This is a genomic window from Calyptranema fuscum S582 (assembly GCF_055793305.1).
The window spans coordinates 1-57,671 of record NZ_JBSLYH010000039.1; the positions used below are offsets into that span (position 1 = coordinate 1).

Below are 57,671 nucleotides of genomic sequence, written 5' to 3' on the forward strand. Positions count from 1 at the left end.
TTGCTGCGCGATCACCCCTGCCATGTTATTGAGCGTGGTGGCGGTGCCTTTGACATCGCCAATGCGCTCTTTCATGTCCAGCGATTGCTGCCACAGCGTCAGGGCGCGATCGATGTCGCCTTGCTGCGCGATCACCCTTGCCATGTTATGGAGCGTGGCGGCGGTGCCTTGGACATCGCCAATGCGCTCTAGAATGTCCAGCGATTGCTGCCACAGAGTCAGGGCGCGATCGATGTCGCCTTGCTGCGCGATCACCCCTGCCATGTTATGGAGCGTGGCGGCGGTGCCTTGGACATCGCCAATACGCTCTAGAATGTCCAGCGATTGCTGCCACAGCGTCAGGGCGCGATCGATGTCGCCTTGCTGCGCGATCACCCCTGCCATGTTATTGAGCGTGGCGGCTTTTACGAGCAGATCATCATCTGGACAGCGATCGAGGGCGTGTTGACAGTGTTGGATTGCCTCCGAGACGAAGCCTAAAACTGACTCGGCACGGGCGATCGTGCCGCAGATGCGATAGTCGTCAAATGTTTCTAAGATCGTCCGGCATAGATTCAGGGCCTCCAGATAGCGGGACTGGTTTACCCAATGATTTGCCAGAGCATCGCCGACGGTGACGGTGATCTCTGAGTCTTTTGCCAATAACCCCAGGCGTACCAGTTCCAGGTGTTGGTCTTCGGTTGGGCTTTCTGCCGCTTGCCACCAACGGCGATAGAGGGTCTGGGCAGCGTTTTGGTAGGTGGTTTGCCACTCCGGTTCGCTCAGCACGGGAGTAAGCAGAGGTGTGAGCAGGGTAGTAACGCGATAGTCGGTGGCGTGGGGGTCGGCGGTCGTAGCGGCTTCGACCAGGCTGAGGGCAAGGAGGCGGGCGAGGGTAGGTGCTGCGTCACCGATCACCTCGTCTACAAGCGATCGCGTCACGGGCAAGCCAAATACACTCAGTTTCGCTAAAATCTGTTGCTCTGCCGTCGTCAGGGCATGAAGCAAGCGTTCTGCCAAGACGTTTTCGCGGAATTTTACCTGGGTTTGTTCGAGTTGCTGAAGTAGGGTGTCGGTATCCAGGTCGGGTTGTTGCAGCAGCTTCAGGAGCCATTCCAGCAAGCGGGGGTTGCCATCGGCAATGGTCAGCACCCGGCGATAGTGGGGATGGTGTTTTAGCTGGGCATAGTCGGGCAGCAAGCGACATTTTTTGTTGATGTCGGCAGCGTTCATCCGGTCGAGCGACTCGATATGCAAGCGATGGGCAGGCAAGGGGCAGTGATAGCGACAGGTGATAATGACGCGGCTAATGGTGAGGGTTGACTGCATGGCAGCAAATAGCGCGGTCAGTAGCTCGTAGGCAGGGGTGATGGGACGCAACGAGCCATCGTCGATGGCAGCCAGAGGAATGTTTTGCTCGAAGTCATCCAACACCAGCAACAAGGGGCAATCGAGCTGATCGATGGCATCAAAAAAGTTTTCCAGTCGTCCTTTGAGCGACAGCGGCTGGTTCAACAATTCTGGAATTTGGGGAAAGCGTTCGTATTGACTAGAAAGCTTGTGCAAGAGCGTGGTTTCGTTCAATACCCCCACCAGCACCACTCGTTGCAGCTGAGGACGCTGTGCCTGCGCCCGACAAAGGTAAACTGGCTGGCAACTTTAACCTGATCGCTGGCATCAAGGAAATCGGCTTCTGCCAGAATCGGCTTGAGTTTTTCTCGCCCCGGTGTGCGCAAGGGGGTGACTAAGTGGGTGAGCGATCGCCCATCGCGATAGACCCGCAGCAAGTGCCAGTCGGGGCAATTTGCCTGAATCATGGCGAATACTGCCGTTTTGATCGCTTGTTCTACTGAATCGCCTGCTGCCAATGCTTTGTAAAGCGCCTGTGCAGCTACAATCGCTGTTTGATCGAGCACCGGACGCGCCCAACCCAACACCATCTGTGCCCCTGCTTTAACCAATGCCTGCGCCATCGAGGGCACACTGCCGCGATCGGGTACCTCGCCCGTATGGCAACCCGACAGAAAAATTAGACGAGGAAAGCGATCGCCAAAGGCACGCGCCAGATCGGGCACGGTGGTCAATTGGATTTGCCCAATATCCGTTTCGGTGAGAAAACAAGGCGTATGGTCGGCGATCGATCGGGGGGGCTGCATCGTAGCTGCCAGCTTGCCATGATCTGTTTGGGTAAAAATCAAACCATGCCCTGTCAGATGAAACACATCAAAATAGCGATCGGGGTAAAACTTGACCAAATTTTCCAATTCTGCCACCGAGCCGCTTTCTTCTACGACCAGCAATAACGGTTGATCTTGGGTCGCTGTAACGATATTGGCTTCTTCTTGCTCATAACTCAGCACGGTTGTCCCTTCTGGTGCGGTCGCCATTAACAACAAATGCAGCGGTCGATTGGCAACTGGGATCACAGGTTCAGACCGCTGTTGCACCACTCGCACCGGGGGCATGGTCAACACCTGCTTGAGTAACAAAAAATTGCCGCCATCATGCAACAATTCCCATGGCAAATGCGCCAACCCCAGAGCAATGCGATCGGTGTTGGCATTCAACCCCTGAAGTTCACTCGCCTGAATCAGATCAAACGTCAGGGTTTGCGGATTGCCCGGATTTAATGCTCGACGTAACCAGCCTTCCGCTCCATCTAACCAGCCATAAAGCTGACGTCCTAAGGCGATCAATGCGTCTGGGATATCTTGCTGCCGTCCGTATACATCAGTCGGTCGCCCAGAATAATAGTGCTGCTCACATTGCTCGATCAGATCGATCAAATTGGCTGGATCCAGGCGACGAGTTTGCTCGCCACAACGCAATTCAAAATGCTGTTGACTCAGGTCAAAGGTAAAGTTTAGGGGCATGGGAATGTGGCGCGCGGGCGGAATGACATAACTTGCAGCCACCCTAACTGATCCGTTTTGTTTCGGCAACTGAAAAATTTCCAACGCTACTCAGGCATGGGAATTTAATAACTCCGATGATGTGTTGTACGGGCGAACGGTCGTTCGCCCCTCCAAACGATTCAATATTCGATCTTATTTAATCCATGATCCTCACTGATGCGGCGAGCGGCGATGATCAATCCTCGCTTAACGCCATCCAACACGGCAATATCGGTGAGATGTCCTGCTGCTTCAAACCCCAATTGCTCAAACATGTTTTTACTGGCGGTGTTGTGGTCAAAATACAGGGCTAACAGGGTGGTAATGCCCAAGCTGGGGCAATGGTGTATCAGCCGCTGAATCAGATACGTGCCATAGCCTCGACGTTGATGAGCTGGGGCAATGTAAATACTGACTTCGGCGGTGGCATCGTAGGCAGGGCGTCCACCATAGAAAGAAGACAGCCCCACCCAGGCAACTATCTCATCGGCAATTTCTAAAACCCACAAGGGGCGAGATTGTGGGTTGTGTTTGGCAAACCATTCCTGCCGACTTTCAACGGTAATCGGTTCGGTATCAGCCGTGGCAGTGCGAGAGGGGATGGAGGCATTGTAAATGGCAACGATAGCAGGTAGATCAGCGGCGATCGCATCTCGAATGTTCATCTTTTTTGGGGGGTGTTGATTGCATTTACAAGTAGTGGTGCAACAGGTCACAGGTCAGTTGTCCTGTTTTTTCCCAGCTAAACTGCTGCGCTCTGGCTAATCCAGCATCGCGGAGCTGCGATCGCAGGTCTGCATTGCTGCCGACTTCTTGCATAGCAGCGGCTAATTCATCGGTGTTATACGGATCGACCAAAATGGCAGCGTCTCCGGCAACTTCGGGCAACGAAGACAGGTTAGAGGTAATTACCGGAGTACCGCACGCCATGGCTTCTAGAACGGGGAAGCCAAAACCTTCCCAGAGGCTAGGAAACACCAGAGCGATCGCCTGGTTGATCAGTCGGGGTAAATCTTCGTAAGGCACATATTCTAAAAACTTCAGCCGCTGAGCAATTCCCAGGTGTTCTGCTTCTGCAATCAAATCTGGGGTGTAGCGTGGATCGGTTGCCCCGGCGATATAAAATTCGTAGTCTAGTTCGCGTGGTAGTTGGGCAAATGCGGCTAACATCCGACGAACATTTTTATGCGGGTCGCTACGTCCGATATATAGAAAATAGTTGTGTGTCGGCAGGTCTAAATATTGGAAATGAGTGCGATCGTAGGCAAGCAGAATTGGCGTAATTTTATGGGCATCGATCTGAAAAAAATCGCTAATATCTCGCGCAGTGGCAGTCGAATTGCAAATGATATGAGCGGATTGGTTTAGAACAGCGGGAATGTAATGACGGAAATAAGGAGTGAGGGGAGAAGTCTTTTTGGGAAAGCGCAGGGGAATCAGATCGTGAACGGTGACGATCGAGCGACAGGACGAAAACAACGGCGCTTCTGGAACCGGAGAAAACAGCAACGTTGCCCCTGCTTTTTTGTAAAGGCTGGGTAGTTGAAACTGTGTCCACAGCAGACGCCTGAGATGTCCGCGAAAGCCACTATTGGCAGCTAGTTTTGCAGAAACCCGTTGATAGTGAAAAGAATCGATTTTTTCGGGGCTGAGTAAGAGGGGAGAGAGCGATCGCAAATGCGGATAAATATTCATCGCATAGGTGGTTAAACCTGTCGCCTGTGCTATTACAAACGAGAGGTTAACCAATAGTGAATGTTTATCGGTCTGCATCGGATCACTCTCATTAGGCTCATTGGGAGTTGCGACTGAGCTTCTTAAAATACTTCACATAAAAGGGTTTGACATTGATGACATAGGCGGGCCATACTTTCCGCTTAGCAAACACTCTCATATGCCCGATGAATCTTCGTAAGAAACTCGTCTTCTGGGCAACAAAATACTTGATATAGCCCGAATACAACGACTTCACATGCAGTGATGTGTAGCTCAGGGTGGGGAGATTGGCATCTTTGGAAAAGATGACGAAAACTTCGTTAGCAAAGACGGGAGAGAAGCCTTGTAGGGTTAACTTCTGCAAAATTCCTCCCAGTTCTTGCTTCATCCCTTTGTGAATGATTGCCCATTGAAACTGAGCATCTTTTAAGACTAAGGGATTGTAGTTTTGAGTTTTCTTTGCAGTTCTGGGGTCTTGACTGGGAACGTTATCGGGAAACTTGAGGCTGAAGATCGTGGGCGCTAGAATTTGTTGATCGGGCAAGAGATTTTTTTGGACAAAATCGACGGTTTCTTGCCAAGCTCGACAATCAAATAAGAAGGAAAACGCAGAAATTTGCTCAACTGAATCCGGCGGGAACACTTGCACTAAATTAAACGCCAACCCGACTGGACGATTATCGGGATTGTTGGGGTCAATCGATTGAGGTGAAATAGTGCGGTTGACCTGAAATACAAGTCTGGCAAATGGTTTGGCAGTGGTCAACGCCGTTTGAGGAATAAATCCCTGGAAAATTGTCGTGGATTCGTCACTATGAAGCGTGATGAATTCAATCGGATAGTCATTAATATGGAGCGTTAGGCTGTCCAAAATGTCTGGGGCAACCGAGTTGATCACCCGAAACTGAACAATCAAATCTTCATCGGATGCGATCGGGAAATCTAAAAATGATAGGGTGCCGGGCCCTGTCCAGCGAAAGGCATCGCCCCGTTCCATACCTTCTTGTAAATGCCACCCACCCCCAGACATCGCTTCTCTAAAGCTAAAAATTAGAGATTTAGTAGGCGCAGAATGTTGTTCAGCGTATCGATGTTCGTAGTGCTTTTCGAGTAGATCGTACACATCCTTGGGACCGGGGTTGGTCATCTTGGGATTGCCATAACGCGCCACTAAATCTTGAATCATCTGGTTATAGCGGGTATCGAAGAGGTCTTCGACAAATTTGTAGAGTCCGATATCCAGCTGGTTCCGTTCGGCGATCGCCTCAATCACATCGGGTTCTAAATCTTCCTGACGCAACTTCTTGGGTGCGACCATAAGATTTTGGTACTCAATCAGCGGGTTCCAGCCAAAGGTATAAGCCAGCAATGCCATTGAATCTTGAAAGCGTTCCGTCAGACCGACAAATGCAAACCGCTCTAGATTTTCTTGTGCCGATTCTTGCCAATCGGGGTGCATAAAATCGGGCAGTTCTCTCTGCAAATTCAGAGAAAGATGACGGGTTTGCGCATTAATAATTCCGGGAACCGTTGGGTCGCAAACGTATTCCTTGAGCGTCATCAATAAGGCTTTTTCGTGAGTCGGGATGCCCTCAGGGCGAGAGGGGCGACACCGCCGCATAAACTCATAACCCGACACAACCCGCTCAATCGGGTTACGCAACATGGTGATGTAGATCGGCTTGCGTGGCAGAAATTTATAGACGTAGTAATAAAAATGACCCCGCAGCAGCTTATATTTGGCTAACTCTTCTCTGGGAATTTGAGTTAATTCGCCCCAAACACGCGCCGGACAAATGTCTTGCTCACTAAACTTACCGTCGATGATAGAAGTGAAGGTTGTTCCAGCGGTTTTCGGAATATGAATAAAACATAGCTGATCGTCTTCCTTCAGTCTGCACTCGATAGACTTACGCTTTACCATTCCCGACAGAACCTCACCCATCTCCTAAAAACGAACCCATTTGACTTAAATCTTGCGTGTCGTGCCTCAGACTATCAGACGCACATGAGACAAGAGACAAGTTCAATAAACTTAATAATCATATCAAATAACGTTAGTTATCTAGACTACAGGTTTAGTACAGATCCAGGCGATCGCTAGTACACCAACTTAAAAGTTTTAGAGGGGGTGGAGGGGGTAAAACCCTCTCTTGGGGTTGTAGCCCCCAAACCCCCATGTTGCAAAATTTTGTGTTTGCAACACTAGATATATCGCTAGATCATGGAAGCACTGGTTTCAATATCGACATTGTTCAAGTCTAATAAATTGCTGCCGCCATCATCAGCCTGGTCATAGACTAAATCTACTCCAGATGCTTTGGAATAGCTGGTGGCAATTTCCCTGGATGAACCAATCATTTTGATCGTGTGATTTTCGATCCACATGGCGCGATCGCAAATTTTGATCACACTGGGAACTGAGTGTGTAACCAAAATCATGGTCACTCCTCTATTTCTAAACTCCATCATCTTATCGAAACACTTTCTTTGGAACTTCATATCTCCGACTCCCAAAATTTCATCAATTAACAAAATTTCAGGATCAAGATGTGCCACAACAGAGAACCCAAGCCTGGCTAACATGCCGCTGGAATAAATCCGAATTGGGCGATCGATGAAGTGACCTAACTCAGAAAACTCAATAATTTCCTCTAACTTTTTCAGGACTTCTCGTTTGGTCAGCCCCATCAAGACACCATTCAAAAGAATGTTTTCTCGCCCTGATAACTCAGCATGAAACCCAGCACCCAATGCCAACAAGGGTGAAATTCTACCCCGAACAAGAACTCTACCTCGACTGGGTCTTAAAACCCCAGCAATTAGACCCAACGTTGTACTTTTACCAGCCCCGTTGCGACCAATAATGCCAAAGCTTTCGCCGCGATACACATCGAAGGAAATATCTCGAAGAACTTCAATAAATTCTTTTGATTTATTTTTTTTACGATTGGGAAGATTGAGAATTACACTCTTTAACCCAATGACGTGTCGCCCTATGGAATACGACTTGCTAACTTGATCAAAACTAACAACGGGCTCTCTCATAAAACCTCAGCAAAGTCTGAAGAAAGCTTGTTATAAACAACGTATCCAATGGATAGGAAAATCAGGGCATAAAGCAGGCTCAGTAGCACAAACGGGATATCTAAAGTCCCATTCATAAATAACTCTCGCCAACTAATCGTTAATGTGCCCGCTGGGTTAAAAGCAACAAAGTTGCGGTATCGATCGGGAATCAATTCTAAGGGGTAGACGATAGGGGTAAGGTAAAACACGAAGCGCATGACAATGTGCGTTAAGCGTTCAAAGTCTCGGACAAAAAGATTGATCGTTCCTAAAAACAGGGATATACCGTAGATCATCACGAGTTGGATGATGAGCAAAATAGGAATGCCATAAATCCATGAGAGAGACGGATAGTGATGATAAAACAGCAAAAACCCAACAATGACGGGAATCGAGAAGACGAAGTGAATCATATGATTCAACGCGATCGCCAGAGATAAAATATTTTTGGGAAAGTTAATCTTTTTAAGAATTGAGGCGTTTCCCAGGAATAGTTTGGGTGAAGAATTGACGGAGTTTGTGAACCACTGCCAGGGAAAAAGACCCGTCATCAAAATTAACGGATAATCTTCTGCCTTAACCTGCATGATCACGCTGAAGACAAAAAAGTAAACCAGCCCAAAGGAAAGGGGATTGGCGATCGACCACAGGTATCCTAAGAACTTATCTTTGTACCTGACTTTAATTTCCTTTTGCAGCAGAACAACGAGTAAGTCTCTATAGTTCTCAAAGTTTCTATGATGTCCAGTGCTTTCAGCCTTTAGCATGTCCAAACTATGTGCTTAAAATCCGTTCCCATCTATCGATATAGCGATACGCATTAGGGTCAGGACGGAGTGCAGGGGTGGAACCCTTGCGTGGGGGCGGTGCCCCCACCCCCCTAATGTCCTAACTGGATTGCGTAGACCCATAGTCTCGCAGAGCGCAAACTGGCAGTTTTGCCACGGGGTGCAAAGGTAGAGACCCTCTGACTGGGGGCACACCCCCCACTCCTTGTCTTAAGCTTTACGGCTAGCGCTATGTCTATCAAAGCATGATGATACTCTACTCCACGAATATGTCAAAATACCTAGTGAGATCTCTGGCAAGGCGATCGCCTTGCCAGGACTGCTTTCTGGCTCTACTCTAGTTGTTCGCGGCTAGAGATCCCCTCTCCGGACGAGTCTGACTCCAGGAGATTTTGCAAACAGGTGGGAATGAAAACAGCAATCATCCATGAGTGGCTTGTGACATATGCTGGCTCAGAGCGGGTTTTTGAGCAGATCTTGAGGCTGTATCCTGCCGCAGACCTATTTAGTCTGGTCGAATTTTTATCTCCAGATCTGCAACCCTTTATCCAGCACCGTTCGGTCACCACCTCATTTATTCAACGTCTGCCGTTTGCCAATCCCCACTTTCGCCAATATTTACCTTTAATGCCGTTGGCAGTCGAGCAATTTGATTTTTCTGACTATGATTTGGTCATTTCCAGTAATCATGCGGTTGCCAAGGGCATTTTGACCCGTGCCGACCAACTCCATATCAGCTATGTTCATACCCCGGTTCGCTATGCCTGGGATTTGCAACAGCAATATTTACAGGGGGCAAAACTAAACTATGGAATCAAAGCCATCGTGGTACAACTGATCTTGCATTATCTGCGGTTGTGGGATGTAGCAACGGCAAATCGGGTTGATCATTTCATTGCCAACTCTCGGTATGTGGCGCAGCGAATTTGGAAAACCTATCGGCGGCACGCCGAGGTAATTTATCCGCCTGTCGATGTCGATCGCTTTCAGGTCAAGACCCAACGCGATGATTTTTACTTTACCCTCTCCCGATTTGTCCCCTATAAACGGGTAGATCTGATTGTGGCAGCTTTTACGCGATTGGGGTTGCCGCTGGTGGTTATGGGCGATGGAGCAGATCGCAAACGAATTCAAGCGATCGCAGGTTCCAATATTCAGTTCTTAGACCCCCAACCCGAAGCCGTTGTAGTGGACTATATGCAACGCTGCAAAGCCTTTGTCTATGCGGCAGCAGAAGATTTCGGCATTTCTATGGTGGAGGCACAAGCCGCAGGCGCACCCGTCATTACCTATGGCAAAGGCGGAGCCACAGAAACCGTTATTTCTGAAAAAACGGGGCTGTTTTTTCCGGAGCAAACGGTGGATAGCCTAGTCGAAACCATACAGAGATTTGCATCTGGGCGGTATGAGTTTGATGCTGAATTATTGAGACTCCATGCTGAAAAGTTTGCAACTAAAACGTTTTGCAGCGAGTTCAGCCAATTTGTCGATCAAAAGTGGACAGATTTTAGGCAAGGCAATGGCATACATTAGATAGCGTGAGGAGTAAAACCTGAGTAATGCAGCTAAACCGCACGTTACACCCTGCCGTTTCGGCTTTGACTATATCTACCCGTTCCTTCCCAACCTTCGTTTTGATGGTCTCCGCAGACCTCTTAGGGCTAACACTTGCCTGTGCCACGAGCATTTATGGCAGACTATTTTTTGATGGTAAGTTTTATCCCAGCCTATATTTACAGCTTTGGCCCGTTTTAGGGCTGTTTATTTTGGCGTATGCCACGGTGGGGTTATATCCGGGTGTTGCCATCAGTCCGGTTGATGAGTTGCGCTGGGTCAGCCTTTCGACCACCCTGATTTATCTGGTGCTGGGTTCCGCTATTTTTTTACGCCGAGAAGGTGAAGTGTATTCCAGGGGCATTTTGGTGGCTGCCTGGATCTTGTCGGTCTTGCTGGTGCTGTTGGCGCGATGGTTTGTCCGACAGATGTTTGCCTCACAAAAGTGGTGGGGCTATCCGGTGATGGTGTTGGGGGCAGGAAGAACAGGTGAAATGGTCATCCGTACGCTCACACGTCGGCCCACGATTGGCTTAAAGCCCGTCATGGTGCTGGATGATGATGACGAGAAATGGGGGTTTCTGCATGATGTGCCTGTGGTGGGAAGTCTGGAACTGGCTCCAGCTCTGGCAAAAACGCGCCATATTCCCTATGCCATTGTGGCAATGCCCGGAGTGCCACGCGATCGCCTGCTCAAGCTATTAGAAACCTATGCTCAAACGTTTGCCCATTTGTTGATTATTCCTGACTTGTTTGGGTTTTCTAGCCTCTGGGTCGAAGCCAAGGATATGGGGGGAGTGCTGGGGCTGGAAGTGCGGCAACAGTTATTGTTGCCCGGTCCCCGCTTGGCAAAATTGCTGATCGATCTGGCATTTACTCTCATCGGGGGATTATTCCTGCTGCCGATCATTCTGGTCATTGCCGTTTTAATTAAATTTGACTCACCGGGTCCTATTTTTTATGGACAAATTCGCATTGGGCATGGGGGCAGATCCTTTAAAGCCTGGAAATTTCGCTCGATGATGCAAGATGCTGACCGGGCACTTAATGACTATCTGACCCGGCATCCAGAGCTCAAAGACGACTGGGAAAAGGATCATAAATTGCGGCGTGACCCGCGTGTAACCCGAGTTGGCAGTTTTTTGCGGCGCACCAGCCTGGATGAGTTGCCACAGTTGTGGAATATTCTGCGGGGGGAAATGAGTCTGGTGGGACCCCGACCGATCATTGACGAAGAAATCTGGCGCTATGGCGATAAGTTCGACTTATACACAAAGGTGACACCGGGCTTGACGGGCTTGTGGCAGGTTTCCGGTCGAAATGACTTACCCTATGACGAACGGGTGAATTTGGATGCCTATTACGTCAGAAATTGGTCAGTCTGGCTGGATGTTTATATTCTGGTGCGGACGGTTTGGGTAGTGGTATCGGGTGAAGGAGCGTACTAAGCAGGCATGGGAACCATGACCCAACCCTTTCGGCTGTTTTGGTGGATCTTACGAGGCAGCCTGGTTGCTTTACCCTATGTGTCTTATGTGGGTGCAGCAGGGGTTGTTAGTGTGATGGTCTTTTTGCTGGCTACCTTTAAAAAAACGGCACTTGATCCATTAACGCGGCGGGGTGTCGTGCTGATCAGTGGGTTGTTGATGGCAAGCGTCGTGTCGGCAGTGGATCGGGGCGAAGCATTTTTGCAATTGGCAAATTTTTTGCCTTTTTTGCTCTGTTTTGCAGTGCTGCCTTTGATGCTGCGTGGTGTGGAGCAGTTAGAACAGGTGGCGTTGGGTCTGGTGTTTGCCGCACTCCCAATCAACCTCATCAGCATTTTTGAGTACATGCTCAAAGTGCCCTGGATGCCGCGTACGATTCGCCGTATCCCGTTTATTGCCTGGGTGCGATCGGCACCGCATAAGGGTCGGGCGATGGTGATGTTTGATCATCCTAATGCCCTTGCCAGTTACCTGGTATTAATGTTGGGCTTGGGTTTGGGGTTGTTGCTGTATCATGCCAACCGTCCATCAGAGAACCCGTCTCCAGCGATCGCCCGTCGGGGGTTAGAACTGCCCCTAACGTCCTCCTCTAAAGATTTCACAGGCACTTCCTCTCGGGTAAAGGCATCCAGTCAGGGCAGAGCTAACTTTATCAGGACTACACTGGCGGACGTCTGGAAACGCTGGCATACGGTGCTGTTGGCAATAGCAACCTTTTCTAACCTGATCGGGATTTTTTGTTCGGGTTCGCGCAATGGTTTAGTTATTGCGATCGCCCAGGTGCTGGTCTTCAGTCTTCTGGTACGAGGCAACCGATTGATTTTGTGGGCAGGCATTTTAAGCCTGATCGCGTTTGTCGGCGGAGCTGTTGTGTTGGGAATTGGCGGACGTTCTCTGGCGATCGCCAACTGGACGGATGACCCCAGGGTGAGGATCTGGCAAATTGCCCTGGAACTGATTCGCCAACGTCCCTGGCTGGGCTGGGGTTTGGGCAATTACAAAATTATCTACCCTGCTTTTCCCCACGACCCCATCTACGATGTGGTATTTCATGCCCACAATTTCTGGCTGTTAATGGCATCAGAAGCCGGAATTCCAGTGGCGATCGCGTTTACTCTGCTGGTCGGTTATACCTGCTATCGGGCAGTGCGGTTGCTGGTGTTCAACAAACTGGCAGTATGGGATCGCAGCGTACTGTTAGCCTATCTTCTGGGGTTTTCGGGGTGTATTGCCTTTGCCTTTTTTGACGTGACTTTTTATGATGCCCGCACCAATATTGTCAATTGGGTCTTGTTGACCGGGATTTACACGTTTACTCAGATCCGGTTTGAAGATTCCACCCGACCTAATTTTGTTTGAGAGAGCGATGGCTCTGCCATCGCTCTCTCAAACAATCCTTATATGTCTGGATTAGTCGTGGGTGTCTGTCATGGCTTCTTCGATCGCCTGCTGGATTACCAGACGTTGCTCGGCGTCATATCCCCAACGAGTGAGAAAGGTTTGATAGTCGCCGATGCCAGTGGTGGCACTTTCGTGTAATTTTTGAGATTTTTCGGCGATCGCAGGTAGCTGCAAACGCTGAATCAGTTGGGTTGTGCGCGATCGCACGCGGTCTGAGCCTTGCGCCATGTCTTCGTGCTCGTTGCGGCGATGGGTAATTGCCATCGCTGACGACATTGCCAGGTTCTTGACCAGCAACTCTGCCACAATATCCGGTGAGGTTTTTAGGGCAGCCAGGACAGTTTCCGTTGGATGGTCGGCAGGCGATTCTTCTTCCGTCAGATAGGTGACAAAAAATCCGCGTGCGCCGTTTTCAGTTGAAACCAGGGTGGCGATCGCCTCTTCAATCTCTGTGTCTGATAAATGACCCTGCTGCATCTGGGTAAGTAGCGATTGACTAATGGCGATCGCCTCTTCAAACGTGATGGATTCAGAATCAAGGGATGTAGGGTCTGTCATGCGTCATCTGTTCCTCATGCACTTTTGTTGGGCTGTTCGGTATCTCCACCCAGTTTTATCGAACCCATAACTCAGGGAATACCTGATTGGGCTGAATAACCTTAGCTTACTTTTGTTCCAGAGTAACTGTTTGTTGGGGTTAAGGATCTGCGGTTTTGTAAGGTTAGATTTTTGGTTGTGTGCCGCGCTCCGCGCGGCACACAACCAAAAATCTGCGGCTGAAGCGATTGAAAATTGCTGTAAAGAGTGTAGATGTAATCAAACCAAAGGTTTATTTGATGGTTGAACAGGGAGTCAGATGACGGATTGGGATCGGAAATCCCCGCATCTCATACAACCCTCTTAATTTGTCTATGAATTAATAAAGCTGAGATAAAAAAGTGAGTTGACGCCTGAATTTCTCATCCTTTATCTATGAAGTTAGTGCTATTTTGTAAAGAAGCCAATTTTCGTATCAAGATTAACAAATACCTGGACTGGATTAAGTACAGGTTAACAATTGGGTGAGCAAAGATAGGCAGGGTGATCTGAGGTTTAATCCGTTCGTAGCCGATCTAAAACTCATATGAGTTTGAGGCATTTCTAAGTAGGTGGTCATAATTAAACAAAAATCTTAAAACTCTGCGCTGTTTGCTAAGGATCGTGGATTTAGTGAAACCGAAAATTTATGTTTGGAAGCGCGGCGGAGCCGCGCTTCCAAACATAAACGTCCGGGTTTTAATTAATTTGTGATCCTAAGCAGATAGCACGAGACTTTAGCTCTGGGTTTAATTATGGCGAGTTCCTGACCCGTTCAAACCGTTTATTGAATTGACACCTTGGGTTTTGTGGTTAGTATTCTTAGACCAACGGCTTCACCGTCTTCAAGCACATGTTCTCCGCCCATGCCATTTCAGAATTTGAATCTAGAGTCGGTTCTGAAGGAACTTCCGTTACAAGATTATCAAGTGGAATTGCATCACTTAGGGAAGGAAGTCGCCAGGGCGTTAGATCAAAATCCTTTATTACCGGGCGTTATTCTGACGAAAGCAGGTGAACTGGTCGGCATGATTTCTCGTCGCCGTTTTTTGCAGCAGATGAGTCGTCCTTACAGTTTAGAACTGTTTATGAAGCGATCGCTGGAGGTTTTGTACCCCTTTGTTCGCACTGAGATCGTGATTTATTCAGGCAATGCATCGATTGTCTCGATTGCTCATGAAGCCTTACAGCGATCGCCCGAATTGTTGTATGAACCGATTGTGGTTGAAATAGAACCGCAGGTGTATCGCTTGCTCGATTTTCATCAATTGCTCGTTGCCCATGCCCAAATTCATCAATTGGCACAACAAGTCATTCGAGAGAAAACTGAGGCACAGGTGATTCAAACGGAAAAGATGGCAAGTTTAGGACGGATTATTGCCAGTGTTGCCCACGAAATTCTGAACCCGGTTAATTTTATTTCAGGAAACCTCAATTATTTAGGGAGTTACAGTCAAGATTTAATTGATTTATTGATGGCTTACGAACAAGAAAATCCTCATCCATCTGACACCATTGCAAAACTTAGAGACAAAATTGGGTTAGAGTTTGTCCTTCAAGATTTGCCTCGAATTATTGACAGTGTGAAAATGGGGTCTGAACGATTAAAAACGATTGTGAATGGGTTGCGCAATTTTTCTCATATGAATGAGAGCGATCGCAAATTAATTGATATTCACCAATGCATCGATAACACACTGCTTATTTTAAATAGCCGGATCAAAGGGCAGATCGAAATTGTTAAAAATTATGGAACTTTGCCTCTGATTCATTGTTATTCTGGGCAACTGAACCAGGTTTTTATGAATATCATTAGCAATGCTATTGATGCCTTAGTAGATAAGCTGGAACAGCAAAAACTTTCTCCAGCAGAATTACTGGTCGCGCTGAAAGATACCGATCACCATTCCCGCTGGCAACCGCAGATTACGATTACGACTGCCGTAACAATGGCGATCGCAAATACGCCTGATCAGGTCAGCATCCGCATTGCCGACAATGGTTCTGGGATTCCGGCGGATATTCGCACCCAAATCTTTGAAACTTTTTTTACAACCAAGCCTGTGGGTAAAGGGACTGGCTTGGGCTTAGCCATCAGTCGGCAAATTGTTGTCGATAAGCACGGAGGAACGCTCCATCTAGAAACGGAGATGGGCAAAGGAACCGAATTTGAGATTTGTATTCCTTTTTAAGTGCCTATCAGCTTTTATATAGCGATCCTGAGTCAGTTGTGAGAGCGCCCGCCCTTCGGGCGGGCGCTCTCACAACCGATCATTTTTACAAATCAAATAGGATTGCTATAGCAATCGAGTGTTGATTAAGGATAAAAGTTGTGTGGGAACCCGCGCGGAGCGCGGGTTCCCACACAACCTCCTAAATTCATTCCCGTGAAGCCGGAAGATAAGCATCGGGTTTGGGATGAAACCGTGGATGCAAAAGTCTTTCAACGGGTTGATCGCCTTTTAAATGCTGTTCAACAATGTCGGGCACGTCAGCTGGTTTAACGTGACAATACCAGGTGCTATCGGGCATCACCTGCACCGTTGGTCCAGAGGCACATTGCCCCAAGCAATCACTCCCCGTAGCAAACACACCCGGTACCTGGATGGCTTGAAATGAGGCTAACACTTCCTCAGAACCGCTACGAACGCACGAGCGATTTTGGCAGATCAGGACACAACGCCGCTTTGCAGCTGGAGTTTTAGGGTGAGAATTTATATTCACAAGTCAGTTTTATCAAAAACGAAGCGGCTATTTGTCCTAAAAAGAGGCTTATTTTGCCCCAACCCAACGATTTAGAAAAGAGTTGACGGATTGTTTGAGCCAACGCCGCCGTTGCCATTTCTGAAAAGAGTCTTCATAGTCTTCTCCTTTCAACCGGAAGGTTTTCCAGGCATTGAGCGACAGGATTAATCCGCAAATCAAAAAGATAAACCGTGACCAGGAGATAGCACCACTCGTTGCAATATCTAAAACCAAAACAAACGCATTGAAGATTAAAAGTTTGGTGGCACTTTGCCAAAATTTATCGCGACGGTACAGATCAAAGGCACGTTGTTCTTTGGCTGTGCCTTGCAGGGTCAACCATTCTTGCTCAGCCAGGTTTAAGTCGGCGCGCGAAATCCCCATTTCGTCAGCGATTTCTAAAAGTTGGACGCGGGTTAGTTCTTCAGCATCAGCCTGACGAGCGATCGCCAATTGGAGAATTTGCTGTACTTCTTCCTGACGATAAAACTCAGCCATGATCCAATTTGCCTCCCGATTAAGCGGTGCCCTCTTCTCTATTATGCGAAACTTGGCAAAAAATGGCGGGTACTTCAGTCTCATTTAAGCGGATGAGCATTTGCCTGATGGATCAGTACAACATTAAACCCCACACTTTTTATGGGAGCGTGCGGCGGAGCCGCACGCTCCCATGAAAAATATTCAAGTTATTTTTATGACGATTCCATCGATCTCTTGCCCCAAAATTGACACTTTTCAGGATCAAAATGGGAAATACTAATGGCTCATCATCGATTGGGATGCAATGCGCTCCTGATGTCTCACCCCACGTCAGGGAAATTGCATGTCAAAGCAATGTCAATGGCAACCGTTCCGATGGCATTGCTGCTAAATCTTGCATGAATTTGCCAGTGCATCTGAAAAGCTCATTGGCAAATTTATAGCCAAAACCGGCAATGCTTAACTGGTAATCCTTCGTTGCTGGGCACAATTAATTGGGAGGTATTACACATTTTGAGATGCCCCCATCTGAATGTCATACGTTCAGATTCGCTGTTGATAGCAGGTTGTTATCAGTTGGGACGGGGTGCAGACGTTTTACTCCTGCGTAGGGGCACTTTCCCCAGACCCCAAGGTGGCAAAATTTAGTATCTACAACCCTAGAACTAGTGTTGCAAACACAAAATTTTGCAACATGGGGGGTTGGGGGCTGCGCCCCCAAGAGGGGGTTTTACCCCCTCCACCCCCTCTAAAACTTTTAAGTTGGTGTACTAGACCATGTCAAAATTCATAGACTTATTCATACTGCGTCTGTAGTATTCTTTTTTCAGTTGTCCCAGTCGTTATCAAAGCTAGGCTCAGTTAGAAACAGAAGGCATAACCCCCATATTGCCTCTATTGTTGATCGTATGGCGATCGCTATACAGCACAGCTAACCCCCCTTAGCTAGCTGACTGACCCACCAGCATGACCCATGGATTGATGCGCTATTCATTAGTCTGTAACCAATTGCTGCCATCTGTAGGAACCTAATCACGTATTTTCAATTCATGGCAAAAATTCTGGTGATTGAAGATGAACGTCTAGTTCGCACCAATATTATCGACTTACTGAAAGCTGAGGGATTTGATGTCATTAGCGCTGGCAATGGTCAGACTGGGCTACAGTTAGCGCAAGAGCATATCCCCGATCTAATTATCTGCGATGTCATGATGCCTAAGTTAGATGGGTTTGAGGTACTGAAGATTCTCAGTCAAAACCATCAAACCGTCGCCATTCCTTTTATCTTTTTAACCGCCAGAGCCGAGCGGGATAATTATCGGATGGGAATGGAGCTAGGCGCTTGTGATTATTTGACCAAACCCTTTACTCGTGGCGAGTTGTTAGGGGCGGTGAATGCCCAGCTAAAGCGCCGAGAGTTATTTATGCAACTCTACCAAACAGAGCGTCAGCAAGCGACGTCGTTAGAATGCCAACTGAAAGACATCAGGCAATTTTCAGATGCTAAAGATTTACTATTAAACAATCTCATTAGCGAATTACGAGAACCGCTATCCAATATTAATATCGCCATTCAAATGCTGAAGGAGGCAGCGTCTGAAGAACAACGCGATCGCTATCTTAAAGTTTTGCAAGAAGAATTTGTGCGTGAGATTAACTTGCTCAATCAAGTGTCAGAACTTCAAGAGCTGTTAACGCCTGGGAATGTTCGGCTGTTACGTCAATTTAACTTGTTGCAAAATAATAAAAGCCCTTCATCCTCGGACATTTAGGAGTATCTAAATTATGCCGAAGATTTTGGTCATCGAAGATGAACACTCTCTTCGCGTTAATATTACTGCCTTACTCAATGTAGAAGGTTTTCAAACCATTGAGGCAGAAAATGGTCGAATTGGGTTGCAACTGGCTCAAGAGCATCAACCTGATTTGATTATTTGCGATGTCATGATGCCGGAGATGGACGGGTTTACCGTACTGCAATTGCTGCGTCAGAAATTTTCCACCGTTATGGCACCCTTTATTTTTCTGACTGCCAAAACGGATAAGGCAGATTTTCGGCAGGGGATGGAGATGGGAGCCGATGACTATGTGACCAAACCGTTTACCCGAAGTGAATTGCTAGGTGCGATTAGAACCCGATTAGAACGACATGCAGGCATTCAAACGTTAAGCCAAAAGGTTCAAGAGCTAGAAGCGTCTAACCTGATCAAAGATGATTGGCTAAACATCGTGACGCACGAATTACGCAATCCGTTAACCAACATTCTCATGATTGCTGAAATTTTGCAGGGAGGCTCTGACCCCAGTAAACAGCAGACTTATCTTGACCTACTGCATGGCGAATGCACGCGGGAAATTGAGTTAATTAATGATTTATTAGATTTACAACGCTTAGATGCGGGGATCAATCAAGACATCCTGGAAGTATTAGACCCTCGACACTGGATTCCGGCGATCGCAGAACCCTTTCAAGCCCGTGCCCAGAGCCGAGAACAAACGTTTCGGATGGCAGTAGATGATAATTTGCCGATTTTGCTAACTGACAGTGCCATCTTGCAACGCATCTTATCTGAATTGCTCAACAATGCTTGCAAATATACTCCGCCGGGAGGTCTGATTGCCTTAGAAGCCTATGGCAAGGTGCTGCCGATGGCACATCATTCAGATGCGCCTGACGGCGTGACCATTGCCGTCGGTAATAAAGCAGAAATTCCCGATACAGCCTTATCACGGGTGTTTGATCGGTTTTATCGGGTGCCTGGAGGCGATCGCTGGCAACAGGGCGGCACAGGTCTGGGGTTGACGTTGGTCAAGAAAATGACTGAAAAACTGAACGGGCGTATTGATGTCAGCAGCCAACAAGGATGGACGCAATTTACAATCAAACTACCATCTCAATGTCTAACGCAAATTGGCGTGATTTAATCAGGTGGGGTTCAAAAAAATCACTCATCCATCGCCACATCAATAATGGCAGCCCTGGAAATGTAATGATTTTTTGTGGCGCGGGCGACGCCCGCGCCACAAAAAATCATTACAGGAACACCACTACCCATCAATGAGCCAGATGTTGCTTTTCTCCACTCGTTATGGCAACGTTTCTAGCACACCGATCTACATGCAGGTGCCGTAATTGTGAATTTCCCACCGCCTCAGCCTACGCCTCAATCGTCAGATATTCAAGTTCTTGAACGGACGTTGGGGATCCGTATTTTGCTGATTGAAGATAACCACAATAACCGTATGTTGTTGGGAGATTATCTCAGTTTGTGTGGTTATCAGGTACGCGCATTAGCCGATGGTATGGGCTTGGGTGAAGTGCTATCGTGTTTTCAGCCCCATCTGATCTTGCTAGATCTAAAATTACCGAAGATTGATGGATATACCATATTACAAATGCTACAAGACCAGGCAGAGTGGTCGCAAATCCCTGTCATTGTGGTATCTGCTATGGCGTTCCGCGAAGATCAGCAACGAGCGTTTGAGCTAGGCGCACGTCAATATCTGGTCAAACCCATCAAGCTGGCTAATTTGCGCAAAGCGATCCACGAGGAATTTCATCGGTCGGTCACGTCTGAAGATTTAACGCCCTAAGCGCAGCTCGGGAGCATTGGGTTTTCGTGCTTGATGATCCCGAAATTTTGCGCCGCTGTAGATCCCTGATGTTTGAAGAGCAACACCTTATTAAGCTCTATTGCTGTTCTGAAATAAAGCTTTCAATCGTAAAGCTAAGAGTTTGAGTAGAGGTGCCAATTTCTAAGACTCTAGTTTCTACTTCAAGGGCTAATTGGGCGATCGCATCGACAACGTCATTGGATGGATCGAGCGATCGCACCCGAATTTGGATCTGAGATGCTAATAAATTAACGGTTTGCAGTTGATTTAAAATCTCGTCGATCGCATTTCGATACTGTGTTTCAAACTCTTCTAAATCCATTCGTCTACCTATTTAAAACCTGAATATGGCAATGGCAATTTCCCTCAACTTCTGAATCGAAGCGAGTTTGAGGAATATAGCTTTACGTAGTCACGTTAGGACGTTGGGATGTGAGGTGGTGCCCCACGCAGGGGTTTTACCCCTGCACCCCGTTCTAACCTAAGTGCGTAGCACTATACGACAACTGAAAAATCTGGGGGTATGTCAGAGAGGGTGGATCAAGTGGATGTTCTAAAGCCACTGGGGCACTACACTACAACTCTCAACACAATTTGAAATCGAACCTCAATTCCTGGCATTAATTTCTAATATGCCGGCACATCCGTATAAAACCAAATTGCTGTGTATTTTTATACATTAATAATAACGCAACTATTTAGGCTGCAATATACGGGAAATCATGGAATTAAGTAGATTTATCATAAGAATTTCACGTATAAAAACGTAGGCGAAAAATGAATAGATGATTTTTTATACTCACTTTTTATCGGGTAGTGATATTCATGGAATGATTTTTTAGGATTACCTTCTATCGCGCTGTGCGGGTTGATGAGAAGCAGTGTTGTGGGGCGCGGAGCGCCCCACAACACTGTTTCTGTGCTTATTAACCAACTTGCACACTGCTAATCGCTGTGGCTCATCCTATTCAATTGGTTTTAATGCTCTGATTTGAGTTGCCAATTGGCAGATCATTTTTGAGAGCCTTACTCCGCGCGGCTCTCAAAAAAGTGATAGTCCCAGAAATGTAATGATTTTTTGTGGCGCGGGCGACGCCCGCGCCACAAAAAATCACTGCATAAATACCATTACTCAAAACGTCATGGTTTCTAATGGTGTAAGGCTTCTAAAGGGTGAACGGTGTGAGTTCGATGTTGTTCCATTGATGTTGGAATCGTTCTGTAATAAAGGGACGAATTACAAATTTTGGGGGTGTCCCTGGACACACGTCAATTCGCAAAAAGGAATAGGGGCGTCGTGCTTGAAATGCGTGTCCACTCTTGCCAATAAAAAACTGCGATCGCGCCACTGGGCGAACTGATTTATCTGATGCTAACGGGAATAATTCCTTCAGTTCTTCGCCTTCTTTACGCTGGCGACGGAGACTAAAGCCACCACCACCGCAGATTAACCAGTTCATATGGGCATCGCCATGTCCGGTGGCTAAAGTTCGAATGGATTCTAAACAATGAGCGTGACCGCAGAGCACTAAATCAGCGACAGGGCGATCGCCTTTGACCGCTTTTATGACAGCGTTGACTTTATCAAATACCTGACGCAGTTGATGACGAACGGCGAGCGTTTGTGATTGATCCCATTTGGTCGCTTCCGTAACGTAGGGGGGGTGATGCAGATATAAGATTCGCCCTCGAACATCAGGGTCGTGCCAGGACTCGATCAAACGCTGTTCCAGCCATTCCAACTGCTCGACATCAACATCGGGATCAACCTTAGCCATCAATTGCTTATTGATATCTAATTTCTGCTCATCAATTTGCTCTATCTTGGCTCGCAAATCACTCAGCTGGTCTGCTTCATCGGGTCGATTGGGATTCAGTTTCTGAGCCGCATCGAGAATACTTTGTTTTTGTTGCTCTAACTCGATCTGCTGAGTTTCTAACGCCTGCCGAAACTTGACGCCTTCAGAATCTTGAGGGATGGCTTGGGGTGCATTAAACGTGTTGGAATCGAGGGCAAAAAAGTCGATGCCCCCATAGCGAAAGGTGTAATATCGATTGGGTAAACGGGTGAAGTGCCCTGGTTGGTAGCGCAAAGCATATCCCGTCGATGTTTTAGCCGTATAGTGCTGATTCAAATGCTGATTCAGGGCATCAGGCGTTTTAAAGTGGTTCAAACAATCAAGAAATGCCTGGGCATAGGCTTCTCCTTGATAAGACCCATGCCAACCAATGTCAAAGTCGAGCCGAAAACGAGCTAAACGCCTCAGGGGCAACGTTGCACCCGTAAGTAATCCTTGAAAGGGGGGTAAGTCGTAGTAGTCGTGGTTGCCCAACACCGGCAAAATGGGTTTTTGAAACACCATTTGGCTATGGATAATGCGCTCTGGGTGTTCACCGCCTACCAACCATTCTTTGTAGGGCTTGATGAAGTTATCGAGATAGTATTCGCTAGAACCCACGAGATATACTACATCTCCGGTATGCAGGGTGAAGCGACAATCGTCCAGATGGGAGAGCATGTGCTGCGCCACTTGCCGCTGGGGATTGTGATGGTGTTCGGGACCCGCCCCTGTATCTCCGATCACCAAAAAAGAAAATTCGGGTTGGTCGTTTTGATCGTCATCAATGACGAGTTGGGTTTGGTCAATTCCACGCTCTAGAATAGGAGCGCTGCGCCACTTTATCCGTTGCTGCATTTTACGGATTTTGACCGGAATCAAGGGGTCAGAGACAAACTGCACAGCCGATCACCTGTGTATAAATGAATAAATCTTATCGGAAATATTGCGTGGTGTGACTCTGCCATACCACGTAATATTTCCAATTCCACAAACTTTAAATTTAAGGGTCAGAACTGACGGATTTGGATGATTTGGGGGGCGCTCCGCGCCCCCCAAATCATCCAGTGGTGTGGCTTTTTATAAACCGTGCGTTCGTCCTAATGTTCAAATATATTTTGATATTGCAGCAGGTCAAGTGAAACTATCGTAGGTAAGCATTTAAAGCAGTGTTCCGCCAGTTCAAACCGTTCTTCGCGTTTTAGCATATCAATCAGTTTGAGGCGAGCTTGGAGCAGATAACGGACATCGTTAGCCGCATAGCGAAGTTGCTCGGTTGATAGTGCGGCAACGTTCCCCCAATCGGAGCTTTGAGCCGTTTTATCTAACTCGACTTGGGCAAGCTCTTGCACCAGGTCTTTAAGCCCATGACGAGAGGTGTAGGTGCGTGCCAGCTTGCTGGCAATTTTGGTGCAAAAGACAGGACTCACGGCAATGCCTAAATAATGCTGTAGGGCTGCCAGATCGAAGCGGGCAAAGTGAAACACTTTGAGGATTTGAGGCGATTCAAACAGCGTTTTGAGGTTGGGTGCCGTGGTTTGCCCTTTGATAATGCGAATTGCGGTCACCTGGTTATCGGGATCACAAATCTGCACGAGGCACAGGCGATCGCGTTGGGGCAATAAACCCATGGTTTCGGTATCCACGGCGATCGCATCTGCTTTTAGGTATTGGGCAAGACGATCATCCGATAGATCGCGATCGCAGACTTGAAAATCCTCAAACTCCATTTTGAATGGCTCCCTAGCGACGGCGGACAAAAATTTGGGTAAAGAAATATTCTCCTCGATTTGAAACCGTTACACCAATGCCGGTTAAATCAAAGCGATCTTCAATATTGGCGCGATGGCTGGGGCTATTTAGCCAACCTTGCACGGCTCGGCTTGCCGGATCGATGTACCCCTGATTAAACGCCACATTTTCCCCAATGCGGCGATAACGCATCTCTCGACCAATCCGTCGTACGCGTTGGTCAAAGCCACTATGTCCCACCCGAACTCGTCGATCTGCCATGTCCTGACTATGGGCACGGGCTTGCTGACTCAGCCAGTCATCCAGCTCAAGGGGTGGTAGATCTAAGGTGGCGCGATATTGATTGATCTGTTGGTGAATCGAGTTTTCTAAATCCGCCGTTGTCCGAGGGGCTGGACGGGGCGGGAGTTCAGTAGAAGGTCGCAGGTGTGGATCGGACGGGGAAGGAGTGGCAGGAGTTTGAGCAAGCACGGGAACCGGCAGAAGGATAGAGATGGCGATCGCCATCCCCATCCCCCACCGAGTAAAGAGACTCAGCATTACTGCAAATCAAGAACTTTCGCGACAGTTTGCACGTCTTTATCACCCCGCCCAGAACAGTTGATCACAATCCGAGGGCTGCCAGAAAGGTGTGGGCAAAGCGTCTCTAGATAAGCGATCGCATGGGCAGTTTCTAAGGCTGGAATAATGCCTTCTAATCGTGATAGGCGCTGAAACGCATCCAATGCTTCTTGATCGGTGACGCTGTAGTACTCTGCCCGACCGGAATCTTTCAAAAAGCTATGTTCGGGGCCCACTCCCGGATAATCAAGTCCAGCGCTGATGGAATGGGCTTCGATCACCTGTCCGTCGTCATCTTGCAGCAAGTAACTCATTGCACCGTGCAATACCCCAATTTTGCCTTCAGTCAGGGTGGCTGCGTGTTTGCCCGTACTGACGCCTTCACCAGCGGCTTCTACCCCAATCATACGGACGGTGGATTCGCCAAAAAACTCGTGGAATAAGCCCATCGCGTTCGAGCCACCCCCCACACAAGCCATCAGAATATCTGGCAATCCACCCCACTTTTCTTGACATTGGGCACGAGTTTCTTGACCAATGACTGTATGGAAATCTCGCACCAACATGGGATAGGGATGAGGACCGGCGACCGAACCGAGGATGTAATGGGTCGTTTCTACATTGGTCACCCAGTCGCGAATTGCTTCTGAGGTGGCATCTTTGAGGGTTCCTGTACCCGCCTCAACGGGATGCACAGTTGCACCCATCAGCCGCATCCGGAAGACATTCAGCGCCTGCCGTTCCATGTCATGAACGCCCATATAAATCACGCATTGCAAGCCAAAGCGAGCGCAAACGGTTGCCGTAGCGACACCGTGCTGCCCTGCCCCGGTTTCTGCAATGATGCGCTGTTTGCCCATACGCTTTGCTAACAGCACTTGCCCCAGGGCATTGTTAATTTTGTGGGCTCCGGTATGGTTCAAATCTTCCCGTTTCAGGTAAATCTGAGCGCCTGTGCCATCGGGGCGAGCATAGTGCGCGGTTAACCGTTCGGCAAAATAGAGGGGGCTGGGTCTACCGACATAGTCGCGCATCAACCCTTGCAGTTCTTGCTGAAATTCTGGCTCATCTCGATATTGGTAAAATGCCTGTTCTAACTCGCTTAACGCTGGCATCAGCGTTTCGGGCACATATTTACCACCAAAGCGCCCAAACCGTCCGAGTGCATCAGGGCGTTGAGCAGAGGTGTTTGCGGTCGTAGAGGGGTTGATGGGAAATGGCGTTAGAGTCACGGTGCGGATGCAGATAGCAGAACAGCATTCATTATACGAGGTATATCGGGTGACTGGTTTTCACTCTGCTAAAAGCATCCGGCTTGGCGTCGAACGCGCTATTCTTGATCCAGATTCATGGATCCTTACAAAATTAAAACCCATCACTTTTTGGGAGAGTGCGGCAGAGCCGCACTCTCCCAAAAAGTGGCTTATGTTAAATCGTTTGGGATTTTATGGCAGCGTCTAAATCCAAATCATCCTCTGGCAACTCTGGGAACGATCGCATGGTCTATTCCGAATTTGGCAATGCTGCCAATCCCAATGCGTTCGAACGACCTGTGCAAGAATTGCCGCCGAATCAGCAAAATGTCAGAATTCAGGCATCTCGCAAAGGACGCAAGGGGAAAACGGTAACGGTGGTGACGGGCTTTCAGGCGAAGCCAGAAACGTTGAATGGCTTAATGAAGCAACTTAAAGCATTGTGTGGTGCGGGTGGCACGGTCAAGGAAATGGAAATCGAGATCCAGGGCGACCACACCGAAAAAATTCTGCAAGCATTAGTAAAGCTGGGTTACAAGGCGAAAATTAGCGGCGGCTAAGTTAGAGATTTTTGTGACGCAGCTTCGCTACGTCACAAAAATCAGCCATGCTTAATCACGGTATGAATTTGAACGTGAAACCAAAGGTTTCACGTTCAAATTCATGCCCAAAATTAGCAAGGCTTAAAAATCTCCTGATGGATAGGGCTAGAGTTTTCCGAGGAAATCGACCAGAGGTTTGAATTGGGGAACCAGATCGGCGCGGCTAGTAACCAGAGTGGGGTAAGCGCGATCGCCATAATGTTGCCCAATCTGAAGTGGAAAAATCGGGTCGGCTTCCAGAGGAGTCCAGGTAGCTCCAGCGGCTTGAGTAATTGCCCAAACGGCAGCAATATCCCAAATTTTGGGAGTGGCTTCTACCCCACCCACGGTGGCACCCACGGCGATCGTCAGCAAGTTATAACTGGCGACGCCCAACATTCGGATTTTGCACGGAAATGGCTGCTGCAAGACGGCAATACTGCGGGCACACAGGTTAAAAAAGTGATTGCCGGTGGGGTCGTCGGTAGTAGCGTGGATCGGTTCGTGGTTGAGAAATGCGCCCGTTGGTCCTGTTAAGCCAGAATCGCCATACCAAAACCCATGAAATGCCTGATGCAGCGGCGGCAGATACACATACCCAAATACAGGGGTGCCGCGATAGAGCAACCCGATCGAAATTGCCCAAATCGGTAGCCCTCTGGCAAAGTTGGTGGTGCCATCTAGCGGGTCAATAATCCAGCACCAGTCCGTGTTGGGAAAGGTATGTTCGCCTTCCTCACTCAGAAGCCCGTGATCTGGGAACGTGTGGGCGATCGCCTTGCGAATTTCATCATCTGCCCATTGATCGGAACGCGTCACCAGGCTCCCGTCTAATTTTTGTGACGCTTGCACATGCCCAAAATCTTGCAGCAGTTGCGCACCGACTCTGGTAGCTGTGGCTTCGGCGAAATTGAGAATCTCAGTCCAAAAATCAGGCATTGGGTGTGGAAGATAGGATGGAAGTAATTTGACTGGTTTAGGAATAGTGGAGGGCTGAAGCCCTCCACTACTCCCAAGGCTCTAGTCTTTGAGTTGGATGAAAATGGCTCCTCGGCGCAGGTTCGTTTCACTGCCATAGCTCGTCAGCGTCAGCGATCGCACATGGTCTAACAACGGTTGAGCCGCGACATTGAACAAGCGCAGAACGGGTAGTTTTTGCTGCACCAGACCGTTGACCGTTTCCCAGTCGATATAGAGATAGCCATCATTTTTATCCGCCAGAGCGGCGATCGCCTGTCGCATGTTGGGCGTTTCGACAAGCGGGGGCGGGGTTGTCTGAAGCGCCTGGTTCATGGCATCAACCGAGGTGGCAAAAATTTCATAGTCGTCGATCGTGGTATGAACTCCCCGGACATCGGCTTCTAAGGCAACGGTTTGCGGCTGTTTTGAGCGAGATCTGGCAGCCTTCATTGCCAGCTTCGTCCAGGCCGTGACCTCCTGGTCGCCTAAGGTCAGCGTTCCGGCACTTAAGCCCTGCTTTTGGGCGATCGCATCGAGATTTTCAATCCCGGCGGGACTGGTTGGCGATCGCCTGGCAGCAAACACCCAATCCGGTGGGTCATTCCCGGAACGGGGCAATAACCCCAGAGCATAGTCGTCGTGTACCCACTTAAACACATCGCTGGTCGGATCAATCTGCCAACGGTTTTTTAATACCGCCAGAGGTTGATTGACCAGAGCATTCAGCGTGTCATACCCGATCAACCCTGTAGAAACTTGATTCCACAACGTTTCCAGATCATCACCCGCTGCCATCACCGCACTACTGGCTGGAATAAATTGGGTTGCCCCAACCGGACCAGACAGGGCTGGTTTGGTTGGACTGAGATGTTGTCCGTAGGCAGTCAACAGAGCCGTGTCTGCCAGCAATCCTTGTCGATCCAATTCCAGCGCCACGACCAGGCTGTCATATAAGCGAGAAACCTCATCCGGGGCAGTGTCACCGGCAGTCTCCGGGGTACCCACGGTTTCCCCCAACCATGCGCCCAACTCCGGTAGATTGGCAAAGACTAAGCCCACTTGCTGATCAGGCAAACTGGTCAAAGCATTTTGGTAGGTCGTGCTGCTATTGAGGCTGAGGTCAGCTGCCTGAACGTTGGTAATGGCATCACGCAACACTTTGGGATAGTTGGCAAACAAAACAAAGCGATCGCCCACAACTGCACTCGCCAGGGTTGGTGTCAGAGAGGGGGATGCAGCTGTCGGAGGTTTGGTTTTAGTATTGGATTTGCTACTCGGTTCCTGGGGTTGAACGGGCTTGCCGTAGATAATCTTGACCCCAGACGATTGCTCAAACACCAGATCGACTCCGGCAACGGCTCGCTTTTGCCAAAAGAGTTGCAAAAATTCGCGCGATCGCTCTGGATTTTTAGTGGCAAGTGCCAGCAAATACCCTGGCTGCTGACCATTCTCGCGATCGCGATCGACATCAGCCGTTGTCACTGCCAGCGTCAGTTCATCTCCCAGCCAGGGTTGAATATCGTCTTCATAGGTCAACCCCGTTTTTGCCAATATATTGCGTTTGAGTTGATCTAACTCGGCTTCTGCCTGTTTGCGTTCCCCCAGCGGGGCGATCGCCAAGCGAAACAATTCTAATTTATCGGGATTGACCAACAGAGACACCATGGCTGGAGCCTGTTTGGGAATAAAAATCGCGGCAGCAGGGCTAGCTTTGCCCGCTCCCTGCAACACACTCAAGGGATTGTTGGACGTTAACCAAAAGAAAATACCGACGCTTACCGAAAATAGCGCAACGACGACGGCAGTAAGGATATAGAGAAACGACCGAAACTTCATTGAAAGCCTACGAACATAACCCAACTAAGAGTTTATTACTGGGAGACCCCTGTCGCGCCAGACGCAAGAAATATTGAGATGTTTTTTATTGCCTTACGCGACAAAAACGGGATTCTTCCGTTATCTCACTGTGACGAGTATCCCTTGAAATGCGTTACGGTCTAAGACAGTGGCTCTACTAACCTGAAATCGTTCCCACCCTCTCATCCCACTATCCTATGCAGACTGTTCCTACCCCTCCGTCTATTGTGTCGGCTTGGCGGCGTCTCAGAAGTCAGGAAATCAACTGCGAGCAGGCACTTAAATTGCTGGTCAATGACCAGGGAATCGTTAATCTTTATTTATTAGACCGAGAAGTGAGCTATCGCTTCTTGAGAGAATTTCCCGATGCCCAAACGTTACCGCCCGTGGTGCCGCTATTGTTATGGCGTAACTGCTATTACCTGGGCAGCCCGGTCGAGCTTTCTCCGATCGAAATTAAAAAATTGAGCGATCGCACGTTTACTGAGATCAAAATTGTGGCGATCGCCGAGCGCAGCTACCGCGCCTGGTTTCATACCCATAACTTAGACCACGACCGGATCAGCTCCGATCCACTGGTTAACCCATTGACGGGTGAAGTTGAGTCCGAAAATATTGTCGAAGTCACGGAACTTTACCTGTCTAAAGCGGTTGACCAAATTAGCCGGATCAAAACAATTATCTCTGGCGCACTGAGAAATCGAGCCAGCGACATTCACCTGGAACCTACTACCGAAGGCTTACGAGTTCGCTATCGGATCGACGGCATTCTGCGCGATATCACCACCTTGCCGATGGAAATTAGTCGCAAATGCATTGTGGCGCTCAAAGTCATGTCCGATATGGATATTGGCGAAAGCCGTCGCCCTCAAGATGGGCGGATTGGCGAACGCTATGCGGCTGGGCAAGAACTCGATCTGGGGTTAGATATGCGGGTCAGTACCCTCCCCTGTGTGGGTGGAGAAAAAGCTGTGATCCGACTGCTGCCCCGGCAAAATCCGTTTAGTTCGATGGACGAACTCGGCTTTACGGCTAAAACTCTGGAGGTTTACAAACATTGGCTAAAGCAACCCCAGGGCATGATCATTTTCACTGGTCCCACCGGATCGGGGAAGACCAGTACGCTCTATACCAGTCTGCAAGAAGTCTCTACTGAATTTGTCAATGTTGTTACGGTTGAAGATCCGGTGGAATATGTGTTACCCCGCATCACCCAGACTCAGGTTCATGAACCCGCCGGAATGACCTTTGCGGCTGGACTCAGAGCCATTCTGCGGCAAGACCCGGACATCATCATGGTGGGTGAAATTCGGGATGGAGAAACGGCAGAAACGGCTGTTCGAGCTGCCTTAACAGGGCATCTGGTGCTGACAACCCTACATACCAACGATGCCCCCAGTGCTATTCCTCGGCTGAAGGACATTGGTCCTGACCCCGGATTGATTAGCGATGCATTATTAGGAATTGTGGCACAGCGTTTGGTGCGCCAGGTCTGCCCTCATTGTGCCGAACCGTATACGCCCAGCGATCGCGATTTAAGGGTTTTGCAAATCGACCTGAGCCATGCTAATCCTAAGTCCTGGCGTAAAGGACGAGGGTGTTCTAAGTGTTTTCGATCAGGGTATATGGGGCGTGAAGCCATTATTGAGTTATTAAATGTAGACGATATGATTCGTCAGATCATTTATGAGGGCACAATGACTCAACTACACCGCTATCTGCGAGAAATCGAATTTGATTCGTTTAGAGTTGCTGCGATTGAAAAAGTCACTAGCGGGATCACGACTGTCGAAGAAGTGTTAAGAGTCCTGCCGCACAGTGCTTTACATCGGCGTATCCATGCTGGAACTGCCCAGATCAAACCATTGAATACCGCAACGGGCAGTTAGGATCGTGAAGTTCTCAAGTTGAACGAAATATAGATCTAAACCATGGCTTCTCAGCCCAGCCTTGCTCGCCGTCGTTTTGCTCAAAAGCTACCACTCCGACTGATTTTGGTAGTTCCGTTTGTGTTACAAATCTCGCTGGCGGTTGGTTTAACGGGATATCTCTCGATACAAAATGGGCGACGAGCAGTTAACCAGGTGACGGTTCAACTGCGGACTGAAGTTGTGGCGCGCATCCAGGAGCGGTTGGATAAATTCCTAGAAAGACCCCATTTAATCAATCAATTCTGCGATGATGCGATTCGTCGCTTTCAACTGTGGAACCCAAACGACATGAGCGCTTTACGCAGCTACATGCTCTGGCAGCTGCAACAATTTCCTACGGTCAGCTACATCAGTTTTGGGGGTGAACAAACTGAATATGCAGGGGCAGGTCGCAAGGCGGATGGCACGCATGTTGTAGAAACCATGGATCGTTCCAATGGGTTTGTCGATACGATTGTCAGTGTTGACCAGGATGGCAACCCCATGGGAGACACGGAAACCTACCCCGACTATGACCCACGGGTTAGACCCTGGTATACCTCGGCAAAAGCGGCTGGCAGACCTGTTTGGAATGACATTTACCAATATTACATTGAAGCTAATTTAGGGATTTCGCTGAGTCAGCCGTTTTACGACTCGTCTGGTACCTTTCGAGGAGTTATCAGTACCGATGTTTATCTATCAGATATTAGTGACTTTCTCAAACATCTGAAGATTGGACAATCGGGAGAGACGTTTATTATTGAGCGGTCGGGTTTAATTGTCGCCTCGTCTACCGCTGAAAAACCCTTTATCGAACGTCCGAATAGTGAAGAGACAGAGCGTTTGGCAGCCGTTGATAGTCAGGTCGAACGCATCCGAGCAACGGCTCACTATTTAGATCGTTATTTTGATGGGTTTGACCATATCAACCAGAGTCAGCAACTCTCGTTTCAGCTCAATGGGCAACGTGAATTTGTCCAGGTTGCGCCGATTGCTGTGGAGCAGGGGTTGGATTGGTTGATTGTGGTCGTGGTGCCTGAATCCGACTTTATGGGGCAGATTCAGGAAAATACAAAAATCACGATTTTCCTGTGTTTGCTGGCACTGGCGATCGCAATTGGGGTGGGTGTGATCACCAGCAAATGGATTAATCGGTTGATTTTAAATGTGGTTAATGCTGCCGATGCGCTGTCTGAAGGGGAATGGACGGAGCGGGTGGCAGAGCCTCGATCGGATGAACTGGGACGGCTTGCCCGAGCCTTTAACCGCATGGCAGAGCAGTTACAGGAATCATTTTTAAAGCTTCAGTACCATGCTTATCATGATCTCTTAACCGGGTTGCCCAATCGGGTCGCGTTAATGAACGGACTGGAAGACGCGATCGCTCAGGCACAACAAGATTCAACCTATCGCTTTGCTGTTTTATTCCTTGATTTAGATAGCTTTAAGCTGATTAATGACAGTCTGGGGCATATTATAGGCGATCGCATTTTGATTGCTGTGGCGCAGAGACTCCAGCGCTATCTGGGTGAAAATGCCATCATGGCGCGCTTTGGTGGCGATGAATTTACAATTCTGCTAACCGCCGTTCAGACCATTAGCGACGCTACTCAAATTGCGGACGAAATTGATCAAGCGCTCAGATCTCCTTTTGAAATTGATGATAACGAGGTGTTTGTCAGTGTCAGCATTGGCATTGTTTTGAGCACCGCCGAAGCCCGCACCCCAGAACACTTTCTGCGAGATGCAGATATTGCCATGTATCAGGCAAAGTCGGAAGGTAAAGCACGCTATGAAGTATTCGACACCCAGATGCATACTCAAACAGCTGAACGGCTTCAGATCGAAACGGACTTGAGACATGCTCTGGAGCGAGAACAACTGGAGGTTTACTATCAACCCATTATGAACACCGATAGTCGCTGTCTGGTTGGGTTTGAAGCCCTATCACGTTGGCGGCATCCCATCCGGGGATGGATTTCTCCAGGCGTCTTTATCCCAATTGCAGAAGAAACCGGGTTGATTGCGCGCATCGACCAGTGGGTGTTGCGGCAGGCGTGTCAGCAAATGTGCCACTGGCAGTCGCAGTTTTCGGTGCTGCAACCGGAATTTGTCAGTGTTAACTTATCTGTCCGACAACTTTTACAACCTGATCTGCTCGAACAAATTGACCACATCATCGAGGAAACCGGGTTGCCCAGAAGCTCTCTCAAGTTAGAAATTACAGAGAGTATGCTGATCCATAATTCCGAAGCCATCAATGCCAAATTACGGCGTATTCGGGCATCTGGTATTCGGCTCTGCATTGATGATTTCGGTACGGGCTATTCGTCGCTCAGCTACCTCAACCGTTTTCCCCTCGATACTTTGAAGATTGATCAATCGTTTGTCACCTGGCTAAAGACCAACGACGACAAAACTGAGATCGTCAGAGCCATTATCGTTTTGGCTCATAGTCTGGGGATGAATGTGGTGGCAGAAGGGGTAGAAACCAATATTCAGCTGGAACGGTTGGATAATCTGGGTTGCGAACAAGTCCAGGGGTTTTTATTTGCCAGGGCGTTGTCAGCCGAGGCAGCCACAGAGATGTTGAATGCTTACAAACCAGTCTAACTTGATTAATTCATATTAAAGCTAGGGCGTGTTTTAAAACGCGCTAAGAGGGTTGTTTTTTCGTGCGCTTCGCGCACGAAAAAACGACTTTTAAACCAGACGCTGGCAACCCCTAACCATTAGTTGGCGATCGCAGTGGGTTGACCTTGTGCGGCAATGGCTTGAGTCAGCACTTCCAAAGCTTTAGCATATTGCGGATCGTCGGGGGTGCCCACCAGATCGCGATTGCCGATTAACTCTTGACGTTGTTCATCGGTTAACTCAATCACCACATCAGGTGAAATGCCTTCATGGTTGATGTCTCGCCCGCTGGGTGTCAGATATTTAGCAACCGTTACGGCTAATCCGGAGCCATCCCCTAAGCCTCTGACCGACTGCACTAACCCTTTACCAAAGGTCTGGGTACCGACAAGTTGGGCGCGATGATTGTCTTGCAATGCACCTGACAAGATCTCGCTGGCACTCGCAGAGCCGCCATCGACCAGCACCACCAGTGCCTTATCTGTGATCGCTGTGCCATTGGCTGTTTCTTGATCAGAAATGCCCTGGCGATCGACGGTTGACACGATAGTGCCTTCATCAATCCACATACGGGCAATATCAATGCTGGCGTAGAGCAAGCCCCCCGGATTGCCGCGCAAGTCTAAAATATATCCGGTCGCGCCCTGTGATTCTAATGCCTGAATGGCTTCGCGCATTTCATCCGCAGCGTTGGCACTAAATTGGTTGAGACGGATATAGCCCAAATCGCCCGAAGGTCCTTGCTGCAAGCTATAGCGCACCGGATGGAGTTCAATCCGGGTTCGTCTCAGGGTGAATTCCATTTCTTCATTGTCTCGCCGAATCGTCAGCGTCACTTCAGAATCGGCTGGACCCCGAATTAAAGACACAGCCTGATTGACATCCATTCCCTCGGTGATTTGACCATCAATTTTGGTGATCACGTCTCTGGCTACAATGCCAGCCTCAAAGGCAGGGGTATCTTCTATTGGGGAAACAACGACGAGCTCTTTGGTTTCTTCATCTTGAGCCAATTGAATACCGACCCCAGTCAGTTCACCAGAGGTATCAATTTGCATATTCCTGAATTCTTCAGGATCCATGAACCGAGTGTAGGGATCGTCCAACTGCTCCAGCATTTCCCGAATAGCCACATAGGCTTCTTCGCGGGTGCTGTAAGCCCGACCTAGATAGTCTCGACGGACTTCTTGCCAATCGACCTGGTTAAAGGTGGAGTCCACATAGTTTCGATCAATTAATTGCCAGACCTCGTCAACGAGTTCTTTAGGACTCTCCTGTAAAAAAGCTTGGCTTTGGGAGAGATGCAGCCCTGCGCCAGTAATGGTTATGGCGGTTACTGCAACTGCTGTAGCACCTAAAACGAGTCCGCGCTTAGTAATTGACATGTTCTCTGGTCTAACTGAAGAGAAGGGTACGCCCAATCTAACATACCCTGAAGCAGACGGCATCACAGAAGATGGGAGATCGATAAAAATTCTGTAAGCGTTACGGGTCTTAAGGATCAACCCACCGACCATCGGCTTTGATCAGGTTAATTAATTCATTGACCCCCTGATCTTCGGGCACTCGTTTAATCTCTTCTTTGCCCCGATAAAGCGAAATATATCCCGGTTGTTTGCCCACATAGCCATAGTCGGCATCTGCCATTTCACCGGGACCATTGACAATACAGCCCATAACCGCAATGTCTAAGCCTGTTAGATGTTTGGTCGCTTCTCGGACGTTGTGCAACACATCTTCCAGGTTGAACAGCGTGCGTCCACAAGAGGGGCAGGCGACGTATTCGACCATCGTTTTGCGCAACCCCAGGGCTTGCAAAATGCTATAGCAAACAGGAATCTCTTTTTCAGGTGCTTCTGTGAGAGACACCCGAATGGTGTCGCCGATGCCTTCAGCGAGTAAGGTGCCGATGCCAGCGGTGGACTTGATGCGACCGTATTCTCCGTCTCCTGCTTCGGTGACGCCCAAATGCAACGGATAATCCATCCCCAGTTCATCCATGCGATACGCCATCAGGCGATAGGCAGCTAGCATCACCGGCACTCGTGATGCCTTCATGGAAATGACGATGTTACGAAACTCTAAGGATTCACAAATGCGGATAAATTCTAAAGCAGATTCGACCATCCCCTCTGGGGTATCGCCATAACTAAACAGCATCCGCTCGGCTAGAGAGCCGTGATTGACGCCAATCCGCATGGCTTTACCCTGATCTCGTAGAGAAACCACTAGGGGTTCTAAGGTTTCGCGGATTTTGTCGCCAATCTCAGCAAATTCAGTTGGGGTGTATTCGGTGCGGTCTGCCTTGGGCTTTTCAAACACATACAATCCTGGATTGATGCGCACCTTATCGACATGTTTAGCCACTTCGAGGGCAATCTTCATGCCGTTGTGGTGAACATCGGCAACCAGCGGCACAGGTTGGTAGGTTTGAATCAGCTTTTGTTTAATGTCGGCTAAGGCTTTGGCGTGCGCCATGCTGGGAACCGTCACCCGAACGATTTCGCAGCCAATTTCATGCAATCGCCGGATGCCTGCGACTGACCCATCGATATCCAGGGTATCTTCGTTGATCATGGACTGGACGACCACGGGATATCCACCACCAATGGTGACACTGCCAACCTGCACAGGGCGGGTTTTGCGACGATGAATGGTCGGATCAGTACCGAGATACACAGATGAAGCGGTTGGTGTGGATGCGATCGGGTTTGACAGAGTTTGCATAGCGAATCAGGGTTTAGGGTTTGGGGTTTAGGGCGAGGCAGATAAAACAGTGAGACGTCTGGACTTATCTCATCAACCTCTGGAACGTCATCCCTATATCAAGCAGTCTGCTCTGTTCTCAGATTGCCATAGAGCGGGTACGTTTGGTCAATTCTGCTCGTTAACAGTTGGTTAAGCTGGGCGATCGCCACTATCCCTTCACGCCGCTACCTGTTTCAGTAGGGACAATATAGCGTTGCATGAAGGCAAAGAACAGCAGGATCGGTGCAATCGAGATGACCGATCCGGCAGCAATTAAGCGCCAATCTAACGAAAATGCGCCAGCTAGTTTGGCTACGCCTAAGGGCAGGGTGTAATATTCCGGACGATCGAGGACGATCAGGGGCCAGAGAAAATCGCTCCAGGAGCCGATGAACACGAAGATTGCCAGGGTTACCAGAGCTGGACGAATGCTGGGGAGCATGACGAACCACCAGATTCCTAATTCTGAGCAGCCATCCATGCGAGCAGCTTCTTCTAATTCTTTAGGAACTCCCTGAAATGCCTGTCGCAGCAAAAAAATGCCAAAGGCAGAGGCGATCGCCGGAAAGATTAACCCCAAATAGGTGTTGCGCAAGCCTAACTGCACCGTCAAGATGTAGAGCGGGATCATGACGATTTGGAAGGGGATCAAAATCGTTGAGACAACCAACGTCAGGATGAGCTCTCGTCCCTTAAATTCCAGTCGCGCTAAGGGATAGGCGGCTAACGAACACAACAATAGGTTGAGTGCCACGGTTAAAAAAGCAATCAAACTACTGTTGAATAAGTAACGTCCAAACGGATTGGTTTGCCAAACGGTGACGAAATTTTGCAGCGTCGGCTGTGAGGGAATCAATTGGGGTGGAAATTGAAAAATATCTTCCGTGGGCGATTTGAAGGCAGTGCTGACCAGCCAGATTAATGGCAGCAACATCACCAGGGCGATCGCCCCCAAGACAAGATAGAGCCAAAGTTTTTTCATTAGCCCACAGTCTGCACCGCATCATGCTGAGGATGGATCGTCTTACCCTGTTGTAAAGAGGCATACAGACGGTTAAGAGCATTCATATAAGCTTGAGCGGACGCGACAATGATATCGGTATTGGCACCATGTCCGGCAAAAATTCGGTCTTCGTGCTTCAGGCGAATGGTGACTTCGCCGATGGCGTCAATGCCTGCTGTGACAGATTGGACAGAGAACTCGATCAATTGGTTGGGAATATCCACTACCCGATTAATCGCACGATACACCGCATCTACGGGACCTGTGCCGATGGCAGCGTCGGTTAGCTCATGCCCTTCGGGTGTTCGCAGGGTAACGGTTGCCGTTGCTTTAGCATGATCCCCGCAGGAAACCTGGACATGCTCTAAGCGAAACCGTTCGGCAACTTGCTGAATCTCATCATTGGCGATCGCTTCTAGATCCCAATCCGTCACGTCTTTCTTTTTATCTGCCAGTTCTTTAAACCGGAGAAACGCTTTATTCAATTCCTGGTCTGCCAGCTCGAACCCCAATTCTTTTAGGCGAGTCCGAAATGCATTCCGCCCCGAGTGCTTGCCCAAAACGATTTGATTATCGGTCAAGCCGATCGACTGAGCATCCATGATCTCGTAGGTGAGTTTGTGCTTGAGCACCCCATCCTGGTGAATCCCCGATTCATGGGCAAAGGCATTGGCACCCACGATCGCTTTGTTGGGTTGCACTAACATGCTGGTGAGATTGGACACCAACCGCGAGGTTTTATAAATTTGGCGCGTATCAATATTCGTCAAGGATGCTTCCGATTCAGGGGGACGTCCTAAGAAAGGATTGTAGTATTGCCGCCGCACATGCAACGCCATCACCAGTTCTTCTAAGGCAGCATTACCCGCCCGCTCGCCAATCCCGTTGATTGTGCATTCCAACTGGCGTGCCCCGTTTTTCACCGCTTCTAAGAAATTGGCAACGGCTAGCCCCAGATCGTTGTGTCCGTGAACTGAGATAATTGCCTGGTCAATATTCGGTACATTTTCTTTAATGCCCCGGATCAGTGCGCCAAATTCTGCCGGAGTGAGATAGCCAACGGTATCCGGAATATTGACGGTGGTAGCACCCGCTGCGATCGCCCGTTCCAGCACTTGATAGAGAAATTCTGGATCGGATCGGCCGGCATCTTCCGGTGAAAACTCGACATCATCAACAAATGACTTGGCGTACGCCACCATTTCCGGGGCAATTTCCAAGACCTCGGCTCTGGACTTGCGCAGCTTATATTCTAAGTGAATGTCAGAGGTAGCAATGAACGTGTGAATGCGCGGATGTGCTGCCGGTTTGAGTGCGTCTGCGGCAGTTTTGATGTCTTGTTGGGTGGCTCTAGCCAGCCCACAGATGGTCGGACCTTCTTCTGTGCCAACGAGCTGAGCAATTTTGTTGACGGCTTCAAAATCTCCAGGGCTAGCAAAGGGAAACCCTGCCTCGATCACATCTACCCCGAGCCGAGCCAGTTGACGGGCGATCGTTAGCTTCTCTTCCACGTTGAGCGTGGCTCCAGGAGACTGTTCTCCATCCCGCAGCGTGGTATCGAAGATAATGATGCGGTCTGGCTGATATCGGGTTTTCATGGCAGATTATCCAAATAGTTCTGTTAAGGGTACAAAGCGGGAAGAACAAGGCACAAAACACCGAGCAGAGGTGACCGGGCGATCGCCTGGGTAGATAATATTGGTTTGAACAGCTGTGTGTAGGCGTTTCAAAAAAAATCACCGCAGTTGAAGCACAACTGAAGCACACCCGTCAGAGGCGATCGCTACCGTATGAAAATTATCATAGCGTTCAGATATGCAGGGATTCTGCTCCTACATATACTCTGATAGCAGAGTTCTACTATTCTACTGGGGCGAATGATCTATACTTTGCAGCAGCAAAAATTTGGAAGGGCGATCGCGATCTCTCAGGATTAGACATTGAATAAGATGGAATCATTGTGGGTGACAGCACACCCTGCCTTTGCCCAGAGCAAACGTTTGAGGTTTAAAGCGGCTTATACTCCTGGGGATTCGCGGTAATTAGAAGGATGAATAGAACCATAAAAAATTAAATTTGAGCGCATTGAAATTAAATATACAGAAATCAATAATTAGCATAAAAAAAGAAAGCGAATCGCACGCAACGGAGTCCTTGTTAAGCGATGATGCTCGTTAAGCAATAATGCCGTTGTCCAATTTTTCAATTTGATCGCGAATGTCGTTGAGATCGATATAGCGATCGGTGGCATTGCGAAGTTCACGGGCAATCATCCCTTCGGTAGACACCACCGTTATGTGAGTACTTTTAGACCGCAACAGTTCGATCGCCCTCTCAAAATCACCATCGCCACTAAATAGAATGACCCGGTCATATTGATCGACCGTATTAAACATATCAACCACAATTTCTATGTCTAAATTTGCCTTCTGAGAATAACGCCCTGAATTGTCATCGTAGTATTCTTTTAGAATCTTGGTGCGCACTGTGTAGCCCAGGCTAATCAAGGCGTCACGGAAACCTCGTTGATCCTGAGGATCTTTTAGCCCTGTGTACCAGAATGCATTGACTAATTGAACATCGGGATCATTGGTAAAGTGCTCCAAAACTCTCCGTGGATCAAAAAACCAACCGTTTTTTTGCTGAGCGTAGAACATATTGTTCCCGTCTACAAAAATTGAAAGACGGTTCATAGAAATTGTCATATAAGCTAAGACCTATACTTTTATCAGATAATTAATGCTTAAGCCTCAAGTCTAGCAATAAGTCTTTAGCCTGACTGATAGCTTGGTTCATGGCTAGATTGTCCATACTTCCGTTGAGAAAATAGAAATGGGTTGGATAAAAGGCAATGCTCTGATAGAAAAACTATCTTGAACTCATCATTAAAGATAGCCTTGATTGAGATAGATCTGGTTCACCATGGGTTAGATACCAGCGTTGGTATAAACCTATAGCCATTAGCTACGTTATGGGAGCGAACCCTTTATTGAAATTATGCCTACTTTATTTGAAATAATTGCATTAGATATAGCAGTCCAAACAGTTTATGGAAATGTCTAGTAAGAACGATGTCTGCTTTTGCTAGGAGATAAATTTCTAAATCTCTAGCGAGTTGTTTGATACCTGGCGGAATACAACTTTCGATTAATAGCTTGGAAGATGAAAAAATGATAGAGATGCCATCTATCTGGGATTTTTACCCCTGATTTTCAAATTCTGCCCCTTATTTATTACACGACATACGGACATGGAGCTAGCACACCTACATAAACCTGGCAATATTTTTTGCAGAAATATTGCCCCAGTCCAACATAATGAAGCTCTAAAATTTGGTGATCTACATAACTTTTTGAGCTTGACCCCTCTAAGACAACTCTTAAATACTATAGCTATCTTATTTAAATCCGGTTTAGATCCAGGGGCATGAGATAGATTTTTCCTGCTCTACGATCACACAATTCATTTCAAAAATCAAACAAAATTCCTGTTTTAGCCATCTTGGTCAGGATCATATAGCAGTCATAAATGAGTTGTAAGATAAGCGGGTTATGAGAGACGCACCCCTTTGGGGTGCGTCTCTCACAGTTCATGTGGGATAACTATAGATGGAACTAAACCGGAGATTTATTTTTGTCAGCACAACATTGCCACACTCGCCCAAATAAACGTTCAGGGTTTATTTCAGTTGAGATCCGTAGTGGGTAAACAACAGGCTAGATGAGAGGTTGGTTATTGTGTGGCAGGCACATAAACCATACTTTTCCAGGAAACGCCATCCCATTTCAAACATGATTTGGGCAAGTTATTGGGTGTGAGATTGAAAGTAGGCAAAGTCTGCTCTCCACTACATACCCTAACTATGCAAAAGTCAAATAGCAACACTATCAGTTAGGTTGTCATCATTAAACATAAAATTTCAAAATCCTGCATCGCCCATACAACAAACAGCAGAGAATTTTAGATCTAGCTTTTAATTGTGCTGAGCAACTTAGACCACAGATTAAATAACTTGCAATTCTGTTTGAGAGAGCGATGACATAGCCATCGCTCTCTCAAACAGAACTATATTTTATGAAATTCATGACCTATTCAACACCGAGAAGTTAGTTTAGAGTGTTATCGATAATGAGAAGACAATCCTATATTGCTTTCCTATTATAAGAAGTCTTATGGATTCTTAGCACCACTTTTGCTAAATAGGAGTCAAACGGTTTCTCTGAGAAGAGTTGCGGAGTTTCTGTTAATGGATAAAATGCGGATTCATATAAGGTTTCGACATCTATCTCACACTCTGTGCTGGTGAGCTGTATGAGTCACGGGCAGCTGGTTTTAGCTTATTTCTAAGCTCATCTGGCACTGCGTAGCACTTCGCGCCTGAATGGATTACGGTTATTAAGCGCGCGCGTTCCGCGCGACTCTTTCAATACCTTGTACTTCATGTAATTAAGAATTGCTATAAGCTTTGGGTTAGTGCCAGATCAGATATTGCCGGGTTCATGGAACGAGTGTTAGTTTGGAACCGTCACACAGTAAGAATCTGGATGACCCCAGTGAGCGGTCTGGTAATGCTTATGATGAAACTGAGTCGGCTCAACGTGGTGCAGAAGTCTTAGCCTTCTTCCCGTTGAGCCAACTGAAACCCATATAGCAATCTCAAAAAGTAGTGATTTTTTGTGGCGCGGGCGTCGCCCGCGCCACAAAAAATCATTACACGGATACCACTACCTCAACTGTGTAATTTATGTTACATCTGGATGAAGGGGTTGCATCATGATCAAGGGTTTACCTCAGACAGATGACACATTCAATAAAATCTAGCTATTTATTTTCGTTTCGACAGAGCAATATTGCTGTAATGTATCCCATCACATCCCGACTCTAGTTAAATCCGTGAGCTAAACCGGCTGCATCTACTACATTTCATCCTGCATCTACTATATTTCATCCAGTATTGAATTTTATCCAGTGTTGCTCAAGAGTCTTTAAATTGACGGTAGCAATCGTAACCTATCTGACTATCCGTTATGAAGTGCTTCACGTGGGGTGTATCTACACTGCTCCGGGATACTGGTCATCGAACTAGGTTACGGCTGTGATAACGATTTGAGACTTCATTTGTATTTGGTCTGAAATCATCTTCCTCTCGATGAATTAGAGAAGAGGAAAGTTTTGTTGTGAAATTAATGCTTTCTGCACAAAGCCGTAATTACGTTACTTAACGAACAGTGCAGTAGTTTTTGATAACCCGCGATGAGGATTCTATGGCGAATCGATCGAATCGACTCTGGCAGAGTAGTCTGAAAACCCGATGGTTTCGGGGGTTTATTACAGGTTTAAGTTTTGTTTTATTAATTGGGTTGCTAAATTCTGCGGCGATCGCCCAAACGTCCATTAATCAAGGGCGGATTGCTGAAATTTTGGATGGCTCTCAAGTGTATATCCAACAGAGTCAGGCACGTATTAATGATGTGGCTAGCCGGGGACAGCAGGTGAGCACAGGTAATTCCAGAGCCCAGGTCAGCTTTAATACTGGGGCAGTGGCTCGATTATCTACGAATTCTGTTTTAACGATTGGTCAATGTGCCAACCTACAACGGGGTGTGCTATTGGTCAATGGTGCGGTCAACGGTTGTACCAGTTCCGTGACTGCCGGGGTGCGGGGCACAACCTATATTATGGAAGTTGATGACGAAGGCGAAGAACGCATCCAGGTGTTAGAAGGTGAAGTAGTGGTGTCGCCTGTCAATCCAAATAGCTCAGAGGCATCTACGCTGGTTTCTCCGAGCGAGTCTGCATCCGAAGAGTCTGTTTCTGACGAATCGTCGGTAAATCCTACTGATATAGGCGATCGCCCTAGTTTACCTGGCTTGCCTCAGAGCAATGCAGATGCCGAAACAAGTACATTAGAGGAACCCATTGTGCTGACTGCCGGTCAGAAAATTGCGACTCGTCGAGGAGAACGGTTAGGCGCAGTCGAAAACCTCTCGGCAGATGACTTTATTCGCATCCTGACTGGCGTCTTGTTTGACGGATTTGCCGAAGAGTTACCGGGAATGTCACATATCCAAGATGCCTTCCAGGAGCTGTTTCCAAATGTTCCCTTTCCAACGGGAGGGGCACCAGATTTACCGATTAACAGACCTAGAATGCCACGTTTCTAAAATAGTGCTAATTTTAGCGATGACATTGAGCGCAAACCCTTTGGTTTCGCGTTCAATGTCAACCCGATATTCAACAACGCCCCGATCATGTTCATTGGCAACTGAGAAGCCATTGCCCTTGATTTGATGGTAAGAAATTGATGGTAAGAAATCCAAGTATTCCAGGCTCATGAAGTAGGGTTGTATCGGGAGTGTTGATGCAATGTCTCTGCAAGAGAGTCGCTCGGGGGCAGGCAATCAAACAGTGGTCGGCAAATAATAGTTTTATAGAAGCATTTGAGAAGGCTAAAGTAGCCCTGAACAAGTAACATTTTTTGCGGCGTGGGCGACGCCCGCGCCGCAAAAAAACACGCCATGAATACCACTACCAGAATTTCTATGATTCAAAGCGATCGGGGCGTCATGTATCACGGGGTAGCGATCGCTTTGAAGTTGCTTAAATCAACTAATTTGCTTGCTGAGATGATTTAACCCTGATCAGGTTTGGAGCTATGATGAGAGCAAAATAAAACCGATAGACATCCTGCTTTGTCTAGTGATTATGACTTCAGCGGTTATTACGGTTAAATGGACGACTGACCAGTATCATCGGATGATTGATGCTGGCATTTTGGATGATTGTCGGGCTGAATTGCTCAATGGAGAGATTGTTGAGATGTCGCCGGAGAGAGAACCTCATGCTCACTTGAGCAGCAATGCGGCAGACTATATTCGTGAGTTATTACGAGGAAAGGCAACGGTTCGCGAGGGCAAGCCTATCACTTTACCCGGTGATTCAGAGCCAGAACCAGATATTGCTATCGTTCGAGATTTGGGAGACATTTACCTGGAGCATCATCCCTATCCAGAAAATATTTTTTGGCTAATTGAATACTCTAATACAAGTCTCATTAAGGATCTAGAATCAAAACGTCAACTCTATGCTCAGGCTCAGATTCAAGAATATTGGGTTGTCAATCTCAGACAGATGGAACTGATCCTGTTTCGGCATCCGGGGGATGAAGACTATCGCGAGAAACGAACATTGATTGATGGAGTGATTCAGCCTTTAGCCTTTGAAGATATATCGATTGCAGTCAATCGTCTCATTAGAAGAGAATAATTTGGCATTGCTTAGGATCACAGATTAATTAACCTGTAATTCTTTTGAGAGAGCGGCGGCTCCGCCGCTCTCTCAAAAGAATCGGGTTTTATTAAATCTACGATTCTTAATACCCAATTATAGCGGTGTGCAAGTTCGTTAAGTACAGAAACGGTGTTGTGGGGCGCGGAGCGCCCCACAACACCGTACTGAATCAACCTGCACAGCGCTATATTATAATTGGCAAAATTTGCGATCGCGATCGTATTGGGGGTCTTGCCAGGAATAGGCGAAGTGGCTGACGGCGTTGATTTGGGGGGTGGATTGCCGCAGTGCATACATTTGTTGTTCTAGCGGTGGATGGTTGTTGAGGGTTTGCCCCCAAGTTCCTGCCAATGCGGGTTGAATCTGGGTTCCGGGTGAGGCTTGAGACAGTACCCGTTGCACTTGAGACACGATGCAACTGGTATTCCCACAAGACGCATATGCCATGGGATGCCACTCGATGGTGTGGGGAAATCGCTCCCACGGTTGTAATCGAGAATCGTAGCCACCCTGCCCTACTTCTTGATTGCCTTCCGGAAAGAAAACAGCACCTCCTTTGATGTTTTGGCTGGTGATGGGTTGAAGTGCCAGTGTCAAGAAATCGAGAACCCCCTGAACCGCATGAGCAACGCTGAGTTGCCAGAGTTCGGCTTGCAGGTAAGGTTGCAGCCGCTCCGGTGGAGTGGTGGCTAACGGGGCAGATGGCGATCGCCCTTGCCAAAGTGGTTCACTATCCTGGGGATAAAGCGTTTTCAGGGCTTGAATATCGGCAGTGGTGATATATCCCTGGCTGAGAAATCGGCGAATTAATTCTTGACCACTGGGGTTGAGTGCCCGCTGGTACAGTGCCTGTTGGGCAGCGGGACCGTAGACCCACAGATCCTGGACTTGCCCTGCCACTGATGCGGCTCCTTCACCTCTGGGATAACGAATGTAATCGAATAACACGCCATCGGGTCGGCGTTGGGCGATCGCCTGTACCAGTGTGGTGTAGTCTCGTTTGGCTTGACTGCTGTAGGGATCAACAAAGACTTCTTCTGAACTACCGCCGCTAAAACTGATGCTGGTTTGTCCCTGTCCGTTGCGGGCTAACACCTGCTGTGCTTCGGGGCGTTGTGAATAGGAATAGCCAAAGTTGAGTGTAAACATCCAGGCATAGACCTTGAGTCCGCGATCGCGCCCTTTGGCGATCGCCTCTGCTAATAAATCTTTACTTTCATATCCGGGAGCGCGAATCACCGAGGGCCATGCGGTGCGGTTCGTCGCTTCTGGCAACAGCACCTGCCCGTTATAAAACACTTCGACATAGACTTCGTTGTAGCCCCGGTTTACCAGTTGGTCGAGGACATTTTCTAGCACCCCAGCTCGGGCATCGCATGGATAGAGCCGTACCCAAATCGCCTGTCGGGAGGGCCAATTTTGACTGCGACATAGCAACATCTGTTCGGCATGTTGACGGACAAGGGTACGATAGCGGTTTTGAGCCTCGCGATCGCCCTGCAAGGTTGACCTCAGCAGTGTATTCTTTTGGGTGATCGCCTCGGCAGACATGAAGCAATAGTCATTATCATTGCTTTGTGCTTGTGCCCGATCGGTTGGCAAAGACACGCTCAAGGTGCTGGTCATCAACAGGGCAGCTAAAAGATGGTGGGGGTGTCGCCATAAACCCAAGCCAAAACGAAAACGATTCATGCCGTTTGAAATACTCCTCAACCAATGAAAATCATTGACGTATCAGGGTTAAAACAGTTTCCGTTAGTTATAACTGATTTGATGCAGGCTTGGTTGAATCATGATACAGCGTATTGTTTGAGTGTAACCATACTGGGGTTGTGTTAAACCATGTCTCGTGCAGGTGCAAATGTTCGCCAAATGGCGAAAAAACGTCGGTTTAAGGCAGTGATGACGGCAATATGGGCGGCAGGATTGACGCTATTATTGTTGGTTCTATTGATTATGCTGAGCACCGCAGGAGGCGTTTCTGTCCCAGTTTGGGCATATGTCTTGTGTCTGTTGCCGTTGGGGAAAGCGGCGTTAGATGTAGATTATCTGCTGAAACGGGCACGACAGGCAGATCAGGGTGCCGCCGGAGAAGAAGCGATCGCCACGCTCCTCAGTCCCCTGGTGGATAAGGGATGGACAATCGAGTATGGTGTCGAGGATGCCTCTGTGGGCGATATCGATGTGTTTCTGGTGTCTCCCCGAGGCAAAGCTTACACTATTGATGTCAAATCCCATCGCGGGTTGGTTCGTTTTAATGGACAGCAGCTCTATCGCTGTCATGGGCAAACCCGTACTCCATTTGAAAAAGATTTTTTGCTGCAAGCCCAAAAACAAGCGATCGCCATGAAAAATTTGAGAGCGTTAGCTTCGGTGACGCCAATCGTGGCATTTTCTCAGGCGCGGGTTGAGGTGGGTCAAGCGGCGATCGCTGGAGTCTATGTGTTGAGCAAACACGATCTATTACGGCGCTTGCACTACATCGAAGGCGCACCCCCCAAAAAGCACACGTAGAAGCCAGCCATGATCAGTCGTCCTAAAAACGTGATGATTTTTTGTGGCGGTATGCAAATTCGTTAATACCAATTTAATTAGCGATCGCACCAGATAACGTAGGGGCGCATTGCGATGCGCCCTTACAAAAGATTGATGTGCCGTGCAGTCTGTTTAAATCGGTATAAGTAGAAAAACAGCGTTGTGGGGCGCTCCGCGCCCCACAACGCTGTACTGAATCAACCCGCACAGCGCTATGCGTAACCACCACTACCCCATTATCTTTTTTATAAAGACTTTTTAGGCTTGACTGCCCCATTACAATCAATGGATAACAGCCACCATCAGCAAAACCAATGGGCAGTTCTAACCAAATTCTGATTTTGTTCGCGCATCCAGCGTTTGAGAATTCGCGGGTCAATCGCCATCTAATCCGAGCGGTGCAGAACTTAGAGTCTGTTACCATTCACGATCTCTACGAAATCTATCCTGACTTTCACATCAATGTGAAGTACGAGCAAGAATTACTCCTGGCACACAATATCATTGTGTTTCACCATCCCTTCTATTGGTACAGCAGCCCTGCTTTATTGAAAGAATGGCAAGATCTGGTGCTGGAGTATGGTTTTGCTTATGGGCAGGAAGGTACGGCACTGCAAGGTAAAAAGTTCCTGACTGCCATTACCACTGGGGGCATTGAGAAGGCGTACTGTCAGGAAGGCTACAACCGCTACTCTATCCGCGAGTTGCTGGTGCCGTTTGAGCAAACTGCTAATCTATGTGGCATGGATTATTTGCCGCCGTTTGTGGTGCATGGAACGCATAAGTTGAGGGAAGCCAGTGAGATTGTCCGTCATGCCGAAGACTACCGCATGGCGATCGCGGCGCTCCGTGACAACACTGTTGATTGGGAACATCTGAAGCAATTTAAACGGCTCAATCACTACTTAGAACAGGTCATCTACGCTTCAGAGGTTTCGCCCCATGCATAACGAAAACTTCTTTTTTCAAGCCTTTATCTACCTCAGTGCGGCTGTCTTATCGGTGCCGATCGCCAAACGGTTGGGTCTTGGGTCTGTCTTGGGCTATCTGCTGGCGGGTGTAATCATTGGTCCATTTGGGATACACCTGGTCGGGCAAAATGGCGAAGATGTCATGCACTTTGCCGAATTTGGTGTGGTGATGATGTTGTTTTTGGTTGGCTTAGAGCTACAACCCTCGCTGCTATGGCAGTTGCGTGTGCCCATTTTGGGCTTGGGTGGCTTGCAGGTGGGAGTGACGGCACTGGCAGCAGCAGCGATCGCCCTGCTCTTTGGCTTGCCCTGGCAAATGGCAGTGGCAGTGGGCTTGATTTTGGCAATGTCATCCACGGCGATCGTATTGCAGACCCTGAATGAAAAGGGGGTGATGAAAACCGATGCCGGACAGTCTGCTTTCTCCGTCCTGCTGTTTCAAGATATTGCGGTCATTCCGATTCTGGCACTCTTACCCTTGCTGGCGTTTCAAGACACGACATCGGTCAGTTTACTGGCGAGCAATGGAGCGATCGTCGTAGCGGCGGAACAAACGGCAGAGCATGGAGCCAGTCTGCCGGCTTGGCAACAGACGCTGTTGGTGATGCTCACAGTCGGCGGCATTATCGTTGCCGGACGATTTCTCATGCGTCCAATTTTTCGCTTTATTGCCACCACTCGTCTCCGTGAAATTTTCACGGCAACAGCCCTATTGCTGGTCGTTGGAATTGCACTGGCAATGCAACAGGTTGGACTTTCGCCAGCACTGGGAACGTTCGTTGCGGGTGTCGTTCTGGCAGACAACGAATATCGGCATGAACTGGAGAGTGATATTGAACCGTTCAAAGGCTTATTATTGGGATTATTTTTTATCTCCGTCGGAGCCAGTATCAATTTTAATCTCTTGATTCAAGAGCCGTTGCTGATCCTGGGTTTGGTGGTTGGTTTAGCCCTGGTTAAAGGGGCAGTGCTGTTTGGGTTGGGACGATTCTTTCGGTTGGAAATCAGTCAAAGTTTGCTATTTGCTTTTGCGCTGGCACAGGGTGGAGAATTTGCCTTTGTTCTATTCTCATTTGCGACCCAAAATAATGTCCTGACCTCTGCGGTTGCAGCACCTTTGGTTGCGGTCGTGGCATTGTCGATGTTGCTAACGCCATTGATCATGATTTTGCATGATCGGTTTGTTGAACCTCGGTTTATTTCTCCCGATCTGGAGCGGGAAGCCGATGAGATTGATGACAACGAAAACCCCGTCATCATTGCTGGGTTTGGACGCTTTGGGCAGATTGTTGGGCGGTTGTTGCTGGCAAATGGCTTCACGGTCACAATTCTGGATCACAACCCCGCCCAAATTGATATGCTGCGACGGTTTGAATGGAAGATTTTTTATGGGGATGCATCACGCCTTGATTTGCTGCATGCGGCGGGGGCAGAACGGGCGCGCTTGTTGGTGATTGCGATTGATGATCGAGAACGGATTCTCAGCATTGTGCATCTGGCACGCAAGCATTTTCCTCATTTGAAGATTTTGTCGCGGGCACTCGATCGCCGTCATGCTTACGAACTGATTCGCGCCGGGGTAGATGTGATTCAGCGGGATACGTTTGGTTCGTCGCTAGATCTGGGAACGGAAGCCTTAAAGTTTCTGGGTTTCCGATCCTATAAAGCCCAACGGGCAGCCCGGATGTTTAAAGAACATGATGAACAGGCAATGCGCGAGATGGCAACATTTGAAGGAGACGAAAAGGGTCTGGTTGCGCGATCGCGTCAGATGACCAAAGATCTGGAGCAACTGTTGCAGACCGATCATCGCGGTATTTATCACGAAGTCGATCGCGCCTGGGATACGTCTGCATTACGTAAAGAGGTTTGATGGGTGAACTTACAAACCTTGCAAACCCAACTGCAACGGCAACTACAACAGCACCATCCAGACTACGCACCTCATCAGCTCAAGCTTTTGGCACATGGGGAATCGAATGCGATTTATCAACTCAATCACACGGCTCTCGTCAGAGTAGCCGTTAGCACCCCTAATCACCGCTTTGGTGGCGACGTTTGGCGGGTGACAGAGTTTGAACAACGGATTTTGCAATACCTCCAGGGCACCGGCATTGGTCATGATTTGCACGCGGCATTCCTGACGCCCACCCACGATTTTCCGTACAGCTATTTAATTACCAATTTCCTAGAAGGGCGATCGCTGACCTATAGCCGAGAAGACTTGAGCCAATGTGCCCAGACCCTGGCACGATTGCATCGTTTACCCCTGACTAGCTCGTATTCGCTCGATCGGCTCACTGCTCATCTGCCGATCATCTCCAATCCTCTGACGTTATTTTACGAAGAAGCAAACGCCTATGCCCAACCCTATCTCGACTCTGACCGGGCAGACCCCGATATTGTTGAGATGCTACGTGCCCTATTAGCGAAAGCAAAAGCCCGATTGTTTGCGGAACAATGGTTGCACGATCACCCTTATGTTTGTCTGGTTCATAGCGATCATACGTGTGATAACTGGGTGGTGAATCAGCAACACGCGTATTTGATTGATTGGGAATGGGCAGAACTGAGTTCTCCTGCCGGAGATTTAGGGCATTTCCTCTCACCTGTGACTATTCAGCGTTATCAGGGGTATCAACTGCCGTTGCCAGATCGGGAGTTTTTTCTCCAGGCTTATTACAATGCTCTGGAGGATACGGCATTGATTCGAACCATTCAAGCCCATTTTGCTGCTTTTGGGGTATACCCAGCCGTGCGATCGCTGTGTTGGACGGCGGGATATTGGATCACAGCCGTACGCTGGTATGAAGCATCTTTGGACGACAGCCCCAGTGCAGCTAATCGACTGAAGCGCTTTCAGGAAAGTCGGCAACAGTTCCCGCAATTGTGGCAATCGGTAATGGATTGGTTGGCTGAATAATGGCTTTGGGAAAGTGCGGCTCTGCCGCACTTTCCCAAAGCCATGATGGGTTTTATTCTGTCAGGAGACTACTGCCATTAGCGATGCCCACCACAGATAGTGCGATCGCTTTGTTGCCTAGACAACAGACATGGTTTGGAAATCGTGATAATGTTTCCACATCTAATACTTGCGATAGGCAAGCATTGGCGTTTCTGACTAGCAGTCCGAGAGGGCTGCTTTTTTATTGCCTGGATATTGGCGATCGCCCCAACCCTATCGCACGGTTTCAAATGTATTGTTAATTTTTTGGCAAGGCGCGCGGAGCGCGCCTTGCCAAAAAATTAACAACACATCTAGAACATCACCCACTCGTTTTGAGAGAGCAACGGCGAAGCCGTTGCTCTCTCAAAACGGGATCGGTGCTCCTAAGACAACGCGATGGTTTTGATCAAGGTGCGATTCAGGTCGATCAAGGATTTTTGGTCGGGCCAAAAAATCGGGGGTAGTTGATCGAGGGGAAACCAGGCGGCTGCTTGGCGAAATTTTGGATCGGTGGGTTTGCCCTCGATCTGAGTGGTTGAAAACAGAAAATAGTGGATTTTTTTCCAGGTCTTTTTGGCAAAGCTGAGTCGTTCTTGCATCCCTAGCTCGGCGAGCAGATGCAGATCGTGCAGACCTGCTTCTTCGGCAATCTCGCGTTGAGCAGCCTGGGCGATCGTTTCTCCGGCTTCAACCCGCCCTTTCGGCAACACATATTTGCGATCGCGTCCTTCTTGCACCAGGGCAATATAAATTTGATCGGCAGCCACCCGAATCACAATGCCGCCTGCGGATGTTTCTTCGGGAATGTTGGGGGGACGATGATACCAACTATCGTCAATCATGCGCATCATGCGGCAGACTCCAAAGCGGACTCCGAAGCAGGTGTCGGAGGCAGATAATAGCTGGTCACCAGGGCAATCATCAACCACCACAGCGTGCTGACTTGAGGCCGATACCAGACCGTATCAACCAAGCCGTGAGATAACATGCCCAAAAGGATGGCGATCGCGGCAATTAACCAAAAGCCCTCGCGATTTTCCATCTGGCGCAATTGTTGAATTCGCTGCCAACCCTGGTTGATCGTCACTAATAGCAACCAGAGGAAACAGGTCATGCCAATCACCCCGGTTTCTACCAAAATTTCTAAAAAGATAGAGTAGGCACTCAATGCCGTATAGCCAGCCCGTTGATAGTGGGGATATACCTTATTAAACGCTTCATTGCCGGGACCAATTCCTAAAATGGGGCGATCGGCAATCATTTGCTGCACAGCTGCCCAGACATTCAAGCGAAAATTATTACTGCTATCTTCACGTCCGGCAAAAATGCTGGAAACCCGCTCTCGTAAGGGATCAACGGTGGTGACAGCAATCATGACAACGGCGACAGAAACACCGAGCAAAACAGGCAATGCCCACATTCGCCACGCTCTGGGTAGATAGATGCTAAACCAATGAATCAGCAACATCAGCATGACGAAACCTGCGACCACGTAGGCAATCCAGCCGCCCCGGCTAAACGTCAGGATTAAGCAGGCAGAGTTGACGACAAACATAGTTAATGCCAGGGCTTTTGCCCCCCAATGCCGCCAGGCAAAAAAGGCAGCAGCACTCAAAAATGTGGCGGGTAAAAGATAAGCCGCTAACAAATTGGGATTGCCCAGATAACTATAGACGCGAGTGGTTCCAGCCAGGGATGATTCGGCATCGACCCAGGTTGCCAGCGCATCGGCACCAAAAAACCATTGACGAATGCCAAAAATACTGACGACCAGGGCAACATGCAGATAAAGGGTGATCACCAGCGATCGCAACCGGGGCGATCGCAAGATCCGTGACAGCAAGATGAAGAGCAAAATATAAAGCGTCAGTTTAATCAACCCCTGCAATGCTTGCGATCGCACAGGCGAAAGGGCGGTTGCAAAGACCGAAATCCCCCAGTAGAGCAACACCAATAGGTGAATGGGGGTCATGCCGACCCTGCCATCGTCTGACACCGTCAACAAGACCCAAAAGGCAGCACACGCCAGTAACAACAGCCCAATCAGATCCGTTGAAACAAACGGAGCAAACCCATAGACCAGCATGACAAACACCGCACCCAGCGGTTCTGCCCACTGCATCAGCCAGCTTCCCTGCCGCCACGGTTTGAGCAACCCCACCAGTCGATGAGCATAGCTTGCTTGCCCCCACAGGGCGGGAGACAAATTCATTAAGGTCAATTGTTGCCAGACCGAGTTCATACACGTTTGCCGAGAAAAGCAGGAAAAACGCCACCTAACAAAATATAGCGCCTCATGCTGAGATCCAATAGGGTGGTTTTGTGGGGGCAAGGCTTTGACCAAACAACTCTATTTATAACGGCGAGCAATCTGGTTGCGGACAGAAACGGTATTGTGGGGGCGCTCCGCGCCCCCGCAATACCGTACCCGCGTAGCGTTGCTGATGTTGAGGATGAGTTTGGACGGGAAACCAGAGGTTTCCCGTCCAAACTCATCCCGGTATTATGCGAACATGAGTTTTTGCATCCTGGGGGCAAATGATGCGAGTGGTGATTCAACGGGTGCGATCGTCTCACGTTTCTGTTGATGGTGACGTGATCGGAAAAATTGGCACTGGGCTAACGCTTTTAGTCGGCATTGCTGCCACCGATACGCCTGCCGAATTGGATTGGATGGCGCGCAAATGTCTGGATCTGAGACTCTTCCCGGATGGAGAGGCGGGACGTTTCGATCGCTCGGTTCAGGAGATTGGCGGGGAACTGCTGGTGATCAGCCAATTTACTCTGTATGGCGATAGTCGCAAAGGGCGTCGCCCGTCCTTTGATCAGGCAGCCTCCCCCGATCGTGCCAAGCAACTCTATGAACAATTTGTCGATAAACTGAGAACCAGCGGGCTGCGGATCGAGACTGGCAAATTTGGTGCCATGATGCAGGTGTCGATTGATAACAGTGGTCCCGTAACCCTGGTATTAGAACGAGAAGCAGAACAATAGCCGCTTCGAGAACTTAAAGTTTTTGTCAAGGCTCTTTGCTTTTTGTTTAAGTATGTATAAAAAGTTTTAATCTATACAGAAGCCAGAATTCTTGACGGCTTATACTAAAGTTAGCTAATGTAAAAAAGTATTGCAAATTAATACATTCAAGTAAAGATTATGCGTCACTTTGCAGATTTAGCCTCGGGTCAATTTTCCCAAAACTATGACTCGTCTGATCTGCGGTTGCCCTCTAACCTGACTATTTTTTGTGACTTTGACGGGCCGTTGGTTGATGTGTCCGATCGCTACTACAGCACGTATCAATTGGGTTTATCCGAAGTCCAATCGGTCTATCAAGCTCAGGGAATCAACCTGCCGATTCATTGTTTAACCAAAGAGCAGTTTTGGCAGATGAAGCGCGATCGCCTGCCCGATGTTGAAATTGCCATGCGGTCTGGCTTATATGGCGATCAGATCGACTGCTTTCTTCAGCATGTGCAGCACATCGTCAATCAACCTACGTTGCTCTACCAAGATGCCCTACAGCCCGGTGTTCGGTGGGCGTTGACGCTATTTCATGCCCTTGGTGCTCAATTGGTTTTGGTCACGCTGCGCTGTCAGCAACAAGCCGCGCAGATTTTAGAAAGTAATGGTCTGCTGCAACTTTTTAGTGATATTCGCGGCACTAGCGACCAAACCTTTGCCTACGCCAATTCTGCGGAACAGAAAACTCAATTGCTTAAGTCGGTGGTTTCCGATCGGCTGTGGCAGCATACGCACACCGACAATGCCTGGATGATTGGCGATACGGAAGCAGATATTTTAGCTGGGCAAGCCTCTGGCATTCCCACCATCGCCCTTACCTGTGGGATTCGTAGCCGCAGCTATCTGGAAAAATTTGACCCCACTCGGATTCACAGCGATTTACTCTCGGCGGCTCATTATTTGATGTGCCATTACGAAAGCCTATCGGCGATCGCCAAATAAGCTTAGGGTTGCGAACACTAAGGATCATGGATTTAATAACCCGTAATTCTTGGGTAAGGGCGCACGGCGGTGCGCCCCTACAGAACACTTGACTGATAGGAATTATTTAATCCGCGATCCTAAGGATTTTTTACCAAATGCTACGCCCCTACGTCAGGGCAACATAATAAGTTGAGAGCGTGCGACGGCAAAGCCGTCGCACGCTCTCAACTTAATTAGAGTAAATTGATATGGGATCTTCAGGGGGTAGAAGCCAGGGGGTTGGGATCGCGCCAGAAGACGATCGAGCCGCTCAGGGGCAAGACCTGGGTACCGGGATAGTAGAAACTAAGGATGCGATCGCTCGTCCAGTTTAAGTCTCCCAGATGATAGGCTCCGGTTTGGCTCATGCCAACCCCATGCCCTAAGCCACCCCCCACAAAAACATAGCCTTTGACAATCCTGGCAGGTGCAGGGTTAAGGGGAGATTGGGGATTGCTGGCAGGGGGTTGTTGGGGGTCTAATGCCTGCGGATCGGGGGAGGGAGCCTGGGTGTCTAAGGTGGGAGGTTGAGGCAGTTCTTCGTAAATGGGATCTACGTAAAATAGAGTGCTGTTGGGCGCATAGAGTGCCCGCAAAATTTCATCCTTTTCTAACGTCACCAACCCCAGATCGGTTTGGATTTTAACCTGGCGTACCCGTCCGGCAGGCGATCGCTCGGTTACTTCTAAACTCGTAATCTGGCTAAAATTTGCCAGCGGGTGTTGTTTGCTCTGCAAATATTTCTGCAAATCTGCGGCAATTTCGGGCAACGAGCTTTCAATCCGCCAGCGGAACATATCCCAGCCGACTTCATTAAAGCCTTCGGTTTGGCTAATGAAACTGCGGAAGCTGCGTTCATCTGCCAAACTCACTCGGGATAAATTCCAGGTATTTTGCACAGAATCTACAACGGCTCGCAGATAGGGGCGATCGGGACCATTCCAAACATCGCTGAAGGGGGCTGTAATCCCGCCTGTGGTCGAGGAATAGAGAGCATCTACCAATTCATTTTGGTAGGTCAGCACTTTCCCGCGTGTGGCAGCGATCGCCTGGTCGGTTACCTCGGCAGTCCCTGATAAGCCTTCGTATACCTGGCATTGGGTATCCGCACAGAGTTGATAGTTATCGATAGCAAAACGACGCAAATTTCTCAGGGCATAGGTTCGTGCCAAAATTGCCTGGGCTTCGATCGTCGTACGCGGGGCACCCACACCAATTTCGTGGGGCACAACGCCGCGTAAATAGGTTTCTAAGGGGACTCGATTGACCAGCGTATAGTTGCCATAGGCATTGGTTTGCAGGCGCAAGGTACCCGCATAGAGGCTGCGAGTGCTGGCATCATCGTTGAGGGTGACGTAGACCCGACGATTGCCACTGCTAATGCTGAGGTCGTCGCGTTGATAGCGGAATCCCTCGACGGTAAAGGCAGCTTTGGGAATTTGGCGTTGGATCTGGCTATCTAAAAATGCCGTGTTAGAGCCATGCGACTGAATGTTTTGCATCAACAGCCGCCGCAACAGGGGGGTACGGTAGGTATCGCGTTTTGCCCAGACCTGCCATTGCCGGGGTTGAGCAATTTCGACGTCAATTCCCTGCGATCGCCATTGAACAGCACTATCTTCAGCGCTTTCAAAACTTCGATGGGTGCTCAAAACTACCCGTTCTACTACCGCAGGTTCGGGCAGGGGTTGGGCAGACACTTCAATTTTGACCGAGCCGGTTGTATTGACGGTTTGCTTTTGCTCACCCGTTTGAAACTCCAGGGTGAGGCGATCGCCCGATAGCGGTTCGACGGTGATCTTATCGGTTGGGTTGGTGCCAAATCGCTGCACAATACCCACGTCTAAATTGGGTTCGGGCAAGTCTTGAGCGGTTCCAGGTTCAGCCGCTAAGCCAACCGCACAGGCTGTAGCCAGGGCTATCCCAGCCAAACGCCCAATTCGAGTCGATCGTTTAAGACAGGTAGGCGAAACGGGCACGAGGTCAATTGTGCCAGGAGTCGCAGATTGGGACTGTTTACTCATGCTGTATTCCGACGCAAAAGACTGAAGGGAGGTTTCAGCGTTAAAGGTTAGTTGCAAAATCGGGGAGCCGTTTTGCTGTTTTGCTGATGGGTGTGAACGGTTCGCTGAGCGAACCGTTCACACCCATCAGCAAAACACTGGAAGCATAAACTAAATGGGTTAAGGGAAGGATAAGGCGGCGGACTCTAATACCATTAAGTCGTACAGGTGATACCCCTGGATCAGAATTTTACCTTGATACCCAGTTTTAAACCGTTTGTCAGTTACTAAAGAAGTGAAGGCAAAAAATTCGAGGCTCCGGTCTAATACTAGCCAAATCTCGATAGATTTAACCGGATGATTTGTGGAATTTTTATACCAAATCGCCGTATTTTGTTGGGTTCGTTTTGATTGAGTCTAAGATCAATAAATGAGCGATGAAGTGTTTGCACTACTTAGGATAGCTCTATAGTGCAGGGCAAAGGGTGGAACAACACAATGGCTAGACATATGGTAAATGGGGCAATCCCAGGTTTG

At 48.5% G+C, this 57,671-nt stretch carries 48 protein-coding genes (1 of these 48 running past the window's edge); 22 read left to right on the plus strand and 26 right to left on the minus strand.

The features are described 5' to 3' along the window. The 7 genes from ACR6Z4_RS22755 to ACR6Z4_RS22785 all read right to left on the minus strand — a co-directional run. A partial coding sequence (locus ACR6Z4_RS22755; protein ID WP_479719617.1) for a tetratricopeptide repeat protein occupies window positions 1-1,572 on the minus strand: 1,572 nt, incomplete at its 3' end. After that, window positions 1,560-2,894, minus strand: coding sequence for a CHAT domain-containing protein (locus ACR6Z4_RS22760; RefSeq protein ID WP_479719618.1), 1,335 nt, complete (start codon window positions 2,892-2,894; stop codon window positions 1,560-1,562). The genes ACR6Z4_RS22755 and ACR6Z4_RS22760, both read right to left, overlap by 13 nt. Before the next feature lie 119 nt (window positions 2,895-3,013). Beyond that, window positions 3,014-3,538, minus strand: a complete 525-nt coding sequence (locus ACR6Z4_RS22765) for an N-acetyltransferase family protein (RefSeq protein ID WP_479719619.1) — start codon at window positions 3,536-3,538, stop codon at window positions 3,014-3,016. Between the two features lie 25 nt (window positions 3,539-3,563). After that, window positions 3,564-4,646, minus strand: a complete 1,083-nt coding sequence (locus tag ACR6Z4_RS22770; RefSeq protein WP_479719620.1) for a glycosyltransferase family 4 protein — start codon at window positions 4,644-4,646, stop codon at window positions 3,564-3,566. Window positions 4,647-4,665: 19 nt separating this feature from the next. After that, window positions 4,666-6,513 carry a sulfotransferase family 2 domain-containing protein gene (locus ACR6Z4_RS22775; RefSeq protein WP_479719621.1) on the minus strand — a complete coding sequence of 616 codons (1,848 nt, stop codon included), beginning with the start codon at window positions 6,511-6,513 and terminating at the stop codon, window positions 4,666-4,668. A gap of 293 nt (window positions 6,514-6,806) precedes the next feature. Next, complete coding sequence (locus tag ACR6Z4_RS22780; protein ID WP_479719622.1) at window positions 6,807-7,637, minus strand: ABC transporter ATP-binding protein; 831 nt, start codon at window positions 7,635-7,637, stop codon at window positions 6,807-6,809. Next, window positions 7,634-8,425 (minus strand): ABC transporter permease, encoded by a 792-nt coding sequence (locus tag ACR6Z4_RS22785; RefSeq protein ID WP_479719623.1) that lies wholly within the window; start codon window positions 8,423-8,425, stop codon window positions 7,634-7,636. Before ACR6Z4_RS22785 ends, ACR6Z4_RS22780 begins: the two co-directional genes overlap by 4 nt. A 429-nt stretch (window positions 8,426-8,854) precedes the next feature. Between ACR6Z4_RS22785 and ACR6Z4_RS22790 the strand changes: the two genes are divergently transcribed. Genes ACR6Z4_RS22790 through ACR6Z4_RS22800 form a run of 3 tightly spaced genes read left to right on the plus strand, consistent with a single transcriptional unit; the run spans window position 8,855 to window position 12,846 of the window. Further along, window positions 8,855-9,979: a glycosyltransferase gene (locus ACR6Z4_RS22790; protein WP_479719624.1), complete on the plus strand. Its 1,125-nt coding sequence runs from the start codon at window positions 8,855-8,857 to the stop codon at window positions 9,977-9,979. 26 nt (window positions 9,980-10,005) lie between these two features. After that, window positions 10,006-11,448 carry an undecaprenyl-phosphate galactose phosphotransferase WbaP gene (gene wbaP / locus ACR6Z4_RS22795; protein WP_479719625.1) on the plus strand — a complete coding sequence of 481 codons (1,443 nt, stop codon included), beginning with the start codon at window positions 10,006-10,008 and terminating at the stop codon, window positions 11,446-11,448. A 15-nt stretch (window positions 11,449-11,463) separates the two neighbouring features. Next, on the plus strand, window positions 11,464-12,846 hold the full coding sequence (locus ACR6Z4_RS22800; RefSeq protein ID WP_479719626.1) for an O-antigen ligase family protein: 1,383 nt from the start codon (window positions 11,464-11,466) through the stop codon (window positions 12,844-12,846). Between the two features lie 51 nt (window positions 12,847-12,897). On the opposite strand, the gene ACR6Z4_RS22805 is transcribed toward ACR6Z4_RS22800, so the two are convergent. Continuing rightward, window positions 12,898-13,446 carry a hypothetical protein gene (locus ACR6Z4_RS22805; RefSeq protein ID WP_479719627.1) on the minus strand — a complete coding sequence of 183 codons (549 nt, stop codon included), beginning with the start codon at window positions 13,444-13,446 and terminating at the stop codon, window positions 12,898-12,900. 884 nt (window positions 13,447-14,330) lie between these two features. On the opposite strand from ACR6Z4_RS22805, the gene ACR6Z4_RS22810 reads away from it, so the two are divergent. Next, on the plus strand, window positions 14,331-15,656 hold the full coding sequence (locus tag ACR6Z4_RS22810; protein WP_479719628.1) for a sensor histidine kinase: 1,326 nt from the start codon (window positions 14,331-14,333) through the stop codon (window positions 15,654-15,656). A 187-nt stretch (window positions 15,657-15,843) separates the two neighbouring features. Here ACR6Z4_RS22810 and ACR6Z4_RS22815 read toward each other — a convergent pair whose 3' ends face one another. Both ACR6Z4_RS22815 and ACR6Z4_RS22820 read right to left on the minus strand, forming a co-directional pair. Continuing rightward, window positions 15,844-16,188: a (2Fe-2S) ferredoxin domain-containing protein gene (locus tag ACR6Z4_RS22815; protein ID WP_479719629.1), complete on the minus strand. Its 345-nt coding sequence runs from the start codon at window positions 16,186-16,188 to the stop codon at window positions 15,844-15,846. Window positions 16,189-16,236: 48 nt separating this feature from the next. After that, window positions 16,237-16,707, minus strand: coding sequence for a 2TM domain-containing protein (locus tag ACR6Z4_RS22820; RefSeq protein WP_479719630.1), 471 nt, complete (start codon window positions 16,705-16,707; stop codon window positions 16,237-16,239). Between the two features lie 261 nt (window positions 16,708-16,968). On the opposite strand from ACR6Z4_RS22820, the gene ACR6Z4_RS22825 reads away from it, so the two are divergent. The 4 genes from ACR6Z4_RS22825 (at window position 16,969) to ACR6Z4_RS22840 (ending at window position 20,283) form a co-directional block, all read left to right on the plus strand. Next, on the plus strand, window positions 16,969-17,091 hold the full coding sequence (locus tag ACR6Z4_RS22825; RefSeq protein ID WP_479719631.1) for a hypothetical protein: 123 nt from the start codon (window positions 16,969-16,971) through the stop codon (window positions 17,089-17,091). 647 nt (window positions 17,092-17,738) lie between these two features. After that, the gene (locus ACR6Z4_RS22830; RefSeq protein ID WP_479719632.1) at window positions 17,739-18,461 is read left to right on the plus strand and encodes a response regulator transcription factor; all 723 of its coding nucleotides are present in this window, start codon (window positions 17,739-17,741) and stop codon (window positions 18,459-18,461) included. 13 nt (window positions 18,462-18,474) lie between these two features. Next, on the plus strand, window positions 18,475-19,614 hold the full coding sequence (locus ACR6Z4_RS22835; protein ID WP_479719633.1) for a hybrid sensor histidine kinase/response regulator: 1,140 nt from the start codon (window positions 18,475-18,477) through the stop codon (window positions 19,612-19,614). A 210-nt stretch (window positions 19,615-19,824) separates the two neighbouring features. Further along, window positions 19,825-20,283, plus strand: coding sequence for a response regulator (locus tag ACR6Z4_RS22840; protein WP_479719634.1), 459 nt, complete (start codon window positions 19,825-19,827; stop codon window positions 20,281-20,283). Window positions 20,284-20,380: 97 nt separating this feature from the next. Here ACR6Z4_RS22840 and ACR6Z4_RS22845 read toward each other — a convergent pair whose 3' ends face one another. The 5 genes from ACR6Z4_RS22845 to trpB form a co-directional block, all read right to left on the minus strand. After that, window positions 20,381-20,626: a hypothetical protein gene (locus tag ACR6Z4_RS22845; protein WP_479719635.1), complete on the minus strand. Its 246-nt coding sequence runs from the start codon at window positions 20,624-20,626 to the stop codon at window positions 20,381-20,383. Window positions 20,627-21,470: 844 nt separating this feature from the next. Beyond that, on the minus strand, window positions 21,471-23,045 hold the full coding sequence (locus ACR6Z4_RS22850) for a metallophosphoesterase (protein WP_479719636.1): 1,575 nt from the start codon (window positions 23,043-23,045) through the stop codon (window positions 21,471-21,473). Window positions 23,046-23,242: 197 nt separating this feature from the next. After that, window positions 23,243-23,872, minus strand: coding sequence for a ribonuclease D (locus ACR6Z4_RS22855; protein ID WP_479719637.1), 630 nt, complete (start codon window positions 23,870-23,872; stop codon window positions 23,243-23,245). A 13-nt stretch (window positions 23,873-23,885) separates the two neighbouring features. After that, the gene (locus ACR6Z4_RS22860; protein ID WP_479719638.1) at window positions 23,886-24,434 is read right to left on the minus strand and encodes a CAP domain-containing protein; all 549 of its coding nucleotides are present in this window, start codon (window positions 24,432-24,434) and stop codon (window positions 23,886-23,888) included. Then, window positions 24,434-25,687 carry a tryptophan synthase subunit beta gene (gene trpB, locus ACR6Z4_RS22865; protein ID WP_479719639.1) on the minus strand — a complete coding sequence of 418 codons (1,254 nt, stop codon included), beginning with the start codon at window positions 25,685-25,687 and terminating at the stop codon, window positions 24,434-24,436. The genes ACR6Z4_RS22860 and trpB overlap by 1 nt, the downstream gene beginning before the upstream one ends. 215 nt (window positions 25,688-25,902) lie before the next feature. Here trpB and ACR6Z4_RS22870 point away from each other — a divergent pair, with 215 nt between their 5' ends. Then, on the plus strand, window positions 25,903-26,268 hold the full coding sequence (locus ACR6Z4_RS22870) for a translation initiation factor (protein ID WP_479719640.1): 366 nt from the start codon (window positions 25,903-25,905) through the stop codon (window positions 26,266-26,268). A gap of 147 nt (window positions 26,269-26,415) precedes the next feature. Here the strand turns inward: ACR6Z4_RS22870 and ACR6Z4_RS22875 are convergent, their stop codons facing one another. Then, complete coding sequence (locus ACR6Z4_RS22875) at window positions 26,416-27,228, minus strand: inositol monophosphatase family protein (RefSeq protein WP_479719641.1); 813 nt, start codon at window positions 27,226-27,228, stop codon at window positions 26,416-26,418. Between the two features lie 81 nt (window positions 27,229-27,309). Next, entirely contained in the window at window positions 27,310-29,085 is a 1,776-nt protein-coding gene (locus ACR6Z4_RS22880; protein WP_479719642.1) for a DUF3352 domain-containing protein, read from the minus strand. 218 nt (window positions 29,086-29,303) lie between these two features. Between ACR6Z4_RS22880 and ACR6Z4_RS22885 the strand changes: the two genes are divergently transcribed. Continuing rightward, on the plus strand, window positions 29,304-30,995 hold the full coding sequence (locus tag ACR6Z4_RS22885; RefSeq protein WP_479719643.1) for a GspE/PulE family protein: 1,692 nt from the start codon (window positions 29,304-29,306) through the stop codon (window positions 30,993-30,995). Between the two features lie 42 nt (window positions 30,996-31,037). Next, window positions 31,038-33,632: a bifunctional diguanylate cyclase/phosphodiesterase gene (locus ACR6Z4_RS22890; protein ID WP_479719644.1), complete on the plus strand. Its 2,595-nt coding sequence runs from the start codon at window positions 31,038-31,040 to the stop codon at window positions 33,630-33,632. 119 nt (window positions 33,633-33,751) lie between these two features. On the opposite strand, the gene ctpC is transcribed toward ACR6Z4_RS22890, so the two are convergent. The 5 genes from ctpC to labA all read right to left on the minus strand — a co-directional run bounded on the left by ctpC (window position 33,752) and on the right by labA (window position 40,109). Continuing rightward, window positions 33,752-35,038, minus strand: a complete 1,287-nt coding sequence (gene ctpC / locus ACR6Z4_RS22895) for a carboxyl-terminal processing protease CtpC (protein ID WP_479719645.1) — start codon at window positions 35,036-35,038, stop codon at window positions 33,752-33,754. 109 nt (window positions 35,039-35,147) lie between these two features. Further along, complete coding sequence (gene ispG, locus ACR6Z4_RS22900) at window positions 35,148-36,380, minus strand: (E)-4-hydroxy-3-methylbut-2-enyl-diphosphate synthase (protein ID WP_479719646.1); 1,233 nt, start codon at window positions 36,378-36,380, stop codon at window positions 35,148-35,150. A gap of 190 nt (window positions 36,381-36,570) precedes the next feature. Beyond that, entirely contained in the window at window positions 36,571-37,383 is an 813-nt protein-coding gene (locus ACR6Z4_RS22905; RefSeq protein ID WP_479719647.1) for a carbohydrate ABC transporter permease, read from the minus strand. Beyond that, complete coding sequence (locus ACR6Z4_RS22910) at window positions 37,383-39,002, minus strand: 2-isopropylmalate synthase (protein ID WP_479719648.1); 1,620 nt, start codon at window positions 39,000-39,002, stop codon at window positions 37,383-37,385. The genes ACR6Z4_RS22905 and ACR6Z4_RS22910 overlap by 1 nt, the downstream gene beginning before the upstream one ends. A 576-nt stretch (window positions 39,003-39,578) precedes the next feature. Continuing rightward, a complete protein-coding gene (gene labA, locus ACR6Z4_RS22915; protein ID WP_479719649.1) occupies window positions 39,579-40,109 on the minus strand; it encodes a low amplitude/bright protein LabA in 531 nt (176 codons plus the stop codon). Between the two features lie 1,811 nt (window positions 40,110-41,920). On the opposite strand from labA, the gene ACR6Z4_RS22920 reads away from it, so the two are divergent. From ACR6Z4_RS22920 to ACR6Z4_RS22930, 3 genes are all read left to right on the plus strand, one after another. After that, entirely contained in the window at window positions 41,921-42,055 is a 135-nt protein-coding gene (locus ACR6Z4_RS22920; protein ID WP_479719650.1) for a hypothetical protein, read from the plus strand. Between the two features lie 613 nt (window positions 42,056-42,668). Next, window positions 42,669-43,568 carry a FecR family protein gene (locus tag ACR6Z4_RS22925; protein ID WP_479719651.1) on the plus strand — a complete coding sequence of 300 codons (900 nt, stop codon included), beginning with the start codon at window positions 42,669-42,671 and terminating at the stop codon, window positions 43,566-43,568. Between the two features lie 541 nt (window positions 43,569-44,109). Then, window positions 44,110-44,670 (plus strand): Uma2 family endonuclease, encoded by a 561-nt coding sequence (locus ACR6Z4_RS22930; protein ID WP_479719652.1) that lies wholly within the window; start codon window positions 44,110-44,112, stop codon window positions 44,668-44,670. Between the two features lie 213 nt (window positions 44,671-44,883). Here ACR6Z4_RS22930 and ACR6Z4_RS22935 read toward each other — a convergent pair whose 3' ends face one another. Continuing rightward, window positions 44,884-46,386, minus strand: coding sequence for a family 10 glycosylhydrolase (locus ACR6Z4_RS22935; RefSeq protein WP_479719653.1), 1,503 nt, complete (start codon window positions 46,384-46,386; stop codon window positions 44,884-44,886). A 150-nt stretch (window positions 46,387-46,536) separates the two neighbouring features. Between ACR6Z4_RS22935 and ACR6Z4_RS22940 the strand changes: the two genes are divergently transcribed. The 5 genes from ACR6Z4_RS22940 (at window position 46,537) to ACR6Z4_RS22960 (ending at window position 51,407) form a co-directional block, all read left to right on the plus strand. After that, the gene (locus ACR6Z4_RS22940; protein WP_479719654.1) at window positions 46,537-47,208 is read left to right on the plus strand and encodes a nuclease-related domain-containing protein; all 672 of its coding nucleotides are present in this window, start codon (window positions 46,537-46,539) and stop codon (window positions 47,206-47,208) included. 335 nt (window positions 47,209-47,543) lie between these two features. Continuing rightward, the gene (kefF, locus tag ACR6Z4_RS22945; RefSeq protein WP_479719655.1) at window positions 47,544-48,179 is read left to right on the plus strand and encodes a glutathione-regulated potassium-efflux system oxidoreductase KefF; all 636 of its coding nucleotides are present in this window, start codon (window positions 47,544-47,546) and stop codon (window positions 48,177-48,179) included. Then, window positions 48,172-50,073, plus strand: a complete 1,902-nt coding sequence (locus tag ACR6Z4_RS22950; RefSeq protein ID WP_479719656.1) for a monovalent cation:proton antiporter-2 (CPA2) family protein — start codon at window positions 48,172-48,174, stop codon at window positions 50,071-50,073. Before kefF ends, ACR6Z4_RS22950 begins: the two co-directional genes overlap by 8 nt. Before the next feature lie 3 nt (window positions 50,074-50,076). Continuing rightward, complete coding sequence (locus tag ACR6Z4_RS22955) at window positions 50,077-51,123, plus strand: phosphotransferase family protein (RefSeq protein ID WP_479719657.1); 1,047 nt, start codon at window positions 50,077-50,079, stop codon at window positions 51,121-51,123. After that, on the plus strand, window positions 51,123-51,407 hold the full coding sequence (locus ACR6Z4_RS22960) for a hypothetical protein (RefSeq protein WP_479719658.1): 285 nt from the start codon (window positions 51,123-51,125) through the stop codon (window positions 51,405-51,407). The genes ACR6Z4_RS22955 and ACR6Z4_RS22960 overlap by 1 nt, the downstream gene beginning before the upstream one ends. Before the next feature lie 123 nt (window positions 51,408-51,530). Here the strand turns inward: ACR6Z4_RS22960 and ACR6Z4_RS22965 are convergent, their stop codons facing one another. Both ACR6Z4_RS22965 and ACR6Z4_RS22970 read right to left on the minus strand, forming a co-directional pair. Next, window positions 51,531-51,998, minus strand: coding sequence for an NUDIX hydrolase (locus ACR6Z4_RS22965; protein WP_479719659.1), 468 nt, complete (start codon window positions 51,996-51,998; stop codon window positions 51,531-51,533). After that, window positions 51,995-53,389 carry an IctB family putative bicarbonate transporter gene (locus tag ACR6Z4_RS22970; protein WP_479719660.1) on the minus strand — a complete coding sequence of 465 codons (1,395 nt, stop codon included), beginning with the start codon at window positions 53,387-53,389 and terminating at the stop codon, window positions 51,995-51,997. The genes ACR6Z4_RS22965 and ACR6Z4_RS22970 overlap by 4 nt, the downstream gene beginning before the upstream one ends. A gap of 299 nt (window positions 53,390-53,688) precedes the next feature. Here ACR6Z4_RS22970 and dtd point away from each other — a divergent pair, with 299 nt between their 5' ends. Continuing rightward, window positions 53,689-54,141, plus strand: coding sequence for a D-aminoacyl-tRNA deacylase (dtd, locus tag ACR6Z4_RS22975; RefSeq protein WP_479719680.1), 453 nt, complete (start codon window positions 53,689-53,691; stop codon window positions 54,139-54,141). Between the two features lie 159 nt (window positions 54,142-54,300). Next, window positions 54,301-55,110 (plus strand): HAD family hydrolase, encoded by an 810-nt coding sequence (locus ACR6Z4_RS22980; RefSeq protein ID WP_479719661.1) that lies wholly within the window; start codon window positions 54,301-54,303, stop codon window positions 55,108-55,110. 239 nt (window positions 55,111-55,349) lie between these two features. On the opposite strand, the gene ACR6Z4_RS22985 is transcribed toward ACR6Z4_RS22980, so the two are convergent. Next, window positions 55,350-57,155, minus strand: a complete 1,806-nt coding sequence (locus tag ACR6Z4_RS22985; protein WP_479719662.1) for a SpoIID/LytB domain-containing protein — start codon at window positions 57,153-57,155, stop codon at window positions 55,350-55,352. A 477-nt stretch (window positions 57,156-57,632) separates the two neighbouring features. On the opposite strand from ACR6Z4_RS22985, the gene ACR6Z4_RS22990 reads away from it, so the two are divergent. Further along, on the plus strand, window positions 57,633-57,671 hold the start of the coding sequence (locus ACR6Z4_RS22990; protein ID WP_479719663.1) for a DUF928 domain-containing protein. The gene runs 1,017 nt beyond the window's last position; 39 of the gene's 1,056 nt are visible here — the first part of the coding sequence; the start codon lies at window positions 57,633-57,635; its stop codon lies off the right edge, out of view.

Bases quoted from the DNA above. Each gene is read 5' to 3' on its own strand.
- ACR6Z4_RS22765 (WP_479719619.1), bottom strand. From the start codon at position 3,538: ATGAACATTCGAGATGCGATCGCCGCTGATCTACCTGCTATCGTTGCC.
- ACR6Z4_RS22770 (WP_479719620.1), bottom strand. From the start codon at position 4,646: ATGCAGACCGATAAACATTCACTATTGGTTAACCTCTCGTTTGTAATA.
- ACR6Z4_RS22775 (WP_479719621.1), bottom strand. From the start codon at position 6,513: ATGGTAAAGCGTAAGTCTATCGAGTGCAGACTGAAGGAAGACGATCAG.
- ACR6Z4_RS22780 (WP_479719622.1), bottom strand. From the start codon at position 7,637: ATGAGAGAGCCCGTTGTTAGTTTTGATCAAGTTAGCAAGTCGTATTCC.
- ACR6Z4_RS22785 (WP_479719623.1), bottom strand. From the start codon at position 8,425: ATGCTAAAGGCTGAAAGCACTGGACATCATAGAAACTTTGAGAACTAT.
- ACR6Z4_RS22790 (WP_479719624.1), top strand. From the start codon at position 8,855: ATGAAAACAGCAATCATCCATGAGTGGCTTGTGACATATGCTGGCTCA.
- wbaP (WP_479719625.1), top strand. From the start codon at position 10,006: ATGCAGCTAAACCGCACGTTACACCCTGCCGTTTCGGCTTTGACTATA.
- ACR6Z4_RS22800 (WP_479719626.1), top strand. From the start codon at position 11,464: ATGACCCAACCCTTTCGGCTGTTTTGGTGGATCTTACGAGGCAGCCTG.
- ACR6Z4_RS22805 (WP_479719627.1), bottom strand. From the start codon at position 13,446: ATGACAGACCCTACATCCCTTGATTCTGAATCCATCACGTTTGAAGAG.
- ACR6Z4_RS22810 (WP_479719628.1), top strand. From the start codon at position 14,331: ATGCCATTTCAGAATTTGAATCTAGAGTCGGTTCTGAAGGAACTTCCG.
- ACR6Z4_RS22820 (WP_479719630.1), bottom strand. From the start codon at position 16,707: ATGGCTGAGTTTTATCGTCAGGAAGAAGTACAGCAAATTCTCCAATTG.
- ACR6Z4_RS22825 (WP_479719631.1), top strand. From the start codon at position 16,969: ATGGCTCATCATCGATTGGGATGCAATGCGCTCCTGATGTCTCACCCC.
- ACR6Z4_RS22830 (WP_479719632.1), top strand. From the start codon at position 17,739: ATGGCAAAAATTCTGGTGATTGAAGATGAACGTCTAGTTCGCACCAAT.
- ACR6Z4_RS22835 (WP_479719633.1), top strand. From the start codon at position 18,475: ATGCCGAAGATTTTGGTCATCGAAGATGAACACTCTCTTCGCGTTAAT.
- ACR6Z4_RS22845 (WP_479719635.1), bottom strand. From the start codon at position 20,626: ATGGATTTAGAAGAGTTTGAAACACAGTATCGAAATGCGATCGACGAG.
- ACR6Z4_RS22855 (WP_479719637.1), bottom strand. From the start codon at position 23,872: ATGGAGTTTGAGGATTTTCAAGTCTGCGATCGCGATCTATCGGATGAT.
- ACR6Z4_RS22860 (WP_479719638.1), bottom strand. From the start codon at position 24,434: ATGCTGAGTCTCTTTACTCGGTGGGGGATGGGGATGGCGATCGCCATC.
- ACR6Z4_RS22870 (WP_479719640.1), top strand. From the start codon at position 25,903: ATGGCAGCGTCTAAATCCAAATCATCCTCTGGCAACTCTGGGAACGAT.
- ACR6Z4_RS22875 (WP_479719641.1), bottom strand. From the start codon at position 27,228: ATGCCTGATTTTTGGACTGAGATTCTCAATTTCGCCGAAGCCACAGCT.
- ACR6Z4_RS22880 (WP_479719642.1), bottom strand. From the start codon at position 29,085: ATGAAGTTTCGGTCGTTTCTCTATATCCTTACTGCCGTCGTCGTTGCG.
- ACR6Z4_RS22885 (WP_479719643.1), top strand. From the start codon at position 29,304: ATGCAGACTGTTCCTACCCCTCCGTCTATTGTGTCGGCTTGGCGGCGT.
- ACR6Z4_RS22890 (WP_479719644.1), top strand. From the start codon at position 31,038: ATGGCTTCTCAGCCCAGCCTTGCTCGCCGTCGTTTTGCTCAAAAGCTA.
- ctpC (WP_479719645.1), bottom strand. From the start codon at position 35,038: ATGTCAATTACTAAGCGCGGACTCGTTTTAGGTGCTACAGCAGTTGCA.
- ispG (WP_479719646.1), bottom strand. From the start codon at position 36,380: ATGCAAACTCTGTCAAACCCGATCGCATCCACACCAACCGCTTCATCT.
- ACR6Z4_RS22905 (WP_479719647.1), bottom strand. From the start codon at position 37,383: ATGAAAAAACTTTGGCTCTATCTTGTCTTGGGGGCGATCGCCCTGGTG.
- ACR6Z4_RS22910 (WP_479719648.1), bottom strand. From the start codon at position 39,002: ATGAAAACCCGATATCAGCCAGACCGCATCATTATCTTCGATACCACG.
- labA (WP_479719649.1), bottom strand. From the start codon at position 40,109: ATGACAATTTCTATGAACCGTCTTTCAATTTTTGTAGACGGGAACAAT.
- ACR6Z4_RS22925 (WP_479719651.1), top strand. From the start codon at position 42,669: ATGGCGAATCGATCGAATCGACTCTGGCAGAGTAGTCTGAAAACCCGA.
- ACR6Z4_RS22930 (WP_479719652.1), top strand. From the start codon at position 44,110: ATGACTTCAGCGGTTATTACGGTTAAATGGACGACTGACCAGTATCAT.
- ACR6Z4_RS22935 (WP_479719653.1), bottom strand. From the start codon at position 46,386: ATGAATCGTTTTCGTTTTGGCTTGGGTTTATGGCGACACCCCCACCAT.
- ACR6Z4_RS22940 (WP_479719654.1), top strand. From the start codon at position 46,537: ATGTCTCGTGCAGGTGCAAATGTTCGCCAAATGGCGAAAAAACGTCGG.
- kefF (WP_479719655.1), top strand. From the start codon at position 47,544: ATGGGCAGTTCTAACCAAATTCTGATTTTGTTCGCGCATCCAGCGTTT.
- ACR6Z4_RS22950 (WP_479719656.1), top strand. From the start codon at position 48,172: ATGCATAACGAAAACTTCTTTTTTCAAGCCTTTATCTACCTCAGTGCG.
- ACR6Z4_RS22960 (WP_479719658.1), top strand. From the start codon at position 51,123: ATGGCTTTGGGAAAGTGCGGCTCTGCCGCACTTTCCCAAAGCCATGAT.
- ACR6Z4_RS22965 (WP_479719659.1), bottom strand. From the start codon at position 51,998: ATGATGCGCATGATTGACGATAGTTGGTATCATCGTCCCCCCAACATT.
- ACR6Z4_RS22970 (WP_479719660.1), bottom strand. From the start codon at position 53,389: ATGAACTCGGTCTGGCAACAATTGACCTTAATGAATTTGTCTCCCGCC.
- dtd (WP_479719680.1), top strand. From the start codon at position 53,689: ATGCGAGTGGTGATTCAACGGGTGCGATCGTCTCACGTTTCTGTTGAT.
- ACR6Z4_RS22980 (WP_479719661.1), top strand. From the start codon at position 54,301: ATGCGTCACTTTGCAGATTTAGCCTCGGGTCAATTTTCCCAAAACTAT.
- ACR6Z4_RS22985 (WP_479719662.1), bottom strand. From the start codon at position 57,155: ATGAGTAAACAGTCCCAATCTGCGACTCCTGGCACAATTGACCTCGTG.